General features: G+C 65.8%; 49 protein-coding genes (1 of these 49 running past the window's edge). 27 read left to right on the forward strand and 22 right to left on the reverse strand.

Annotation, left to right across the window (positions count from 1 at the left end):
* Positions 1-323: hypothetical protein (locus BAC01S_RS30345; RefSeq protein ID WP_043201245.1), on the reverse strand; the 323-nt coding region annotated here is incomplete at its 3' end.
* Positions 324-730: 407 nt separating this feature from the next.
* Between BAC01S_RS30345 and BAC01S_RS05200 the strand changes: the two genes are divergently transcribed.
* On the forward strand, positions 731-1,456 hold the full coding sequence (locus tag BAC01S_RS05200; RefSeq protein WP_027793807.1) for a copper homeostasis protein CutC: 726 nt from the start codon (positions 731-733) through the stop codon (positions 1,454-1,456).
* Between the two features lie 80 nt (positions 1,457-1,536).
* Here the strand turns inward: BAC01S_RS05200 and BAC01S_RS05205 are convergent, their stop codons facing one another.
* The 3 genes from BAC01S_RS05205 to BAC01S_RS05215 all read right to left on the reverse strand — a co-directional run bounded on the left by BAC01S_RS05205 (position 1,537) and on the right by BAC01S_RS05215 (position 5,917).
* Positions 1,537-2,859, reverse strand: a complete 1,323-nt coding sequence (locus BAC01S_RS05205; protein WP_027793808.1) for an MFS transporter — start codon at positions 2,857-2,859, stop codon at positions 1,537-1,539.
* A 69-nt stretch (positions 2,860-2,928) separates the two neighbouring features.
* The gene (locus tag BAC01S_RS05210; RefSeq protein ID WP_027793809.1) at positions 2,929-4,140 is read right to left on the reverse strand and encodes a CaiB/BaiF CoA transferase family protein; all 1,212 of its coding nucleotides are present in this window, start codon (positions 4,138-4,140) and stop codon (positions 2,929-2,931) included.
* 10 nt (positions 4,141-4,150) lie between these two features.
* On the reverse strand, positions 4,151-5,917 hold the full coding sequence (locus tag BAC01S_RS05215; protein ID WP_027793810.1) for an acyl-CoA dehydrogenase family protein: 1,767 nt from the start codon (positions 5,915-5,917) through the stop codon (positions 4,151-4,153).
* A 139-nt stretch (positions 5,918-6,056) separates the two neighbouring features.
* Between BAC01S_RS05215 and BAC01S_RS05220 the strand changes: the two genes are divergently transcribed.
* Positions 6,057-6,968, forward strand: a complete 912-nt coding sequence (locus BAC01S_RS05220) for a LysR family transcriptional regulator (protein ID WP_027793811.1) — start codon at positions 6,057-6,059, stop codon at positions 6,966-6,968.
* A 139-nt stretch (positions 6,969-7,107) separates the two neighbouring features.
* Here BAC01S_RS05220 and BAC01S_RS05225 read toward each other — a convergent pair whose 3' ends face one another.
* Complete coding sequence (locus BAC01S_RS05225) at positions 7,108-8,046, reverse strand: LysR family transcriptional regulator (protein WP_027793812.1); 939 nt, start codon at positions 8,044-8,046, stop codon at positions 7,108-7,110.
* A gap of 480 nt (positions 8,047-8,526) precedes the next feature.
* Between BAC01S_RS05225 and BAC01S_RS05230 the strand changes: the two genes are divergently transcribed.
* A complete protein-coding gene (locus BAC01S_RS05230; protein ID WP_043201259.1) occupies positions 8,527-9,702 on the forward strand; it encodes a porin in 1,176 nt (391 codons plus the stop codon).
* 487 nt (positions 9,703-10,189) lie between these two features.
* Here BAC01S_RS05230 and BAC01S_RS05235 read toward each other — a convergent pair whose 3' ends face one another.
* Both BAC01S_RS05235 and BAC01S_RS05240 read right to left on the reverse strand, forming a co-directional pair.
* Positions 10,190-11,332 carry a TDT family transporter gene (locus BAC01S_RS05235; protein ID WP_043201266.1) on the reverse strand — a complete coding sequence of 381 codons (1,143 nt, stop codon included), beginning with the start codon at positions 11,330-11,332 and terminating at the stop codon, positions 10,190-10,192.
* Positions 11,333-11,971: 639 nt separating this feature from the next.
* Positions 11,972-12,319 carry a DUF4148 domain-containing protein gene (locus BAC01S_RS05240; RefSeq protein ID WP_322786884.1) on the reverse strand — a complete coding sequence of 116 codons (348 nt, stop codon included), beginning with the start codon at positions 12,317-12,319 and terminating at the stop codon, positions 11,972-11,974.
* Between the two features lie 469 nt (positions 12,320-12,788).
* Here BAC01S_RS05240 and fdxA point away from each other — a divergent pair, with 469 nt between their 5' ends.
* From fdxA to BAC01S_RS30365, 10 genes are all read left to right on the forward strand, one after another.
* Positions 12,789-13,112 (forward strand): ferredoxin FdxA, encoded by a 324-nt coding sequence (fdxA, locus tag BAC01S_RS05245; RefSeq protein WP_027793816.1) that lies wholly within the window; start codon positions 12,789-12,791, stop codon positions 13,110-13,112.
* Between the two features lie 211 nt (positions 13,113-13,323).
* Positions 13,324-14,016, forward strand: coding sequence for a c-type cytochrome (locus BAC01S_RS30350; protein WP_052408692.1), 693 nt, complete (start codon positions 13,324-13,326; stop codon positions 14,014-14,016).
* A gap of 8 nt (positions 14,017-14,024) precedes the next feature.
* Entirely contained in the window at positions 14,025-14,996 is a 972-nt protein-coding gene (locus BAC01S_RS30355) for a c-type cytochrome (protein ID WP_407667907.1), read from the forward strand.
* Entirely contained in the window at positions 14,989-15,129 is a 141-nt protein-coding gene (locus BAC01S_RS34415; RefSeq protein ID WP_156954316.1) for a hypothetical protein, read from the forward strand. The genes BAC01S_RS30355 and BAC01S_RS34415 overlap by 8 nt, the downstream gene beginning before the upstream one ends.
* 12 nt (positions 15,130-15,141) lie before the next feature.
* Positions 15,142-15,672, forward strand: coding sequence for a cytochrome c oxidase subunit II (locus BAC01S_RS05265; protein WP_043201274.1), 531 nt, complete (start codon positions 15,142-15,144; stop codon positions 15,670-15,672).
* Positions 15,669-17,423 carry a cbb3-type cytochrome c oxidase subunit I gene (locus BAC01S_RS30360; RefSeq protein WP_052408693.1) on the forward strand — a complete coding sequence of 585 codons (1,755 nt, stop codon included), beginning with the start codon at positions 15,669-15,671 and terminating at the stop codon, positions 17,421-17,423. The genes BAC01S_RS05265 and BAC01S_RS30360 overlap by 4 nt, the downstream gene beginning before the upstream one ends.
* Before the next feature lie 18 nt (positions 17,424-17,441).
* Complete coding sequence (locus BAC01S_RS05275) at positions 17,442-18,080, forward strand: SCO family protein (protein ID WP_043201279.1); 639 nt, start codon at positions 17,442-17,444, stop codon at positions 18,078-18,080.
* 59 nt (positions 18,081-18,139) lie between these two features.
* The gene (locus BAC01S_RS05280) at positions 18,140-18,823 is read left to right on the forward strand and encodes a cytochrome c oxidase assembly protein (protein ID WP_169740100.1); all 684 of its coding nucleotides are present in this window, start codon (positions 18,140-18,142) and stop codon (positions 18,821-18,823) included.
* A gap of 190 nt (positions 18,824-19,013) precedes the next feature.
* On the forward strand, positions 19,014-19,805 hold the full coding sequence (locus BAC01S_RS05285) for a substrate-binding domain-containing protein (RefSeq protein WP_027793820.1): 792 nt from the start codon (positions 19,014-19,016) through the stop codon (positions 19,803-19,805).
* A 27-nt stretch (positions 19,806-19,832) separates the two neighbouring features.
* Positions 19,833-20,759 carry a LysR family transcriptional regulator gene (locus BAC01S_RS30365; protein ID WP_245616507.1) on the forward strand — a complete coding sequence of 309 codons (927 nt, stop codon included), beginning with the start codon at positions 19,833-19,835 and terminating at the stop codon, positions 20,757-20,759.
* Between the two features lie 23 nt (positions 20,760-20,782).
* On the opposite strand, the gene BAC01S_RS33245 is transcribed toward BAC01S_RS30365, so the two are convergent.
* The 4 genes from BAC01S_RS33245 to BAC01S_RS05310 all read right to left on the reverse strand — a co-directional run bounded on the left by BAC01S_RS33245 (position 20,783) and on the right by BAC01S_RS05310 (position 26,543).
* Positions 20,783-22,006 (reverse strand): sulfotransferase family protein, encoded by a 1,224-nt coding sequence (locus BAC01S_RS33245; protein WP_156954318.1) that lies wholly within the window; start codon positions 22,004-22,006, stop codon positions 20,783-20,785.
* Complete coding sequence (locus BAC01S_RS05300; protein ID WP_043201423.1) at positions 21,966-23,060, reverse strand: hypothetical protein; 1,095 nt, start codon at positions 23,058-23,060, stop codon at positions 21,966-21,968. The genes BAC01S_RS33245 and BAC01S_RS05300 overlap by 41 nt, the downstream gene beginning before the upstream one ends.
* Positions 23,061-23,400: 340 nt before the next feature.
* Positions 23,401-25,959, reverse strand: a complete 2,559-nt coding sequence (locus tag BAC01S_RS05305; RefSeq protein ID WP_027793823.1) for an adenosylcobalamin-dependent ribonucleoside-diphosphate reductase — start codon at positions 25,957-25,959, stop codon at positions 23,401-23,403.
* A gap of 296 nt (positions 25,960-26,255) precedes the next feature.
* Positions 26,256-26,543: a DUF3331 domain-containing protein gene (locus BAC01S_RS05310; RefSeq protein WP_027793824.1), complete on the reverse strand. Its 288-nt coding sequence runs from the start codon at positions 26,541-26,543 to the stop codon at positions 26,256-26,258.
* Positions 26,544-26,902: 359 nt separating this feature from the next.
* Here BAC01S_RS05310 and BAC01S_RS05315 point away from each other — a divergent pair, with 359 nt between their 5' ends.
* A complete protein-coding gene (locus BAC01S_RS05315; RefSeq protein WP_027793825.1) occupies positions 26,903-27,973 on the forward strand; it encodes an AI-2E family transporter in 1,071 nt (356 codons plus the stop codon).
* Between the two features lie 21 nt (positions 27,974-27,994).
* Here the strand turns inward: BAC01S_RS05315 and BAC01S_RS05320 are convergent, their stop codons facing one another.
* Both BAC01S_RS05320 and BAC01S_RS05325 read right to left on the reverse strand, forming a co-directional pair.
* Positions 27,995-28,840, reverse strand: coding sequence for an alpha/beta hydrolase (locus BAC01S_RS05320; protein ID WP_027793826.1), 846 nt, complete (start codon positions 28,838-28,840; stop codon positions 27,995-27,997).
* Between the two features lie 92 nt (positions 28,841-28,932).
* Positions 28,933-30,033 (reverse strand): OpgC domain-containing protein, encoded by a 1,101-nt coding sequence (locus BAC01S_RS05325; RefSeq protein WP_027793827.1) that lies wholly within the window; start codon positions 30,031-30,033, stop codon positions 28,933-28,935.
* A gap of 624 nt (positions 30,034-30,657) precedes the next feature.
* On the opposite strand from BAC01S_RS05325, the gene BAC01S_RS05330 reads away from it, so the two are divergent.
* Positions 30,658-31,530: a peptidoglycan DD-metalloendopeptidase family protein gene (locus tag BAC01S_RS05330; protein ID WP_043201280.1), complete on the forward strand. Its 873-nt coding sequence runs from the start codon at positions 30,658-30,660 to the stop codon at positions 31,528-31,530.
* 97 nt (positions 31,531-31,627) lie between these two features.
* Here BAC01S_RS05330 and prpF read toward each other — a convergent pair whose 3' ends face one another.
* From prpF to prpB, 4 genes are all read right to left on the reverse strand, one after another.
* Positions 31,628-32,827 carry a 2-methylaconitate cis-trans isomerase PrpF gene (gene prpF, locus BAC01S_RS05335; RefSeq protein ID WP_027793829.1) on the reverse strand — a complete coding sequence of 400 codons (1,200 nt, stop codon included), beginning with the start codon at positions 32,825-32,827 and terminating at the stop codon, positions 31,628-31,630.
* A gap of 72 nt (positions 32,828-32,899) precedes the next feature.
* A complete protein-coding gene (gene acnD, locus BAC01S_RS05340) occupies positions 32,900-35,497 on the reverse strand; it encodes a Fe/S-dependent 2-methylisocitrate dehydratase AcnD (protein WP_027793830.1) in 2,598 nt (865 codons plus the stop codon).
* A 20-nt stretch (positions 35,498-35,517) separates the two neighbouring features.
* Positions 35,518-36,684 carry a bifunctional 2-methylcitrate synthase/citrate synthase gene (gene prpC / locus BAC01S_RS05345; protein ID WP_027793831.1) on the reverse strand — a complete coding sequence of 389 codons (1,167 nt, stop codon included), beginning with the start codon at positions 36,682-36,684 and terminating at the stop codon, positions 35,518-35,520.
* A gap of 60 nt (positions 36,685-36,744) precedes the next feature.
* On the reverse strand, positions 36,745-37,635 hold the full coding sequence (gene prpB, locus BAC01S_RS05350) for a methylisocitrate lyase (protein ID WP_027793832.1): 891 nt from the start codon (positions 37,633-37,635) through the stop codon (positions 36,745-36,747).
* Positions 37,636-37,832: 197 nt separating this feature from the next.
* Between prpB and prpR the strand changes: the two genes are divergently transcribed.
* The gene (prpR, locus tag BAC01S_RS30375; protein WP_084168251.1) at positions 37,833-39,851 is read left to right on the forward strand and encodes a propionate catabolism operon regulatory protein PrpR; all 2,019 of its coding nucleotides are present in this window, start codon (positions 37,833-37,835) and stop codon (positions 39,849-39,851) included.
* Between the two features lie 34 nt (positions 39,852-39,885).
* On the opposite strand, the gene BAC01S_RS05365 is transcribed toward prpR, so the two are convergent.
* The gene (locus BAC01S_RS05365; RefSeq protein WP_027793833.1) at positions 39,886-40,281 is read right to left on the reverse strand and encodes a thioredoxin domain-containing protein; all 396 of its coding nucleotides are present in this window, start codon (positions 40,279-40,281) and stop codon (positions 39,886-39,888) included.
* A 297-nt stretch (positions 40,282-40,578) separates the two neighbouring features.
* On the opposite strand from BAC01S_RS05365, the gene BAC01S_RS05370 reads away from it, so the two are divergent.
* The 4 genes from BAC01S_RS05370 (at position 40,579) to BAC01S_RS05385 (ending at position 45,312) form a co-directional block, all read left to right on the forward strand.
* Positions 40,579-41,034 (forward strand): (2Fe-2S)-binding protein, encoded by a 456-nt coding sequence (locus BAC01S_RS05370; protein WP_027793834.1) that lies wholly within the window; start codon positions 40,579-40,581, stop codon positions 41,032-41,034.
* Between the two features lies 1 nt (position 41,035).
* Positions 41,036-43,276, forward strand: a complete 2,241-nt coding sequence (locus BAC01S_RS05375) for a xanthine dehydrogenase family protein molybdopterin-binding subunit (RefSeq protein ID WP_027793835.1) — start codon at positions 41,036-41,038, stop codon at positions 43,274-43,276.
* A 15-nt stretch (positions 43,277-43,291) separates the two neighbouring features.
* Positions 43,292-44,578 (forward strand): cytochrome c, encoded by a 1,287-nt coding sequence (locus tag BAC01S_RS05380; protein ID WP_027793836.1) that lies wholly within the window; start codon positions 43,292-43,294, stop codon positions 44,576-44,578.
* Positions 44,579-44,655: 77 nt separating this feature from the next.
* Positions 44,656-45,312 carry a DNA-3-methyladenine glycosylase gene (locus BAC01S_RS05385; RefSeq protein WP_245616523.1) on the forward strand — a complete coding sequence of 219 codons (657 nt, stop codon included), beginning with the start codon at positions 44,656-44,658 and terminating at the stop codon, positions 45,310-45,312.
* 239 nt (positions 45,313-45,551) lie between these two features.
* Here BAC01S_RS05385 and BAC01S_RS05390 read toward each other — a convergent pair whose 3' ends face one another.
* Positions 45,552-45,995 carry a CBS domain-containing protein gene (locus BAC01S_RS05390; RefSeq protein ID WP_027793838.1) on the reverse strand — a complete coding sequence of 148 codons (444 nt, stop codon included), beginning with the start codon at positions 45,993-45,995 and terminating at the stop codon, positions 45,552-45,554.
* Positions 45,996-46,274: 279 nt separating this feature from the next.
* Here BAC01S_RS05390 and ribA point away from each other — a divergent pair, with 279 nt between their 5' ends.
* The 7 genes from ribA (at position 46,275) to BAC01S_RS05425 (ending at position 54,756) form a co-directional block, all read left to right on the forward strand.
* A complete protein-coding gene (ribA, locus tag BAC01S_RS05395) occupies positions 46,275-46,922 on the forward strand; it encodes a GTP cyclohydrolase II (protein ID WP_043201281.1) in 648 nt (215 codons plus the stop codon).
* Positions 46,923-46,984: 62 nt separating this feature from the next.
* Positions 46,985-47,884 (forward strand): SH3 domain-containing protein, encoded by a 900-nt coding sequence (locus BAC01S_RS05400; RefSeq protein ID WP_052408694.1) that lies wholly within the window; start codon positions 46,985-46,987, stop codon positions 47,882-47,884.
* A gap of 782 nt (positions 47,885-48,666) precedes the next feature.
* The gene (locus BAC01S_RS30380) at positions 48,667-49,092 is read left to right on the forward strand and encodes a hypothetical protein (RefSeq protein WP_043201289.1); all 426 of its coding nucleotides are present in this window, start codon (positions 48,667-48,669) and stop codon (positions 49,090-49,092) included.
* A 310-nt stretch (positions 49,093-49,402) separates the two neighbouring features.
* Positions 49,403-50,101: a response regulator transcription factor gene (locus BAC01S_RS05410; RefSeq protein WP_027793841.1), complete on the forward strand. Its 699-nt coding sequence runs from the start codon at positions 49,403-49,405 to the stop codon at positions 50,099-50,101.
* A 92-nt stretch (positions 50,102-50,193) separates the two neighbouring features.
* Positions 50,194-51,570: a FecR domain-containing protein gene (locus BAC01S_RS30385; protein ID WP_052408695.1), complete on the forward strand. Its 1,377-nt coding sequence runs from the start codon at positions 50,194-50,196 to the stop codon at positions 51,568-51,570.
* A gap of 11 nt (positions 51,571-51,581) precedes the next feature.
* Positions 51,582-54,005, forward strand: a complete 2,424-nt coding sequence (locus BAC01S_RS05420) for a CHASE2 domain-containing protein (RefSeq protein ID WP_043201292.1) — start codon at positions 51,582-51,584, stop codon at positions 54,003-54,005.
* Positions 54,006-54,117: 112 nt separating this feature from the next.
* Entirely contained in the window at positions 54,118-54,756 is a 639-nt protein-coding gene (locus BAC01S_RS05425) for a DUF4136 domain-containing protein (protein ID WP_156954319.1), read from the forward strand.
* A 4-nt stretch (positions 54,757-54,760) separates the two neighbouring features.
* Here the strand turns inward: BAC01S_RS05425 and bluB are convergent, their stop codons facing one another.
* The 3 genes in view from bluB to cobO are tightly spaced (at most 4 nt apart) and all read right to left on the reverse strand, a layout consistent with a single transcriptional unit that may run on beyond the window.
* Positions 54,761-55,435 (reverse strand): 5,6-dimethylbenzimidazole synthase, encoded by a 675-nt coding sequence (bluB, locus tag BAC01S_RS05430; RefSeq protein ID WP_027793844.1) that lies wholly within the window; start codon positions 55,433-55,435, stop codon positions 54,761-54,763.
* Positions 55,419-56,738 carry a cobyrinate a,c-diamide synthase gene (locus BAC01S_RS05435; RefSeq protein WP_027793845.1) on the reverse strand — a complete coding sequence of 440 codons (1,320 nt, stop codon included), beginning with the start codon at positions 56,736-56,738 and terminating at the stop codon, positions 55,419-55,421. The genes bluB and BAC01S_RS05435 overlap by 17 nt, the downstream gene beginning before the upstream one ends.
* Positions 56,739-56,742: 4 nt before the next feature.
* A protein-coding gene (gene cobO, locus BAC01S_RS05440; RefSeq protein WP_027793846.1) for a cob(I)yrinic acid a,c-diamide adenosyltransferase crosses the window boundary here: on the reverse strand, positions 56,743-57,230 show its 3' portion. The gene runs 115 nt beyond the window's last position; 488 of the gene's 603 nt are visible here — the last part of the coding sequence; its start codon lies beyond the right edge, outside the window; the stop codon is at positions 56,743-56,745.

The following is a 57,230-nucleotide window of genomic DNA, read 5'->3' on the forward strand; positions in this document are numbered from 1 at the left end:
GGCGAGCTCGACACCGAGTGAAAGCGCGTGACGAATCCACGGAACTCGCGAACCGGTGCGCCTTCCTGGGTCTGGAACCTGAACTTCGCCCACTGGCCGAGAATGTCCCTGCGCGGCACGGGTCCCGGTGTCGAGACCAGCAGCCTGATCCGGTACGGCTCGCAGACCTCTTCGTGCACCTCCCATTCGACCACCGACACATCGGGCATCGGCTTCTTCTGCTCATCGGCCGGTGCCTTGTCCTGCGGGTAGCGACGGTACAGTTCCACGTGCGCCGACTGGCGGCCCGTCAGAAGTCGTGCCGCCGTGCCAGATTCCGCCATGCTCGATCCTTTGATATGTAATCCTATTTAACTGGATAGCGCACGGACGTGTATCTCGAAGCGTCAAGCTACATGACTGAAGCGCGAAGCGTTGTTCGAGATATGCGCGCAGTGTTTTCCCGCGCGCCATGATCGACCGCTGCGGCGAAGCAGACGATTCACAAGGGACGGAATGAAAAAAGCGGCAAGATCGCTTGGCAAGATAATAATATCTTGATCGGGAAACATCCTTGCGCGCCGTCAACGCTATTGGGGCTACCTTCGGTGTCGTCCGAGGTTGCCGCTTGTCGATGCCGAGCGGGGCCGCGTTATCATTTTTGACGGACGTGAAGAGGCTCCTCACCGGGTTTCGCCTGGCGAGGCGCTTCGATCTTGCTCTACGAATATGAACTACACCAGGAACACTTATGCGAATCACGCTGGAAGTGTGCGTCGATAGCGTGGAGGGGCTCGACGCCGCCATCGCGGGCGGCGCCGACCGCATCGAACTCTGCTCCGCGCTGGACCTCGGCGGCCTTACGCCCACATCGGGGTTGATCGCGGCGGCGGCGCGCGCACCGATTCCGGTCTACGCAATGATCCGGCCTCATGCGCGCAGCTTTTGCTGGTCGCGGGCCGATGGAGAAGCGATGCTGGCCGAAATCGACGTGGTGCGCGCGGCTGCCCTTGCCGGCGTGGTGCTGGGCGCCGCGCAGCCGGACGGCAGCCTCGACGTCGCGTTGCTGCGCACGCTGCGCGAACGTTCGCGCGGTCTTGGCGCCACGTTGCATCGCGTGTTCGACCTTGTGCCCGATCCCGTTCGCGCGCTTGAAGAAGCCGTTGCGCTGGACTTCGAACGTGTGCTGACTTCGGGCGGCGCGGCACGGGCAATCGATGGAATCGATACGCTGGCCGAACTGATGGAGCGCGCGGCGGGGCGCATCGTCGTCATGCCGGGTAGCGGAATCGCAGCCGACAACGTCGTGCGGATCGTCGAGGCGACCGGCGCGGCCGAGGTTCACGCATCCTGCCGCGAGGTGCTCGCGCAGAGTGACGGAAAGGGTGTCGAGCTTGGTTTTTTCTCCGCTCGCCGGAGCACGACTTCCAGAAATCTCGTGCAGGCGCTCAGGCGAGCGCTTGCATTGTTCGATTGAGCAGCGGGGCGAGGCATGGGCTCGTTGCTCGTGCGTGGATTGCTCTTATTGAGGACTCCAAGAAATCCGGGCCTGCAGACTCACTCCGGCAGCGCGCCGGCCATATCCGCCTGTGCCGCCGACGGCCGGCGGCGCTGCAGCACGGCGATGCAGACGAGCGAAGTGCCCGCGAGCGCGCTATAGAACAGCGCGAGCGGCCACCACTGTCCAGGGAAGTCGTGCGCGAGCAGCGTGCCGGCGAGCGGCGTGAGGCCGCCCGCGAGCGCCGCGCAGCATTGGTACGAGATGGAGATGGCCGAGTAGCGCACGCGCACCGGGAACGCATTCGTCATGAAGCCGGCCATGACGGCATACGAGCTCGACATGCACATCACCGCAACGGCAATGCCGACTACGATGGCGACCGGGCGCCCCGTTGAAACGAGCACGAACATGGGATAGGGCGAGAGCATCGCGAGGCCTGCGGCCGCCACGAGAAAGCGGCCCGAGCCCACGCGTTCGGCGAACCAGCCCGACGCGAGCTGCGTGAACAGTTGAATGAACGCGACGACGAAGAGGCAGTCGAGGATCAGCGCGCGATCGAGGCCGAGCGTCTGCGTCGTGTAGTTCAACATGAACGTGTTGACGAACCACGCGCCCGCCACGCCGATCACGTTTGCGCCGAGGCACAGCAGCACGCCGCGCCAGGCGTCGCGCAGCACCTCGACGATCGGCATGGACGCGGTGCGCCGCTGCGCCTTGAGCGCTTCGAACTCGGGCGACTCCCGCACGCCCGAACGGATCAGGAGGCCCACGACGAGCAGCACGGCGCTCGCGAGGAACGGCAGGCGCCAACCCCAGGCGAGGAGCGCGTCGTGGTCGAGATGCGCGACGCTGCGAAACGCGAGCAGCGCGAGAATCAGGCCGGCGGGACTGCCGAGCTGCGCGAACGAGGCGAAGAAGGTGCGCCGCTCGCGCGGCGCGTGTTCGCCGGCCATGAGGACGGCGCCGCCCCATTCGCCGCCGATGGCGATGCCTTGCGCCACGCGCAGCAGCACGAGCAAGGCGGGCGCGAGCGCGCCGGCGTTGGCGTAGGTCGGCAGGAAGCCGATGCCCACGGTGCCGGCGCCCATGATGGAGAGCGTGGCGACGAGCGCCTTCTTGCGGCCGATCCTGTCGCCGAGATGGCCGAACACGAGGCCGCCGAAGGGCCGTGCGAAAAAGCCGACGGCGAATGTGCCGAACGAGGCCAGCGTGCTGTAGAACGGCTCGTTCGACGGGAAGAACAGCTTGCCGAAGATGAGCGCGGAGGCCGTGGCGTAGATGTAGAAGTCGTACCACTCGATCGTGGTGCCGACGAAGGCGGCGAGCGAGGCGCGTGCGGGCTGCCGCGCTGTCTGAGGAAGGGCTGCGGACGTGGACATCGTTTGTCTCCTTGGTCGGTTGAGCCGGCTTGGGCCGGTCTATATTCCATTGGCACTGCCAGGTGATGATCAGCCCTTCACGACCCCGGCCTCGAACAGCCGTGCCTGAGTTTCGCGGTCGATGCCGAGCGCGTCGAGCACCTCGCGCGTGTTCCCGCCGAGCGCGGGCGGCTTCGTGCGGTATGTCGCGGGTGTGCGCGAGAGCTTGACCGGTGCGCCGGCGCCGCGATAGCCGTCCATTTCCACGAGCATGCCGCGGTGCCGCGTGTGCGGATGCGCGACCACGGCATCGACGGTCTGCACCGGGCCGCACGGCACGCCATGCGCCATGAGTTCACGCGCGAGCGGCTCGCACTCGTGGGCGGAGAGCCGCGCTTCGAGTGCGGCCTTCAACTCGGACCGGTGCGCGCAGCGGCTGCGGTTGTTCGCGAAACGCGGGTCGTCGGCGAGCGCGGGCTCGCCCAGGTGGGCGCACAGCTTCGCGAACTGCCGGTCGTTGCCTACGGCGAGGAAGATCGGCGCGGTGCGCGTGGCATAGCTGTCGTAAGGCGCGATGTTCGGATGGGCGTTGCCGCTGCGCTGCGGCGTGCGGCCGTTGCCGAAGAAGTTCGGCAGATGCGGATGCAGCAGCGAGACGCCGCAGTCGTAGAGCGCAATATCGACCGACTGCCCCTGGCCGCTCTTTTCGCGTTCGGCCAGCGCGAGCAGGATGCCCGCCAGCGCGTTCAGGCCCGTCACCATGTCCACGATCGGCAGGCCGATGCGCAGCGCGGGGCCGTCGTGCTCGCCGTTCACGCTCATGAGCCCGGCCATCGCCTGGATCACCGCGTCGTAGCCGGGCAGGCCGCCGAGCGGGCCGTCCGCGCCGAAGCCGGAGACGGCGCAATGGATGAGGCGTGGAAAGCGCGGGCGCAGGTCGCGCTCGTAGTCCATGCCCCAGCGCGCGAGCGTGCCGGGCTTGAAGTTCTCCAGGAGCACGTCGGCGCCTTCCAGCAGTTGCCAAAGGATCTCGCGGCCTTCTTCGCGCGCGAGATCGACCGCGATACCCTGCTTGTTGCGATTCACGCCCACGTAGTACCACGCGGTCTCGTCGAGGAAGGGCGGGCCCCAGCCACGCGTTTCGTCGCCGCCGGGCGGTTCGAGCTTGATGACCTCGGCACCGTGGTCGGCGAGGGTCTGTGTGCAGTACGGGCCGCCCAGCACGCGGCTCAGGTCGATCACACGCAGGCCATGCAGCGCGCCGTTTACGGCAGATGATTGGTTATGCTTGCTATCGCTCATCGTCGCGGTCTCATTGTGCGGGCAGGAGTTGCATTGCGTCGGCGAGGGCGAGCGGGTGCTCTTCCACGAGGGCACGCAACGGTGCCGCGTGCGCGTCCCGCGCATCGGGCTCCAGCGGGTCGCGCGGCAGCAGCTTGTGCCGCACGATCAGATGCGCGAGGGCGAGGCGCCGGTAGTCGGGCGCGACGCGCGCCGCTTCGCAGGCCATGAAAACGGCCGTGGTGGCGTGATAGAGCGCGGAAGCGGCCTGGCGCACCGATTCGTCGCGGCCGCATTCCGCCACGCTCTCGAGCACCGCGCCCGCGCGCTCGAACACGCCGCGCAGCAGTGCCGCGCTCGTTTCGGGCAGGCCCGCTTCGGCAAGCTCCGCGCGCACATAGCGCGCAAGGGCGTCCAGTGCGCCTTCGCGTTTCGCCGCGCGCGCGACGTCCAGCGCGACGATGTTGCTCGTGCCTTCCCAGATCGAGCCCAGGTGCGCATCGCGCACGAGCCGCGCATCGCTCCATTCCTCGATATAGCCCACGCCGCCGCGCACTTCCATTGCGTCGCCCGTTACGCGGCGGGCGTCGCGGCAGGCGCGGAACTTGATGAGCGGCGTGAGAATGCGCACGCATTTCGCGGCGAGCTCGTCGCCCTGATCGGCGCGCGGGAGCAGCGTGGCGATCCGCATGAACATCGAGCGCGCCTGCTCGGCGGGCAGCATCATCTTGAGCAGCTGGCGCTGCATGAGCGGCATGTCGATCAGCTTGCGCCCGAATGCTTCGCGATGACGCGCGACGTGCAGCGCTTCGGTCACCGCGCGGCGCATGAGCCCCGCGGCGCGCACGCCGTTCGAAAGCCGCGACATGTTGATCATGTCCGCCATCTGGTGAAAGCCGCGGCCCACTTCGCCGATCAGGTAGGCTTGTGCCCCCTCCAGCACGATTTCGCCGCTCGCCATCGAGCGGCTGCCCAGCTTGTCCTTCAGGCGCACGATGCGGTAGGCGTTGCGCGTGCCGTCCGGCAGCGTCTTCGGCAGCAGGAAGAGCGCGAGGCCCTTGATACCCGGTGGCGCATCGTCGGGGCGCGCCAGCACCATCGCCAGATCGGCGTCGGCGTTCGAGCAGAACCATTTGTCGCCGTGGAGACGCCATACGTCGTGGCCCTGTGCGTCGCTCGTGCGCGTGGCGCGCGTGGCGATGCGCGCGACGTCCGAGCCCGCCGCCTGCTCGGTCATGAACATCGCGCCTTGATAGAGCGTGTCGAAGTCCTGCGAAGCGAGGAACGGCAGATAGCGGGCCACGAGCTCCGGCGACCCGAAGCGGCGCAGCGTGCGCGTGAGGGAGTCGGTCATGCTCACCGGGCAGCAGAGGCCGAATTCGGCCTGCACGAACAGGTAGGTGAGCGCGTACTTCACGAGCGGAGCCGGCGGGGCGGACTGGTGGCTCATTGCCGCGAGGCCCAGTTCGGCATAGGCAACCCGCTCCAGCGCGACGTAGTCGGGATGCTTGTCGAGGTGCTGGAGCGCTTCGCCGCGCCGCGTGCGGTGCCGCAGAACGGGCGGATTGTGGTCCGCCGCGAGCGCCCACTGGTCGAGTTCGTCGGAGGCGCGCTGGCCGAGGCTGCGCAGCCTCGGCTCCAGGGTGGCGAACGCCAGGTCGCCCAGGTAGCTGCGCAGCAGCGGCGCATAGCTCGGGTCGCTCGTATAGAAATTGATGCCGCGGCTGTCGGGAATGTTGGCCGCGCCGTCGGCGGCGGGTGACGTGGCCGAAGCGGAGGCGACAAAGTGGTCGCTCATCGAATGTCTCCTTGTTTTGCGCCCGCATGGCGCGGTGCAATTCGGCCAAGCTTAGGCGCGGCAACGATCACGGTCCAATACAAACGATGTCCTGTACGATAAGCAGCATCTATCGAAAAAAACCATCGGAGACACCGTCATGGAACTCAAGCAACTGCGCTACTTCGTGGCCGTGGCGGAGGAACTGCACTTCGGCCGGGCCGCGCGGCGGCTCTTCATTTCGCAGCCCGCGCTGAGCTTCGACATCCGCAAGTTCGAGGAGCAGTTGGGCGTGCAGCTGCTCGAGCGCACCAACAAGGCGGTGTCGCTCACGAACGCGGGCCACGTGCTGCTGGAGGAGGCGCGCCGGCTGCTCGAACAGGCCGACGAGGTCAGGCGCGTGGCGGCGCGCTCGGCGCATGGGCTCGCGGGGCGGCTGCGCGTCGGCTTCGTCAATTCGATGCTGTATCGCGGGCTACCCGAGGCGGTGCGGCGTTTCGAGGCCGACCACCCGGCGGTGGAAGTCGTGTTGCGGGAGATGAATACGACCGAGCAGGTGCACGCGCTGCAACGCATGCAGATCGATCTCGGCTTCGCGCACTGGGGGCGCTTTCCGACCGAGGTGCAATCCGAGCTGCTGTTTTCCGAGCCCTTTCTGTGCTGCCTGCCCGTGGACCACGCGTTCGCGCGCAAACGGCACATCGCGCTTCGCACGCTCGCGCGCGAGCCGTTCATCCTGTTTCCGCGTTCGGTTTCTCCGCACTATCACGATCAGATCATCGCGACCTGCGTGGAGGCGGGCTTCAGTCCGCAGATCCGGCACGAGGCACGGTTGTGGCAGACCGTGGTGACGATGGTGGAGTTCGGCATGGGCGTCGCGCTCGTGCCGGCGGCGCTCGGTCGTGCGGGCAGCGGACGTTCGGTGTTTCGGCCGCTATCGAGCAATCCTTACGAATCGCAGGTGCTAAGGCTCGTGCGGTCCAGCGGGGCCGGGCGGCTCGCGGAGGGGTTCGCGGGGTATCTGGGTGCGCGGGCAACGGCCGCGTCGGCTGTGCATTTGCCCATAAGCTGAATTTTTCACCTGCGTCGGAGCTTACGGGCGGACACGTCACGCTTTGCATATCGCGTCGCGTGAATTGCTCCACCGCCGCGATGACGCTAGAGGCGAGGGTGGCTGGCATTGCTTGCCGGGGCCTGGTTTTTACCGCCGGCTATGCGGCTATTCCAGCAGGTCGCCGAACGTCCGCGGCACTGTCGAGACCAAAGGAGCGCGTGCACGCATTCACGAAGCTGCGGACACGGTGCGCAATGGTGCCTTGACGCAGGTAGGCGACACCAAGGGCTGCCACCTCGTCGATTAGCTTATGGTCCGGAAATGCAAGTCGTAGTTTTCCATTGGCCAGATACGGCGCGGCCAGAAACTCGGGCAGCAAGGCCATGCCGAAACCCGACAGCGCCAACCGAACCGCAGTGGATTCGCCCACGTCCATTCGAACGCTTCCACGGGATAACGTTGTAATTTTGCCGGCGTGTTCGAGGCGCAACTCCCTTTCATGCTTTGTGTCGTTTTGGCAGGAAAGAATAATGTGACCGTTCAGGTCAGGCTGCGTGCGATCGAGTTTGAAACTGCTCAAATAGTCATGGCTGGCCACAAGCAAGATGGGCGAATTGAGTATGCGGCGGCAAACCGCGTCGGCGTCCAGAATGAGATCGGGAGGATAGATGGCTACGTCATAGTTGTCCTGCTCCAGACGCAGTGGGGGTGTACGCATATTCAGCACGATTTCGACCTCGGGCGCATCGCGCTGATATTCACGGACGATCTCCGGTAGTCCCACTTCGATTGCGATCGGATGAGCGGCGATGCGGAGTACGCCGCGCGAAGCAGCCCGATCGTCTAGAAGGCGTTGTTCGCCCTCGTAGAGGCGATCGAGCACGTCGACACACGTATTGAAATACTCGCGGGCACCCGGCGCCAGCGAGACGAATCGCGATGAGCGACTGACGAGTCGGGTTTGTGTATGGGACTCGAGGTTGCTCACGGCGCGAGACAAGGACGCGAGAGAGACGCTCAATTGCCGGGCGGCCTTCGTGAAACTTCCGAGGCGGACAACGGTAACGAACGCCCTGATTGATTGTATGTGGTCCATCGTATGTCATTCCGGCGAAATGCGTGTCTTTGGGTCTATCGAGGTCAGCACGGCAGGCGCGGCCCCTATCTCGTCATTCGGTGAATACGGAACGCCGTTGACATGGTTAGCGCCGGGTAGCCAAAGACAGCGGTTCGCACGAGCGAAATTGCGTTACGGCCAACAAAGCGTTGTAACCGCGACACAACCTTGTTGATCGAACAACAGAATTGCGTGTCCTGACGTTCTTCCGCGAGAAGAAATTTCGCAGATAAAGAAAATTCCACACGAGAAATCGCCTTGTTTTTCGGGGTTTGGCACGATTCAGTCATGGTTTATGGACTACTAAATTTTTATGAAAGACGCTTGCACCTGATGCAACCTGGCTTTTCCGTTGTCCTCCACTCGTTAGACCCGAATACGGACCTATACTCGCGCAGCCTTGTGGTTCCGGCATTCAATTCGGTAAGCCCCAATCCAGTCGTTAGTGGAGAATCAAACATGAAATTACGGTATTTGGCAGCGGTATCGGCGCTGTCTTTCACTTGTGCGGCTCATGCGCAAAGTAGCGTCACGCTATTCGGTATCGTTGACGAAGGCGTGGTCTACGTAAATAGTCAGCGAACGGGCGGTGCAAACAGCGGTGGAGGAAGTAGCTGGCTCCTCAATAGCGGTAGCGTGTCGACCACGCGTTGGGGCCTGCGCGGCAATGAGGACCTTGGCGGCGGGCTCGGCGCCGTTTTCTGGCTCGAGAACGGCTTTAACGCGTCCACCGGCAAGTTCAACAATGGCGGTGATCTGTTCGGGCGCCAGGCTTATGTCGGGCTCACCGACAGGCAATATGGCGCGCTGACGCTCGGTCGCCAGTACGACTTCCTCGTGGATTACCTTGCACCGCTTTCGGCCGTTGGCGCCGGATTCGGCGGTAACTTCGCCGACCATCCCTATGACAACGACAACCTGGCGAATGATCTGAGGCTTAATAACTCGATCAAATTCAGCAGCGTGGCGTTCGATGGTTTGCGCGTCGGGGCGATGTACGGCTTCTCGAACGACGCGGGTGAGTTCGCGAATAACCGCGCCTACAGCATCGGTACGAGCTACGCTTATGGCACGTTTAGCGTGGGTGCCGCGTTCCTTCAGATCGATCGTGCCGCAGGGGCGGCAAATGCCAACGCGGCAGGCGCGACGAGTACCGCCGACACCAACGTGCTGACGACCGGCGGGCGTCAGCAGATTTACGGTGTCGGCGCGAAGTACATGTTCGGCAACTCGCAGGTGGGGATTGTATGGACCCACTCGTCGACCAACGACGTGACTGGCATCTGGCAGGGCGGCAGCATTGCGTCGCTTACGGGCAGCAATATCAAATTCGATAACTTCGAAGTCAACAGTCGATATTTCTTCACGCCGGAGTTCAGCCTTGGTGCGTCCTATACGTACACGATGGGTCAATTCGATGCCGCCTCCGGAACGCTCAAGCCGAAGTGGAACCAGGTAATGGGGCAAGCCGACTACCAGTTGTCGAAACGCACCGATCTTTACCTCGAAGGTGTCTATCAGCATGTGAGCGGTGGGGGCAACAATCCCGCGTTCGACGCAGGTGTTTTCAGTCTGACGCCGGCGTCCGGTAACGAGCAGGTCGTCGTGGCGGCCGGTCTGCGTCATCGCTTCTGAGCCTCGCCGGCTGAGTCGATGTCGGTCCGCGCAAGGCAGATTGAATTGCATTTCGCCATTCGCTATCTCCTTTGGCTGATAGGTGGGCACAGCATATCGGCCAGTCGAGGTGCGGAAAAATATCTTGATGATATTCGCGCGATGCCTTTTTGATATCAGCACCAGCCTCAGCATTGTCCTTGCGGTTCGCCTGCCATGCGCGGAAGTCATGGCGGCGATGCCATCATTGTATTTTTCGGAGTGTGGGTGGCTCTCTACACTTGGCGGGTGACCAGATCGTTATCGGCGAGCCTTTGCCTCGGTTTTTCAGACGGAATTCGGTATAAATCGCGGTATAAACCGCCAATCTGCGTCGATCGATTTCAGTTGAAGTTGAGTGAGTGGTAGGACTCAGGGCGTCATAGTCACAGGCGCCCTTTCTCCCCCCGCCGGATGAGTCTCCTCCAATCCGTCGGGGGAATTTTTTTTTATTTTCCCTAAGCAATGCTTACGAGCGGGCCGTGGCGAGGCACGGCGCATGAAAGAGCCGCTCGAACATCAGGCCGCGAATCGTGCGGGCGAGCACGGCGACCCAGAGCAGATCGAGCACCACCGCCAGCAGCAGGCCGAAGTGAGCGAAGCCGTGGAAATGCGTGACTCGCGCGAGGTTGAACGTGGCGAGCGTGTAGACGCCGATCGGAAAGGTGAAGCCCCACCAGCCGAGATTGAAGGGCAACCCCTCGCGGCGATAGCGCCACATGAAGAGTACGGCGCAGGCGAGCCACCAGAGTCCGGCGCCCCACAGCAGCAGTGCGCCGAGCACACCGAACGCCTGCGCAACGGTCGCCACAGGCTGGAGCGCTGTGTTCGCGAAAGCCTTCACCGCTGCGTCGCCGAGCGTGATGAGCCCGAGCGCGCCAGTGCCTATCGGACCGAGCGTGAGCCAGCTGGTAACGCCCAGTTCGCGATGCGGCAGTTTGTGAATCACAAGACGGAGCAGCACGATAGTCAGGATGGAGAACGCGAGCGGCACGGAGATGGCCCACAGCACATACCCGACACCGACCACGAACTGGGCCGTCTGGGCAGGCAGATGGGGCGCAAGCAAAGCGGCACTTGCCGCAGCCACCTCAGGCGCGACGACCGGCAGCAGCAAGGCGGCGGTCAGTCGTTCGACGCTGTGCTGCTGCCTCGTGAAAATCAGGTACGGGACACCAATGGCGACGGCGAGCGATACCGCGGCATCGACACCCCACACATACAGTGCGAGGGAATATGCGTCATTGCCGTAGCGTGCGCCGGCAAAAATCACGATGCCGTTCACGATTGGCGCGAGGCCCATCGGTATGGCGCCGAGAAACATCGATTGCAGCGGATGGTGCAGCAGCGGCTCGATCGTTTCGCTGAACAGCACCAGGCGGCCGACGAACATCGCGAGGAAGAGTGCATACAGGCCGATGTCTATATGCCAGAGAAATTCGGCCGCCGCCGTCTTGACGGGGGACGCGCCGGGTAGCGCATTGAGGACAAGGTACACCACGCCGGTGCCCATCGTGACAGCGAACCAGTTCGGCGTGAATTGGCGGATCTTCTCCAGCCATTCCGAACCCGGGTGATTCGTTGCGCGCAGCGATACAGAGGTCTGCTTCATGTCGTTCCCCCATCGTTGGGTGACTATATGGGTTCAGTTTATGAAGTCGCGAGATATACTAAAAATACATATTTATGATCACTCCGATGCCTTCATGATATGGGGGGCGCCAATATGCCGCGGCAATCTGCGCCGGTGCGTACCTTCTCGACGGAGCATGAACTTACGCGCCGAGACGTCTATAACCAGCCCGTGCAGGCAGGGCGAGACGGTATGCTTGCGCGCCTGAACGCGTTGGACTATGGCTCCCGAGAGGGCGTCCGGAGATTAGCTTGACCGTAGTATTTCGGAGCTCGCTTTCGGAACAAGTCGGCGAGCTAGTTGGAGCGCCGATGTCCCGACAATGAGCAGTAGTGCGCCGGCAATGCTGTTGTCGGTGCGCAGAAGGACGTCGGAGAGGTAGATTGACACTGACGTCAATACCATATGAAAGGCAAGGAGTACTGATAGTGGTTTCATCACATCACCCTGTCTTCGTCAGGAGCGTTCGGCAGATGTGGACATCGCCCGCGACGATGCCCACGGGCGTGCCGGTACTGATAGTGGAACGTAAGGGGGCGCCGCCTGGATGAGCCGTGCGCGATCCGGTTCCGAAACAGGCTGCGCGCGACTTTCCCCTACCCGACGCACGCAGACGGCTCAATGGCTGGCTGCCGCGGCCGGCGCCCCGGCTTCCGACGTGCCCGACATCGCCGATCCGCCGACCGCGCTGTTTGCCTGCTCGGCGGCAATTTTTGCTTCCGCGGCCTGAATGTCTTCCGGATAGTTATCGCCATCGCTGTTCGGGTTGTAGCCGGCTTTTTCCAGTTGAACCAGTTCCGCACGGACTTCCGCGCGCGTGACCGGCGCGGTGCTTTGAGCAGACGCCATTGCCGAAGCGGAGAGGGCGCTGATTGCGAGGATGAGCGTTGCAAGCGTTTTCATGATGTGCTCCTTCAAGTGGATATAAAGAAACGATGTGCTGCCTGATACGAGAACTTTGCCCATTGACTGCGAACGACTACTTAATCGAATACTGCAGCCGGTATGCAAAGGTTAATCGGGAGGAGGCAAAGCGAAAAATACAAACTTTCGATGCGAGCTATGTCAGGCGGTTATGGCAATCGTGAACGAGGGCGAATATTTATCGATGCGCTTTACCGTCAGACGTGATCTCGTTGTTGTTGTGTTGAGCGTTTTATGGAGGAGCTGACGGTATGCTTTGAAGTGATGGCGGAGATGCCAATATTGTATTTTTCGGGGACGAAATCACTGCCTTAGACTTCACGCCGGTAGCCAGGGACGGCCGCTCGAGTGGACAAATGCAACGGAAGTGACCGTCACGCATCCGCGCCAGATGGTTGACCGGCCGGATGTGCAGGTCGGATTCGGGTCTGCGGACAGTCTTCCGGACGTTTCGATCTAACGGTAGTTGTTGCTATTTTTTCCGCGATATCCGCGAGCAGGAGTTGCTCGAATGACCCATGTAGTGACCGAGAGCTGCATCAAATGCCGTTATACCGATTGCGTCGATGTCTGTCCGGTGGATTGCTTTCGCGAGGGGCCAAATTTCCTCGCAATCGATCCAGACGAGTGCATCGACTGCGCAGTGTGCGTGGCCGAGTGCCCGGTGAGCGCCATCTATGCAGAAGAGGACGTGCCTGCCGACCAGCAGCAGTTCACTTCCCTTAACGCCGAACTGGCGAAGGATTGGCCCAGTATCACCAGGACCCGGGCGCCGTTGCCTGAGGCCGAAGAATTCAAGGACGTTGCACATAAATTCGCCCTGCTCGAGCGTTGAGCCCGGCCATCTGCTGCCGGTATCTGGGCCGCACGAAAAGGATGGATTGTTCCTGCCATGCAGGCTCAATTGCAGGCTCAATGAGCGAAGCACGTATAAACCGAAGCAATGGCATCAATACCATCCTTGTATGCCAGGGACATCCAACGTAATGAGAGAGCGCACGCAATACAACGTTCGAAAATGCTTACCTGGTGGACGAGGATCTACGGTGATCAACATCCGGACCGCGTGGATCGCGGTACTGCTCGGTTTCTCTTTTTGCATTCAACGCGCGGACGCCGGCGAGGACGTCGCGCAGTCGGGGCAGCGTATTGCCGTGATGGGCGACGGGCACGGACACGCGAGTTGCGCCGCCTGCCATGCAGCGAATGGTGCGGGTCAACCGGCATTGGGCATTCCCAGACTGGCTGGTCTGCCGGCCGATTATCTGGCACGGCAGCTAGCTTATTTCGCTGACGGCGAGCGCGACAGCGTCATCATGGCACCCTACGCAAAGCGGCTCGACGCAGCTCAAAGAGAGGCGGTCGCACGCTACTTTGCGTCTCAGGCTCCACAGACGTTGGACGCCGCACCACCTGCGCCGTCGGCTGAGTTGCTGGCGCACGGCAAGGACCTCTACGAGCACGGGCTCAGTGCATTCCATACACCAGCCTGCGTGCAGTGCCATGGTATTGGCGCGCAGGGTGTGGATGGCTTTTCGCCGTCGCTTGCGGGGCAATCGCCGGGATATGTCGTGCGCCAGCTCAAGCAATGGCGATCAGGAGTACTGCGCGGCGCTACCGGGAAATTCATGCGAGCCGAGGCCGCGCATTTGAGCGATCGGGATATAGAGGCAGTCGCGTCGTACGTCGCCACGCTTCCCGCCACTTCCAATGCCGGTTCGAAGGGAGACGGACAATGATAAAGCGAGTGAGCATGGCCGCCGTTGCCCTGCTAATCGTCGCTGGTGCGATCTGGGCAGGAGTTTGCGCTCTTCGACATTCGGCCATGGCCGGAGGTGCCGCGCAGGCCGCAGGCTTCCAGCCCCCGCCGGACTCTGCCATCCCGAACGACCAGTTCGGTGACGTGGTCAGGCAGGGCGAGAGGATCTTTCACGATACCGGGAAGTACGCACCGGCATTCGTCGGCAACAAACTCAGTTGCGTCAACTGCCATCTTGCGGGCGGGCGGCTGGCCAATTCGGCGCCGATGTGGGCAGCCTACATTTCATATCCGGCCTACCGGAGCAAGAACGGTCATGTGAATACCTTCGCTGAGCGGTTGCAAGGGTGCTTTAGGTACAGCATGAATGGCAAGGCGCCGCCGATCGGCGACCCGACGCTTGTTGCGCTCGAGACGTATGCCTATTTTCTCGCGAAGGGCGCGCCGACCGGCGTGCCGATTCAAGGGCGTGGCTTTCCCAAGCTCCCTAAGCCGGACAAGCCCGCGGACTATCAACGCGGCATGGGCATCTATGCGCAAAGCTGTGCCATGTGCCATGGAGCCAATGGCGAGGGAAAATATTCAGACGGACACCTAATGTTTCCGCCTCTCTGGGGTGCGCAGTCGTATAACTGGGGCGCCGGAATGGCGGGCATCGGCAATGCCGCCGGGTTCATCAAGGCAAACATGCCGCTGGACCTCGGCGGCACGCTGACCGTTCAGCAGGCGTGGGACGTGGCCACCTACATCGACAGCCAGGTTCGGCCTCAAGATCCCCGCTTTACGGGTGACGTCGGAGAGACGCGCAAGAAGTACCACAACTCGAAATCGTCGATGTACGGGACGACGGTGAACGGTGTCCTGCTGGGCGACCCCGCCCATACGCCGCCATCGGGTACGGTGCCGCCGGCCTCCGCCCCGGTGGTCGCGGGGCCGCAAGCGGAGGTCGATCATGAGTGAACGCAACAAGATCGGGCCGAGAGCCGGTGAGCCGGTCAAGCCGGTGGGCACCTGGGTGGTAGGCGGCTTTCTGCTTGCGACGGTGCTGGGTGCCTGGCTGCTGGTATCGCTGGTGTTCATATCGAGAAGCTGAGGAGAAGAACTTTTGGATTCCATTTCATCGCAAGCGGCGTTTGAGGAGGCTTTCCACCGGGCCGCGGAGCGGCATGAGCGTGCATGGGTTTTCGTCGTGCTCGTCATGCTTGCCTTGCTGCTGGTCGGAACCATGTTCTATGTGGTGTTCGACTACGGTGTCATTACGCGAGGAACCTCGTTCTTCCGTCAGCCCGACGCGGTCATGAACGATCCCGCCTTTCGTGAAGGCAAGGTCGTTCAGACCGGTGCAAACCGATACTCCGTTTACATGGTCGGCCATGCATGGGCCTGGTCGCCCGGCGTCATACACGTCAAGGAGGGCGCGCAGGTGACTTTCTACGTCACCAGTACGGACGTACTGCATGGCTTCGAGGTGCAGGGCACGACCATCAATGTCACCGCGATGCCGGGCGCGGTGGGCAGGGTGGAATATAAGTTCGATCGAGCCGGAACGTATTACGTCATTTGCAACGAATATTGCGGAATCGAACATCATTCGATGATTGGCCGCATCATCGTCGATCCGAAAGAGAAATCATGAGCGCCGTATTCCCCTCTTCGCCGACATCGGGCACGCCGGCTTCATCTGCACTGCGAATGACGCCGGCGCAACGCACGATGCTGGCGTTTCTCGTGACCGGCTTCTCGGCCCTGATGATTGGCGCAACGATCGGCCCGCTTCAGGCGCTCAACTACGGCGGCGTCAACGCGTATCCGTTCCTGCGGCCCTTGCTGCAGACTTACTACCAGGGATTGACCATACATGGCGTCCTCAACGGTTATGTGTTTACTTTCTTCGTGACTTGCGGACTGCTTGTCTATCTGCCTTCGCAAGAGCTCGGGCTGACGCCGAACCTGCTCGTGTGGCGCGCCGGCTTCGGCTGCATGGCGGCGGGTGTGGTCATGCTGCTCGTGGCTATGTTCGACAATTCCTCCAGCGTTCTCTGGACCTTCTATCCGCCGCTGAAGGGGAGTCCGTGGTTCTATCTCGGCATGACCCTGCTGGGTCTCGGCAGCGTGTTCCCGCTTCCCGTGGTGCATGGAATGCGAAAGCGCTGGAAACGGCGCAATCCCGGGCAGATTACGCCGCTCATCACCTACATGAGTTTGATTACGATGTGGATGTGGGCGCTTTCGGCGATCGGCATCGTGCTGGAACTGGTACTGCAGCTCGATCCATGGGCGCTTGGCATGATCGATACCGTCGATCCGCTGATCAGCCGCACGCTCTTCTGGCTCACAGGCCATCCGGTCGTGTATTTCTGGCTTATGCCGGCCTATGTGTCCTGGTACGGCCTGCTGCCGAAGCAAGCGGGGGGCAAGCTGGTATCCGACCCGATGGCGCGGCTGACCTTCATTCTGCTGCTGGTATTCTCGCTTCCTGTGGGTAGCCATCATCAGTTCCAGGACCCGGGATTCTCAAACGTCTGGCGCGGAATTCTGACCGTGTTGACGATGTCCGTCGCACTGCCAAGCCTGATTACGGCTTTCACCATCGGCCTGTCACTGGAATACGCGGGGCGGCTGCGGGGAGGGCAGGGCGTGTTCGGGTGGTTCAAGGCACTGCCATGGCGCGATCCGGGCGTGGCGGGCCAGGTATTGGCTGCCTTGACTTATATCCTTGGCGGCGCGAGCGGCATCGTGAACGGCAGCTGGCAACTCGACAACGTGGTGCATAACACCACCTTTTTGCCGGGCCATTTCCATCTGACCGTCGGCAGCGTCAGCGCGATGACGTTCATGTCGATTGCGTTCTGGATGGTGCCGCACCTGACCGGACGCGAACTGGTCAGTCGACGCCTCGCGCTGGTTGCTGTCTGGGCCTGGTTTGCAGGAATCCTGACTTTCTCGCTTGGCATGCTGTGGGCCGGTCTTTATGGCGTGCCTCGCCGCGCATGGGTTTCGGAGCTGCCGCATTCCGCATATGACACGCTCTATGGGGCTGCACATGTTCCACTCGCACTGGTGGCGCTCGGCGGCATTATTCTCTGGGTGGCCATCGCATGCTTTTACGTCGTGTTCTTCGGCTCTCTCCTTGCCGGAGCACGGCGGGAAACGCGGGCTCCGATTCCTTTTGCCCAGGCTTTCGGCAGGCGGGAAAGCTATGCACTCGATGCGGCCGGGACTGCAACGCCCCCGGAACACGAGCATGATTCGCCGACCGCCCGGGCGCTCGAGCCGATTGGCTGGTGGTCCTTCTTCGCCTTCGTGGTCATGCTGGCTGCCTATTTGCCGATCTTCTGGTCGTTCATGGGGCACGTGATTCATGCACCCGGCTGGGTACTCTGGTAACTGGACCGCGAGATCACGATGACCCGCTTGCTAACGCACCGGCGCGCGACATGGCGGTCGGCCTTGAAGGCGACCGTGGTGCTCGCGGGCATGCTGGCGATGCTTTGGGGCTACGCTGTGCTGGGCAGACAGGCGGAATTCGAGGGGACGCCCCTCGTCGCGCGGCAGGCTCCGCCGCTCGCCCTGCTGGACGATGACGGCCGCGCGTTCACGCTGGCGTCGCTGCGGGGGCGTGCGGTGCTCGTCTACTTCGGGTACACGCATTGCCCAGACGTCTGTCCGACGACGCTGGCCGCGCTGCACCCGGTCTTCGATCAGCTTGGCGCGGAGGCGGCGCGCGTGCAGGTGCTCTTCGTTTCTCTCGATCCCCGGCGAGATACGCCCGCATTGCTGCGCGGGTATCTTGCTGCGTTTGCGCCGACGCCGCTGGGTCTGACGGGAACGCAACAGCAAGTCGCGGACGCGGCCCGCGCCTGGGGGATCCATTGGCGATATACCGGGAACGGCCGCTTCATCGACCATACTTCCGTTGTCACCCTGGTCGACCCCGAAGGACGAGTCCGGGTTCGTTATGGGTATGCGCAGCTCGCCGACCCTCGTGCCATGGCGCATGACGTTCTGCGCATACTGCACGAGTCTGATGGACGGGAATCGTGAGGACGGACTGGCATGCCGCCGCGCTGGGGGCGTGGCTGTGCGCAAGCGGAATGATTCCCGTGATAGGCATCTACGGCGTCACCCGCAGAGGGTGGCACTGGCGCCACGGGCTTGCCGGTCTCGCCGCAGCCGTTTGCATGGCCGGCTCCGCACTCGGCCTGCGCAACCCGCTGGCGTCGATGGCCAGCTACAGCGCGGCGCTGATGGTGCTCAATCAGTGGGTGCCTCCGTTGTTGCTGATGTCGGTTCCCGCCGCCGAATGGGCGCGCTGGCGCGGCGTAGCCGCACCGAAGCCGGCTCGCGGTCCGGCCGGCTGGCTGCTGGATCCCTGGGTTGCCATGACGGTGTTCACGACGCTTTCCGTGATGGTGAGCCTTCCCGGCATATTTGAACCCGCGCTGGCGAATGCGCTGTTCAGCGCGCCACTCGGCCTGCTTGAGCTTCTTTCAGGTCTGCTGTTCTGGGCTCAGTTGTCACGCAGCTTGCGCACGTTGCGATACGACTGGCAATCGGGCCTGTATGGGCTCGTGGGTTCGTTGCCGATGATGGCGGTTGCCACTGTCTGGATGCTCTCGGCCAACATTCTCTACATGCCCTATGTAGACGTTGTCTGCCAATGGAATATCTCGCCATTGGCAGACCAGCACTGGGCAGGCTTCGTCATGCTGGCAATGGGTTTTCCGCTGCAGATCGCGGCGGCCTGGCGTTTGGCGCAGTTGGATGTGTCGTCTATTGTCTGTTGATTGCCTGGAATTTTTGCGCGCCCGAGTCCAGGCATCCGGCTCTTGCGGCACGAGATCAGGCGGATCGTTCACTGCCCCGGAACGCACGTCGACGCAACAAAAAATATTCCCGTCGCTCCGGAATAATTACTGCGTAGCCGTGTTTGCGGGCTTGTACGCCAATTCATAACAGTCCTTAGGGAAGCCCGTCATGAAGCTCGCAATTCGCGCCGCCGCTGCGCTCTGCCTGTCGCTCGCCTGCGGCTATGCCGCTGCCCAGTCCGCACTGCATGTCTATGGCCCGGGCGGGCCGGCGCCCGCGATGAAGGAAGCTGCCGCCGCGTTCGAAAAGGAGACCGGCACCCATGTCGAAGTCACAGCCGGCCCCACGCCCGCCTGGATCGACCAGGCCCGTGCCGACGCCGACCTCGTCTACAGCGGCTCTGAAACGATGATGTCCGACTTCGTCGTCGCCATGGGCGACCAGCTAACACCCGCGGCGCCCACACCGCTCTATCTGCGCCCGATGGCGATCCTGGTTCGCCCCGGCAATCCGCGTCACATCCGCGGACTTGCCGACGTGCTCAAGCCTGGCGTAAAGGTGCTTGTCGTTAACGGCGCTGGACAGAACGGCGTCTGGGAAGACGTGGCAGGCCGCCTCGGCGATATCCGCACTGTCGAGGCGCTGCGGCACAACATCGTCAGCTATGCAGGCAACAGCGCCATCGCGCGTCAGGCGTGGGTCGCGCAACCGGACATCGACGTCTGGCTCATCTGGAACATCTGGCAGGTCGCGAATCCCACTCTCGCCGACACGGTACCCATCGAGCCGCGCTACGCCGTTTATCGCGATGCAGGTATTGCGGTAACGAAGCGCGGGACCGGCAATCCCGCGTCTCAGCAATTCGTCGATTTCTTGAAGTCGCGCGAAGGCGCGGCGATTTTCGCCCGCTGGGGCTGGGTAACGGGCATCCCGCACATGCGCGGCAAAACGGCCGCCTGAGCGCCACTTTTTTTCGAGTCACCGATCGTGATCAACTTCACCCATCTCCTCGCCTTTTATGAAGTGGCACGTGCCGGCAGCGTCAGTGCGGGTGCCGAGCGGCTGCACGTAAGCCAGCCCGCCGTGACGCGCGAGATCCGCGAACTGGAAGACCGGCTGGGCGTCATCCTGTTCGACCGCCTGCCGCGCGGCGTAGCCCCGACCGAGGCGGGGAAGATACTGTTCGACTATGCGGACCGTATCTTCACGCTCGCGGACGGCGCGGAAAACCAGTTGAAGGAGCTGACGGGGCTCGGCGCCGGCCATATGAAAATTGGCGCGAGCGCCACGCTCGGCGTGTACTTCGTGCCTGAAATGATCGCGCAATTCAACGCTCGCCATCCGCGCGTCGCGATAGACTTGACTGTCACCAATACCGAGCGGGTCGAGACCGGCCTGCGCGACTTGACATTCACGTTGGGATTCGTCGAAGGCCCGTTTGACGACACGGTTCTACATGCGCGCCGTATCGGTTCCGATGAAATCGCCGTCGTTGCCGCGGCAGGCCATCCTCGCGCGGAAACCCGCCTGCGCGCCGGCGATTTGGTCGATCAGGTGGTTATTATGCGCGAGCCGGGCTCCGGCACTCGCGCAATTGTTGAGGAAGCCTATTCACGGGCCGGCTTGACGATTACGCCGCTGATGTCCATTAGCGATACTGAGGCCATCAAGCGCATGCTGCTTTCCCAGCGTGCGTTGGCCTACGTGTCGGTGCTCAGTGTGAAGGACGAGCTTCGACGTGGAGAGCTGAAAATCGTCGATGTCGAGGATCTGCGTATCGAACGGCCGCTGCATATGGTCTGGAACAAGTGCCGTTCACTTTCCCCCAGCAATCAGGCCTTGTTCGATCTCGTCGTCACTACGGTGGCCGCTATCGGCGACGCTGGCTTATCTGCTGGAAGAGCGCATGATTAAAATGATGGGGAGGTTCAGCATCTCTATCCGTGCTTGCGCAGCGGCGCCGTGACTTGTCTCAGCAGCGACATCACCTTGCTTTCCGATTTTTCCTCGGGTTGCGCCAGTGTCAACTCGTCGAGATGGCACTGTGCGTCGAGAACCGCCATCTCGAGACCAGCACGGTGCTGCTCTTCGTCGCTACGACTGACCGCAACCAGCGCGGCGAAAAGCTCGCGCACCTCGCGCGGTATCGCGTGCCTGTGCTCGAGTTCCTGCGTTCCGAATCGCCAGTGTTGAAGTGTCCGGTCGAGAAACTCGCGTTCGAACGTCCGTGTGCGTTCATCGTCGAGCGCGAATCCAAGATGTTTGGCAATCCTTGTCAACTCGTCGAGCGGGGCATCGAGCAGACTGTCGTATTCCACGATCACGCGCGACTTGCCGCGAGTGGCCTCCAGTGCGGAAAGCATGTGGCGCAGCCAGAGCAAATACGATCTCTTCAGCGCAAAGCCGTTCCTCCTTTGCAGCGATAGCCCGACGCTGAGAGGATTTCTGACGGCAATGACATAGGCGACGCGCAAACCGATCTGATCGAACACGGGCTGCCAGAAGGGCAGAAGGCGCGGCAGGCGCGGATCCTTGAGCGCGAATGTCCTGGCGCGGCATTTCTCCCTCAGGATCGAGGCGGCTCTGGCTCGAAGCACCGCGAGTTTTATCGGGTCGATGCTCCCGAAGTCCACGGGTAGCAGCGTATGCCACGTGGACTGCGCAGCGGCAAGAATCTGTTCGTTGATTTCGACGATGTCGAGATCCTCGAAAAAGCCCTTGTCATTTTCTCCGGCTTTAGGCGTGCCGAGATGATCGCCAAGGTCGGCGCCCAGGGTGTCCATGGCGCGGACGACGACGCTCGTTCCTCCCCGATGCATGCCTAGGACCACGATCAGCGTATTGGCATCGGGCGTGGCCGTCGGCGGCGCAATGGCCGGTTGCAGAATGTCCAGTTCGTCATTTTCTACGGATAGCGGTGTAGTCACCTTGACCCCATCTATATGCGCGAGACGCAGGTACGCGCCGCCCGACCGGTGCGGGTTTCGACCGTGTGATGAGATGAAGCGATCGGGGAAATCCACGGCGCTGCGCGGCTGGCGTGCCCGTGTTTTGCGAGACGCGCGAACCCGCTTCTCCGGCGGGCCAGGCGTCGAGCCGATCGCTGCGAACGGCGCCTCCTCATCCCAGGTAGCGCCAGGCTCCGGATATTTCGGCGGCAACGGAAAGCTTCTGTCTGACGAGCTCCACGATATCCGTCCGCTGGTTTCCGGACTTCGCCATGTGTGCGAGCAGGAATCGTTGCGCGAGGGAATGTACGGGCCTCGGTATCCTTCCGTCGATTCCCACTACCCGGCGTACACCTCTCCGGGATTCGTCAACGAGGTTTCTCGCGTCATTGAAGTGTGGACAGATGCCGGTACGCGCCTGAAATTGCGCGCTCACCTCCGTGGCGTAATCGGGGGATTGCCCGAGGCGATCCGTGTCGATAATCAGGTCCACGTGGTCGAGCATTCTCCAGGCGTTGAGAACCCACAGGGCAACGAAGGCCGTATAGGCGTCGCTACCGTCAACCGTCCGGACATACTCGTTGCAAGCGGCGGCATAGGCGTCTTGCGAGGAAGGCGCAGCAGGCGGCAGCCTGACCCCGCATGTGGCAATCACTTCCCTGACTAGCGGCTCGTTCTGGTTGAGTCCCAGCACGCGGAACGGTGCGGCAACGAAGTACGGGTTGCCCCATTCCTGTTTGAGCAGCCAGCCCGACGCGAACTGCGACGCGGGATTTCGCAGAACGCCTGCGTGCAGGACATCGGGGAACGCATGCTTGAGCCACGCGGTGCGGCCTTGCGAGCGGCAAAACTTCAGGACGGGGATTTTTCCGCGATTGGTCGAGTCGTCGCAAAGATGCCGGAGATACGACTGCAGTGCCGCAAAGCCGTCATCCGGGACGTCGCCGAAGCGGTCGATTCCGAAGTCTTTCCTGTACCCCGATATGCCGAGGGCGTTTGCTTGCAGGAGAGGCCGGTACTCTTCGAAGTAAGGCGCGTGCAGTGGCGGGTGGCCTGAACTATGGACCGGACGCATGCTGGATATGGTGGCGGCGCTCAACTCGCTGACGGTTGCGCTCAGCGGCTCATAAAGGGCATTTACCGACTCCAGTTTGCGGAATCGGGACCATACCCACGTTCCCGCGCTTCTCCACCCCGTGTGTAAAAAAATGCCGCGTGCGTGTTCTTTTCCCGATTCGACAGGATTGTGGTGATTGGTGGTTTGCATTGTTACTTTTCGAAATGGCTGCTGCGTCTGCTGAAGGTGCATCGGCAACAGTCCGGTTCGGCCGGCAGGTCGGCGATCATGGTGCACTATGGCAGGCGCAAAGTGAATTGTCGAAGCATTACGATTGGTTTAATTGGGCATGAAGGGAGGCCGAGAGAATCTATAAAACGAATCCGGCCAAAAGCCGGAGAAAGGCGGTGCGACCGCTAAATTAAAAGAAATTCTCGCGGAATTAGCTGAAATTTTAATGAAAATCGCGTTCTAAATTTAAAAACCACGGACCCGCCGATTTCACTTATGGCGCGCCTCGCCCCAGCTGCCTGAACCCGGCCGGCCCCGGCTACCCGCACGCCCCGATTTCCCCGCACGCCGTGCAGAAATCGCAGCCGTCCTTGCGGATTACCGCGTTGGCGCCGCACGATCCGCATTTGCGGCCAAGCATCGCGTGCGGCGCGGCGAACGCTGCGTCGGGCGGCAGCGCGTTGGGGCCATCCACCACCTGATCGCCGGAACGCGTCATGTCGTTCGCGCCGGCATGGCTCGACGGCGCCTGCGCCGCGAGCTCGCCGTGCTGCCCATGGCGCTGCTGCGCGAGCAGTCGCGACGGCACCTGGCGTCCTTCGGCATCGAGAAAGCCGCGCCGGTGCAGGATCTGCTGGATCGCATACGCGATCGCCGCGACCTCCGAGTCGTGCCAGAGCGGTATGCGCCGCCCGTCGAGCCGCTGTGTCTCGCCGTAGCGCACCTGGCCGCGGTCCCACGATACCTTGCGCAGATCCTGCAGATTGCGCGCAACGAAGCCGCCGCGCGCGGCGAGCGAAAGCGAGCGCATGGTCGCCGTGATCCACTGCTGCGACTCGTCGCGCTGCCCCACCGGAATGAAGAATTCGATGGGCCGCTCGATCGTTACGGACTCGCCGCCCACCTGGCCCGTCACCTCGAGGAACGACACGGCCACGTAAAGCGAGACCTTGCCGGTCTGCGTGACGTATTCGATCTTCTCGATCACCGCCGGCAATTCGCCTTTGGGCCGGTGGTCGATCGCCACGCGCAAGGGGTCGAGCAGGGTGTCGCCCAGCGCGTCCTCGGCGGCCGGCAGCGTTTGCAGCACCGCGCCTAGGGTTTCGTTCGGGCGGTAGGTGGCGAGTCCCTTGAGGCCGCGCCGCCACGCGTCGAGGTAAAGGCCCTCGAAGGCCTCGAACGGGTAGTCGGCCGGCACGTTCACGGTCTTCGAGATCGAGGTGTCCACGAACGGCTGCACCGCCTCCATCATCGCGATGTGTTCCTGCGCCGTCATCTCCAGCGCGCTCACGAAGTAGCCGGGCAGCGCGTTCACGTCGCCGCCGAGGGCGCGATAGAGGCGCCACGCATAGTCTTCGACAGTGAAGGTTTCGTTGCTGCCGTCGTTCATCCGGCGCGTGCGCTGATAGGTCCACGAGAACGCGGGCTCGATGCCGTTCGAGGCGTTGTCGGCGAAGGCGAGGCTCACCGTGCCGGTTGGCGCGATCGAGAGCAGATGGCTGTTGCGGATGCCGTGCGCGCGGATCGCGTGCTGGATGTCCTCGGGCAGGCGCGAGGCGAACGTGCCGTCTTGCAGATACGTGGCGGCGTCGAACAGCGGGAACGCGCCGCGCTCGCGCGCGAGTTCCACCGAGGCGCGATAGGCCGCGTCGCGCATCGTGCGCGCGACGCGCGCGCCGAACGCGCAGCCCGCTTCGGTGTTGTAGCGGATGCCGAGCATCACGAGCGTGTCGCCGAGTCCGGTGAAGCCCACCCCGATGCGGCGCTTGGCGGCCGCCTCGGCGTGCTGCTCGGGCAGCGGCCAGAGCGTGACGTCGAGCACGTCGTCGAGAAAGCGGACCTGGGTGGCCGTGCGTTCGGCAAGCGCTTCCCAGTCGAACGACGGCGCGCCGCCCTTCAGTTGTGCGAAGGGATCGGCGACGAAGCGCGTGAGATTGAGCGGGCCGAGATTGCAGCAGCCGTAGGGCGGCAAGGGTTGCTCGCCGCACGGGTTCGTGGCCCGGATCGTTTCCACGGCGCGCAGGTTGTTGTCCTCGTTCATGTGCGAGATGAACACCACGCCGGGCTCGGCCATGTCGTAGGTCGAGCGCATGATCGTGTCCCAGAGGGCGCGGGCGCGCGGCTCCGCGTAGATCCACATGCCGTCCTCGCGCTGGCGCAGGTCGCCGGCGGCGCGCCGCGAGGGCGAAGGTTCGGCGCGGTGCACGAGCGGCCAGGTTTCGTCGTTCTCGACCGCGCGCAGGAATGCGTCGCTCACCGCCACCGAAACGTTGAAATTGTTCCAGCGTCCCTTCGAATGTTTGGCTTCGATGAACTCAGGCAGGTCGGGGTGATCGCAGTCGAGCACGGCCATCTGCGCGCCGCGCCGCGAACCCGCGCTCTCCACGGTGCGGCACGAGGCGTCGAACACGTCGATGTAGCTGCAGGGCCCGGAGGCGTTCGATCCCGTCGAGTGCACGAACGCGCCGCGCGGCCGGATCGCCGAGAAGTTGTAGCCCACGCCGCCGCCGCGGCGCATGGTCTCGGCGGCCTGCAGCAGCGCGACGTAGATGCCGGGGAGGCCCGCCTCGTCCACGCCCTGGATGCTGTCGCCCACGGGCTGCACGAAGCAGTTGATGAGCGTGGCCTCGATGCCGCTGCCGGCCGCGCTCATGATGCGTCCGGCGCCGAGCGCGCCGTGGCGCAGGTTGTCGACGAAGCGGGCTTCGATCTCCGCGCGGCGCTCGGGCGGCTCGGCCATCGCGACGCCGCGCGCGACGCGGCGGTAGATGTCGTCGGCGCTGCGCTCGTCGCCCTTGGCGTACTTTTCGAGCATCACGTCGAGCGAGAATGGTTGCGGAGCGACCGGCGGCGAAAGGAGGGTGTCGTTCTCGGCCATGAGCAGGGTCCTGTTGGAGCACCGCGCTCGCGAGTCGCGCGGTGGTTGGCGGACGGCGGTGAACGGTGGCGGACCGGAGGCGGGGGCGCGCAGGACACCGCATGCATAAGGCGCACCTTACCGCAGCGGCAACCGGTGTGCACGAGATGCGCACGCTGTCGTGCTGCCGCCGGGGCGGCCTACGCCACCGGGGTTACACTGCGGCGCAGACGCGGGAGGCGAGACGGGAGCGGACCCGGGAGCGGGTCCGGCAGCGGCGGGTAATGAGCCCGGGGGGCCGGTAGCGGACGGTGGACCTACTCGGCGACGAGGTCGCCGAACACCTCGGCGGCGATCATCACGGACGCATTGAGCGGCGCGGGACGCTCGGCCGGTTTGAACACGGCGTCGCCGCGGCGGATCTTGCGGCGCGACACGGCGCAGGTTCCGGACGTATGCGCCGAGCGGCGGCGCCAGCGTTGCTCCCCGTAGTGGCAGCGTCCCGGCTCGACCCAGCGGATCACGAGTGCGCCGTCCGTCTGTTCGAGCACTTCGATGCGCTCGCCGTTGGCACCGTCTAGCGCGAGGCACGCTTTGGATTTCATTGTCGGCTCCGTAGGTGGGGTTGCCGCGAATTTAGTCCCGCGGAGCGCCGAGTGCCATTGTGTTCGCGTTGAAACACCATTCCAGAATCGGCAACAATGCCCCTGCGACACATTGCAAATCACGAAGGAATGGGGGTTTACGGGGAATCTGCGTCCACCTCTCGAATTTGTGCAACGCAGTGTTGCGCCGTTGTCGTACAAAGCGCGACATCGAAACCGGCGTCCGGGGAGGGAGTGGAACGCTTCCGCAGCGGGCGAATCGGAGAGAATGCGGACGCCCGCGTTTGTTCTTTGCCTGCTTTTTTGCTGCTTCGCACGAACCGGCCTTGCGCCGATCCGTTGATTTTTTTCGAGGTTACATGATTCATCGTCCGCCCGCTCCGAACTCCGCAAACGCGCAGAAGCTGCAGCGCATCGCGTCAACCGGGCTGTTTGCCGCGCTCGTGCTCGTCGCGCTGTGGGTCGTGCGCGAGTTCATTCCCGCCGTAGCGTGGGCTGGCGTGCTCGCCATCGTGCTCTGGCCGGCTTACCAGGTCATCGAGCGGCATCGCTGGTTCCATCGCCGCACGACCGCGATCGCGACGGTGCTGACGGCCGCGATCGCGCTGCTGGTCGTGCTGCCGATTACCGTCACCGCGATCCAAGCGGGCGGCGAGGCGCACGACCTCTATCTCTGGTTCCATGCGGCCCAGGAGAACGGCGTGCCCGTGCCCGACTTTGTCGCGCGCCTGCCGTTGGGCGTTCACCAGGTGACCGACTGGTGGCAGGCCAATCTCGCGCAGCCGCTCAAGACTTCGTCGGCGATGAAGAGCCTGCATGGCGATGCGCTCGTCGAGTTCGGGCGGCACTTCGGCATGCGCGCGGCGCGGGCTTCGATGACGTTCGGCTTCATGCTCGTCACGTTGTTCGTGATCTTCCAGGCCGGGCCGCGTCTGTCCGGCACGCTGATGCACGGCGCGCACCGCGCGTTCGGCCCCGACGGCGCCGAGCTGCTGCGCTGCATGGCCGAGGCCGTGCGCGCCACCGTCACCGGGCTCGTGGTGGTGGGCCTGGGCGAGGGCGTGATGCTGGGCGCGGCTTACCTCGTGACCGGGGTGCCGCACGCGGCGCTGCTCGGCACCGTGACCGCCGTCGCGGCCATGCTGCCGTTCTGCGCGCCCGTCGTGTTCGGGCTTGCGGCGCTATGGCTGCTGGTGCAGGGTTCGGTCGTCGCGGCCGTCGGGCTCCTGGTGTGGGGCTGCGTGGTGGTATTCGTCGCCGAGCATTTCGTGCGGCCCGTGCTGATCGGCAATTCCACGCGCCTGCCGTTTCTGCTCGTGCTGTTCGGCATACTCGGCGGGGCGACGACGTTCGGGCTGATCGGCATCTTCGTCGGTCCGGCGCTCATGACCGTGCTGATGGTGCTCTGGGTCAACTGGGCCACGGCCTGAGCCGCCGGAGTCCGGCCAGGCTCACTGCGCTTCGCGCACGCACGCGAGCGTGTACTTGAGCGCGGCGGGCAGCAGCTCGCGCCAGACGGGCCAGACATGCCCGCCGTCGACGATGCGCAGCGCCGCCGGGTTGCCCGCCTCGCGCAAGCGCGTATAGAGCAGCGACGCCTCGGCCTGGATCACGAGGTCGTCGTCGCCGGCGGCGATAAAGACGGGCAGGCGCCACGGCCGCGCGAAGTAGCCGTTCCACAACGCCGGATAGTTGAGCGCGCGCCAGACGTGCGCATCGAACTGGTGCTCGCCGAACACGCCCACGCGCCGCGCCGACGAAGCCGGCGGCGGATCGTTCGCGTAGATCGCGGGCGAGAGCAGGAGCGCGCCGCAGAACGCGTCGGGCCGCTCCATCGCATAGCGCAGCGCGCCGAAGCCGCCCATCGAAACGCCGCCTATCGCCCGTCCGCCGCGCTCTTCGGCCACGGCGAAATGACGCTCGATCTCGGGCAGGAGGTCGTCGAAGAACGCCGTCTCCATTTTCTCCTTGCGATCGACGTACCAGTCGGTGCCGCCCTGCGGCATCACGATCACGACCGGCGCGATCTCGCGGCGCGCGATCAGCGTGTCCGCGGCCGCCTGCAGGTCGCCCTGCGCCACCCAGTCCATCGCGTCGCCGCCGTTGCCGTGCAGGAGGTACAGCACGGGATAGCGCGCCGCGTCGGCACGGTAGCCCGTCGGCAGGTACACGACGTAGGCCCAGTCGCGGTCGAGCGCCGCCGAGTGGAAGGTGCGCACGGCAATCGTGCTGGCCGAAGCGGGCAGGGTCAGCGCGGCGCCGAGCGTCAGTAGCGCGATTCGGAGAAGTCGGCGCATGGCGGGGAAGGGGACCGGGAAGCGGGTGGGCGTGGCGTGGGGCCACCATGCTGGCAGGCGCAGGGGGCCGCCTGCCGGCGTGTCGGCGCGTATCAGACGGAGGGCGCTTTGACTCTCGCGGGCAGCAGGCGCTTGAGCGGATCCGACGCGCGGGCGACGGCGAAGAGCGCGCCGAGCGCGGCGGCATCGGCGGCGAGGCCGAGCGGCACGTTCAGATAGCCGTCCGTGTACCAGTAGAGCACCGAGTCGATGACGAGCGAGATCACTGCGCCCGCCACGAACGAGAGCAGTCCCTTTCGGCCGACGAGGCCGATCCACGGCAGCGCGCGGGCCATGCGCCTCGCCCAGCCCAGCCGGATCACGTGGGCCGTGAGCCACGCGACGCCGAGGAAATTCAGCACGCGGAACCACGCGAGGTGGCGCTTGAAGTCGCCGTCCAGCGCCACGTTGCCCAGATGCAGCCGATAAACGGCGGCGGCTCCGGCCACGCCGAGCGCCGCGGACGTGACGATTCCGCCGAGCCGGTGCGCGCTCACGCGCTGGAACACCGGCTGTGTCCGGGCGATCACGCCGAGCACGAAGAGCAACTGCCAGGCGAGCGGATTGAAATCCCATTGCATGTCCTCGGCGTGCGGCAGCCACGGGGTGACGAACGGCGCGAGTGCCCACAGCGCCATGCTGAGCCCGAGCAGCAGCCAGGGTTTCGCGCGCGCGAGCGGCAGCGCCAGCGGCGCGGCGAGCGCGAAGCATGCGTACATGGGCAGCACGCCCGCCAGATAGGGCTGGCGGCGCAGCAGCACGATGTCGCGCAGCACGGCGGCGGGGGCCAGCGCGAGATCGTCGAGGTCGTCGGTGGCGAGGTTTGGGGCGTCGATGTCGCAGGCGATCAGGATCGCCGTGACGACCAGCATGAGGAGCGCCGTGACCACGAAGGCGCGGTAGATCTCGAACGCGCGGCGCAGGAAGCGCTGGCGCGCGGCGGCTTCGGTGCGGCGCGCGCAGAGCGTGGACCAGGCGGTGGCCGTGGCGTAGCCGCCCAGAAAGACGAACACCTCGGCCGCATCGCACAAGGCGTAGGCGTGCAGCGTCACGCGCGACACGATGCTGCCGCCGATGTGATCCACGACGATGATGAGCAGAACGAGGCCGCGAAAAAAGTCGAGTTCGACGAGACGGTGGGATGACTGTGACATGGATTGGGCGAACAGGCCGGCCGATGCGCGTGACCGGCGCGAGGCGGCGCACGGGTGACATGCCGGCGGCGGAGTGGGGCGGCAGTGAACGAAGCTCGTGCATGCGGCAACGATTGCGATTGCAGAAGTGACCCGCAGCGCGACGGCCAGGTTCCCGGCGATCGGGGTCGGAGCATGGTTTCGCGCAATACTACATTAATTTCATATGGCTTTCAGTGTGCGAAGCGTGCCTGCTCAAGTTTTGCCGCCATCCTGCCGATATGCGGTTGAGATCGGTAAGGGTCATATCGGCCCGCGTCCAGCCATGCATTCGGCCCCGCATTCAGCCTGAATACCACTGCTTAAGAGTTGTATCAGAGTGTGAGTCGCTACCGGAAGAATGTGAAATGCGCTTTACAATGCCGAGTCGATTTTGAGATTGTAATCGTCCGCTTGAAACGGGCGATGTTGCGATATAGCGGTCTTTTCTTCGAAGAAGAAAGACGATTGAGTACAGATCGAAGCGGGCCGGGCGGCCATGAGCGCCGGGTCGACGCGACGCCGGGAGCGCGCCAGACGCCGCACACCGCGTCGCTTGCGCCCAGCGCGTCGAGCGCCGTCCGCCGCGATTGCAAGGAGGTAAGCATGTTCAACGATCGTAGCGGCCAGCGTGCCCAAGGTCTGAAAACGCTCTGGGCCGCGATCGGGATCGCGGCACTCGTGGCGGGTTGCGCGAACGTCGGTCAGGACCAGCAACCGCAGACGCCGCAGCCCCAGCCGGAACCGTCCGCCTCGGCCAGCCCGGCATCGGCGCCGTCCGCCGATGCGGCTTCCGCCGCCGCGGCGGCTCAGGCGGCGCCGACTACCCGCGTGATGACGAAGACCACCTGGGTGCGCGTTCGGCGCGGCGATTCGCTGCAGCGGATCGCTCAGGCGCACGACTGCAGCGTGAAGGACCTCGAGGCCTGGAATCACATCCGGCATGGACACGTGCACACGGGGCAGTCGCTCAAGATCGTCTCGAAGCAGACGATTACCGTGCAGGCCGCCGCGAATAACGGCGGTGCAGCGGCGGGCGCGGCGGGCAACCCGGCCGAAAACCGCGAGGTGGCGTCTGAAGTGGCGCGTCACGCCCAGAGCGTCGCGCTCGTCTGGCCGGCGCAGGGGCCGATTGTCGAGGGCTTCCAGGCGGGCGAGACGCGCGGCATCGAGATCGCGGGCAAGGCCGGCGACCCCGTGCGCGCGGCCGCCGACGGCAAGGTGATGTACGCCGGCACGGGCCTCAACGAGTACGGCAGCCTCATCATTGTCCAGCACAACAAGGACTTCCTGACCGCGTACTCGCACAACCGCCGCCTGCTCGTGAAGACGGGCGACACCGTGCGCCAGGGGCAGCAGATCGCCGAGATGGGCAACGAGGACAACGACCGTGTGGCCGTGCTGTTCGAGGTGCGCCGCGACGGCAAGCCGGTCGACCCGATGCCGTACTTGCCGCCGCAACCGATCGCGAGCAACTGACGTCCGCTTTCCCTATGTAAAAGAGCCGCGGCCGCGATCTGTTCGCGGCCGCAGCTTTCGGCATTTTCAGGCGCGTTTTGCGGGCCGGCGGGTCAGGTTAGCCCGTCAGAATGCGTCCTTGCGGCACCCGCACCCAGCCCTCCATCAGCACGCGCGCACTGCGGCTCATGATGGCCTTCGTGACGGTCCACGCGCCGTTCTCCACACGCGCCTCGGCGCCCACGCGCAGTGTGCCCGAGGGGTGGCCGAAGCGCACCGCGTTGCGTTCGCCGCCGCCCGCCGCGAGGTTCACGAGCGTGCCGGGGATCGCCGCCGCCGTGCCGATGGCGACCGCCGCCGTGCCCATCATCGCGTGATGCAGCTTGCCCATCGACATCGCCCGCACGAGCAGGTCCACGTCCTCGGCGCCCACGCGTTTGCCGCTTGAGGCCGTGTAGGCCTGCGGCTTCGCGACGAAGGCGATCTTGGGCGTGTGCTGGCGCGTGGCGATCTCGTCGAGCGACTTGATGAGGCCCATGCGCAGCGCGCCATGGGCCCGGATCGTCTCGAACTTGTCGAGCGCCGCGGCGTCGCCGTTGATCGCGTCCTGCAGTTCGGTGCCCGTGTAGCCGATAGCTTCGGCATTGACGAAGATCGTCGGGATGCCCGCATTGATCATCGTCGCCTTCAGCGTGCCCACGCCGGGCACTTCCAGGTCGTCCACGAGCTTGCCCGTGGGAAACATCGCGCTGCCCGCGCCGTCTTCTTCGGCGGCGGGGTCGAGAAACTCGAGCTGCACTTCGGCGGCGGGGAAGGTCACGCCGTCCAGTTCGAAATCGCCGGTTTCCTGCACCGTGCCGTGAGTGACCGGTACGTGCGCAATGATCGTCTTGCCGATGTTGGCTTGCCAGATGCGCACGATGGCCACCCCGTCGTGCGGAATGCGGCTTGCGTCCACGAGGCCGCCGCTGATCGCAAACGGTCCCACGGCCGCCGAGAGATTGCCGCAGTTGCCGCTCCAGTCCACGAAGGCCTTGTCGATGGCGACCTGGCCGAACAGGTAATCGACGTCGTGGTCGGGCCGGCTGCTCTTCGCGACGATCACGGTCTTGCTCGTGCTCGACGTCGCGCCGCCCATGCCGTCGATCTGCTTGCCGTAGGGGTCGGGGCTGCCGATCACGCGCAGGAGCAGCGCGTCACGCGCGGCGCCCGGCCGCTGCGCCGCTTCGGGCAGATCCTGCAGACGGAAGAACACGCCTTTGCTGGTGCCGCCGCGCAGGTAGGTGGCGGGAATCCTGATTTGAGGTTCGTGGGCCATGAAAGCTCTGTCCTGTGATCGAAACGGGCGGCACGTCGCTGTGCCGCCCTCGTATTGCGTCGAAGCGACGGTTTACGCCGCGGCCCTGGACGATTCGAGGAAGTCCTGCGCGAAACGCTGCAGCACGCCGCCCGCTTCGTAGATCGAAACTTCCTCCGCGGTGTCGAGCCGGCAGGTCACGGGCACTTCCACGCGCTCGCCGTTCCTCCGCTGGATCACGAGCGCGAGATCGGCGCGCGGCCTGCGCTCGCCGATCACGTCGAAGGTCTCGGTGCCGTCGATGCCGAGCGTCGTGCGGTTCGTGCCGGCCTTGAACTCCAGCGGCAGCACGCCCATGCCGATCAGGTTAGTGCGGTGAATGCGCTCGAACCCTTCGGCGACGATCGCTTCCACGCCCGCGAGCCGCACGCCCTTGGCCGCCCAGTCGCGCGAGCTGCCCTGGCCGTAGTCGGCCCCCGCGACGATGATGAGCGGCTGCTTGCGCTCCATATAGGTTTCGATGGCTTCCCACATGCGCGTGACCTTGCCTTCCGGCTCGATGCGGGCGAGCGAGCCCTTCTTCACGGCGCCGTCTACCACGGCCATTTCGTTGACGAGCGTGGGGTTCGCGAAGGTGGCGCGCTGGGCCGTGAGGTGATCGCCGCGGTGCGTCGCGTACGAGTTGAAGTCCTCTTCGGGCAGGCCCATTTTCGCGAGGTACTCGCCCGCCGCACTGTTGGGCAAAATCGCGTTGGAGGGCGAGAGATGGTCGGTCGTGATGTTGTCGCCGAGCACGGCGAGCGGACGCAGGCCGCGCAGCGTGCGCTCGCCGGCCAGCGCGCCTTCCCAGTACGGCGGGCGGCGGATGTAGGTGCTTTGCGCGCGCCAGTCGTACAGCGGATCGGCCGCCTCGCTGCGCGAGGCAGTGACAGCGAACATCGGTTCGTACACCTTGCGAAACTGCTCGGGCTTCACGCTTTGCACGACGATGGCGTCGATTTCCTCGTCGCTCGGCCAGAGGTCTTTCAGGTAGACCGGCTTGCCGTCCTGGCCGGTGCCGAGCGCGTCCTTTTCGATGTCGAAGCGGATCGTACCGGCGATGGCGTACGCCACCACGAGCGGCGGCGAGGCGAGGAAGGCCTGCTTCGCGTACGGGTGGATGCGGCCGTCGAAGTTGCGGTTGCCCGAGAGCACGGCCGTGGCGTAGAGGTCGCGGTCGATGATCTCCTGCTGGATCTTCGGATCGAGCGCGCCCGACATGCCGTTGCACGTGGTGCACGCGAACGCCACGATGCCGAAGCCGAGCTTTTCGAGTTCGGGCAGCAGTTTCGCTTCTTCGAGGTAGAGCTCGACCGCTTTCGATCCCGGCGCGAGCGAGCTCTTCACCCACGGCTTGCGCGTGAGGCCGCGCGCGTTCGCGTTGCGCGCGAGCAGGGCGGCTGCGATCACGTTGCGCGGGTTGCTCGTGTTCGTGCAGCTCGTAATGGCGGCGATGATGACGGCACCGTCCGGCATCTGGCCCGGCGTTTCTTCCCACTTGCCCGCGATGCCGCGCTCGGCCAGCGCCGAGGTGGGCAGGCGCTTGTGCGGATTCGACGGGCCGGCCATGTTGCGCACGACGGAGGACAGATCGAATGTGAGCGTACGCTCGTATTGCGCGCGAGCGAGCGCATCGGCCCACAAGCCCGCGGTCTTCGCATAGGTCTCGACGAGCTTGACCTGCTCTTCGTCGCGGCCCGTGAGGCGCAGATAGTCGAGCGTCTGGTTGTCGATGAAGAACATCGCCGCCGTCGCGCCGTATTCGGGGGCCATGTTCGAGATCGTGGCGCGATCGCCGAGCGTGAGGCTCGACGCGCCTTCTCCACGGAACTCCAGATACGCACCCACGACCTTTTCCTTGCGCAGGAATTCGGTGAGCGCGAGCACGATGTCGGTGGCGGTGATGCCAGGCTGGCGCTTGCCCGTGAGTTCCACGCCCACGATATCGGGCAGGCGCATCCACGAGGCGCGGCCGAGCATGACGTTCTCCGCTTCGAGCCCGCCCACGCCAATGGCGATCACGCCGAGCGCGTCCACATGCGGCGTATGGCTGTCCGTGCCGACACAGGTATCGGGGTACGCCACGCCTTCGGTGACGCCGATCACGGGCGACATCTTCTCCAAGTTGATCTGGTGCATGATGCCGTTGCCGGGCGGGATCACGTCGACGTTCTGGAAGGACTGCTTCGTCCAGTTGATGAAGTCGAAGCGGTCAACGTTGCGGCGGTCCTCGATTGCACGGTTCTTCGCGAACGCGTCCGGGTCGAAGCCGCCGCATTCCACGGCGAGCGAGTGGTCGACGATCAGTTGCACCGGCACGACTGGATTCACTTTCGCCGGGTCGCCGCCCTGGTCGGCGATGGCGTCGCGCAGGCCCGCGAGATCGACGAGCGCGGTTTGCCCGAGGATGTCGTGGCAGACCACGCGCGCCGGATACCACGGAAAGTCGAGGTCGCGCTTGCGTTCGATGAGCTGCGTGAGCGAGGCGGCGAGCGTGGCCGGGTCGCAGCGGCGCACGAGGTTCTCGGCGAGCACGCGCGAGGTGTAGGGCAACGTGTCCCAGGCGCCGGGCCGGATGGCTTCGACGGCTTCGCGCGCGTCGAAGTAGTCGAGCCGGGTGCCCGGAAGGGATTTGCGGTAGGCGGTGTTCATGGGGATTCGCTTCGCGGAAATCAGCGCTTGCCGATCGGAACGAACTTCAGGTTCTCCGGACCGGTGTAATTCGCGCTCGGACGAATGATCTTGTTGTCGATGCGCTGCTCGATGATGTGCGCGCTCCAGCCGGCCGTGCGCGCGATCACGAACACCGGCGTGAACATCGCGGTCGGCACGCCCATCATGTGGTACGACACGGCGCTGAACCAGTCGAGGTTCGGGAACATCTTCTTGATGTCCCACATCGTCGATTCGAGGCGCTCGGCGATGTTGAAGAGCTTCAGGTTCGACTGCTCCTTCGAGAGCTTGCGCGCCACTTCCTTGATGACCTTGTTGCGCGGGTCCGAGATCGTGTAGACCGGGTGGCCGAAACCGATCACGACTTCCTTCGCTTCCACGCGGCGGCGGATGTCGGCTTCCGCGTCGTCCGGGTTTTCATAGCGCGACTGAATCTCGAACGCCACCTCGTTCGCGCCGCCGTGCTTCGGGCCGCGCAGCGCGCCGATCGCGCCCGTGATGGCCGAGTACATGTCCGAGCCCGTGCCCGCGATCACGCGGCCCGTGAACGTCGAAGCGTTGAACTCGTGTTCGGCGTAGAGGTTCAGCGAGACGTGCATCGCATCGACCCACGACTTCGACGGCTCGCGGCCGTGCAGCAGGTGCAGGAAGTGACCGCCGATCGAATCGTCGTCGGTTTCCACTTCGATGCGCTTGCCGTTGTGCGAGTAGTGGTACCAGTACAGCAGCATGGAGCCGAGCGAGGCCATCAGGCGGTCGGCGATGTCGCGCGCGCCCGGCAGATTGTGGTCGTCCTTTTCGGGCAGCACGGTGCCGAGCACGGAAACGCCCGTGCGCATCACGTCCATCGGGTGCGCCGAAGCGGGCACCCACTCCAGCGCCGCTTTCACGTTCGCGGGCAGGCCGCGCAGGCCCTTGAGCTTCGTCTTGTAGGCGACGAGTTCGGCCGCGTTCGGCAGCTTGCCGTGCACGAGCAGGTAAGCGACTTCTTCGAACTCGCAGGCGGTGGCCAGGTCGAGAATGTCGTAGCCGCGGTAGTGCAGGTCGTTGCCGGTGCGGCCCACGGTGCACAGCGCCGTGTTGCCCGCCGCCACGCCCGAGAGCGCGACCGACTTCTTCGGCTTGAAGCCGCCTGCGCCCTGTGCCTTGGTATCTGCTTCGCTCATGGTGTCGTCCTCTTGATGATGTCTCGAATGTTTCAGATGTGGGGAATACGCTGAAGCGTGTTACTTCTTCGCGGCGAACAATTCGTCGAGCTTGTCTTCGTACGCGTGATAGCCGAGATACTTGTAGAGATCCTCGCGCGTCTGCATGGTCGAAACGGCCGCCTTCTGCGTGCCGTCGCGCTTCACGGTCTCGTAGAAGTTCAGCGCCGCCGCATTCATCGCGCGATACGCGCCGCAGCAGTAGAGCGCGATGTCCACGTTCGCGCTCTTCAGTTCTTCCGTCGTGAAGAACGGCGTCGAGCCGAACTCGGTCAGGTTCGCAAGGATCGGCACCTTTACCGCGGCTCTGAAGCGGCGATAGTCGTCGAGCGTCTTCATGGCTTCAGGGAAAATCATGTCGGCGCCGGCCTCGACATAGGCCACCGCGCGCTCGATCGCCGCATCGATGCCTTCCGCCGCGGCCGCGTCCGTGCGCGCCATGATCACGAACTGGTCGTCCGTGCGTGCGTCCACGGCGGCCTTCACGCGGTCCACCATCTCGTCGGTCGGCACCACTTCCTTGTTCGGGCGGTGGCCGCAGCGCTTCTGGCCCACCTGGTCTTCCATGTGCACGGCCGCGACGCCGGCCTTGATGAACGACTTGATGGTGCGCGCGATGTTGAAGGCGCCGCCCCAGCCGGTGTCGATGTCGACCATCAGCGGAATCTCGACGGCGTCGGTGATGCGGCGGGCGTCGATGAGCACGTCGTCCATCGTGCTGATGCCGAGGTCGGGCACGCCGAGCGAATTGGCGGCCACGCCGCCGCCGGAGAGGTAGACGGCCTTGAAGCCGGTCTGCTCGGCGAGTTTGGCGGCGTAGGCGGTGATGGCGCCGACGACCTGAAGCGGTTGTTCTGCGGCGACGGCCGCGCGGAATTTCGCTCCGGCGCTGGTGGGGGTTCGGTTGGTCATGCTGGATGTCTCCGATGAAATCGCGCCTCGATAGTGCAGATACCGTGCCAAGGTGGGGCGACGGGGCTAACGCGTTGATTTTCCGCCAGATTGGCCGGGCGGTCCGCGCCGCGGGCATTGCGATTCTGAAATTGAGGTTTCAGATTTGAAATCGGAGCGATAATGTCACTTCCCGTCTTACCGCAGCGACCGGCGCCATGAACCGCTTTCCCGTTCCCTCCGAATTCCGCCCGCGCGTCTGGGCCATGGGCATCAGCCGCCTGCGCGACCTGTTTCGCGACATCGCCCGCGAATACGACGATCTCGCCGACCTGCGCGTGGTCGCGCGCGGCTTCGAGGAGGCGGTGGCCGAGATCGCGGCGGCGGGGCCGAACCAGCGTCCCGACGTGATCGTCGCGGCGGGCTCGAACGGCGGCTATCTGAAGGCGCGTATCGACGTGCCGGTCGTGCTGCTGCAGCCCACCGGCTTCGACGTGATGCAGGCGCTGGCCCGCGCGCGCCGCGAAACCGAGGTCGTCGCGCTTGTGACCTATGGCGAGACGCCCGCCGAGGTGCGCCGTTTCGCGAGCGCCTGGGGGCTCGACGTGGTGTTCGCGTCGTACCGCACCGTGCAGGACGCGGAGGCCTGCGTGCTGGACCTGCGCGACCGCGGCGTGGGCGCGGTCGTGGGGCCGGGCCTCGTCAACGATCTGGCCGCGCGGCTCGGCCTCGTGCCGTTCTTCGTGTACTCGCATTCCTCGGTGCGCGCGGCATTCGACAATGCGCTCGAAGTCGCGCTGGCCACCTGGCGCGAGACGCAGCGCCGCCAGCGTCTGGACAGCGTGCTGCAGCACCTGCGCGACGGCGTGGTGGCGCTCGACTCGGAAGGGCGCGTGGAGGCGATCAACCAGCGGCTCGCGGCCGTGCTCGGCGTGGATCCGGCCTTGGCGGCGGGCCGGCCGCTCGCCGAGCTGGCGCCGGACATTGCCTTCGCGCTGCCCGAGGCCGACGGCGAATCGCTCGAAACCGTGCGGGGCGTGAGCTACGTCGTGCATCGCGGGCCGCTCGTCGACAACGGCGTGACGACGGGCGCCGTGCTCACGTTCCAGGAGTCGCGCGCGGTGGAGCGGCTCGACCGCACGCTGCGCACGCGCCAGCGCACCCAGCAGTTCGTGGCGCGCTACCGGCTCGACGACCTGAGCGGTGCGACGCCGGGCATCGAGCGCGTGCGCCAGCTCGCGAAGCGCTACGCCAAATCGGACGCCACCGTGCTGATCCGCGGCGAGAGCGGCACCGGCAAGGAGATGGTCGCGCAGGGCATTCACCGCGAGAGCGCGCGGCGCGATTTTCCGTTCGTGGCGATCAACTGCGGCGCGTTTCCCGAGGCGCTGCTGGAGAGCGAACTGTTCGGCTACGAGGAGGGCGCTTTCACGGGCGCGCGGCGCGGCGGCAAGGTCGGCCTGATCGAGGCCGCGCATCGCGGCACGCTCTTTCTCGACGAGATCGGCGAGATGCCGCTGCCGCTGCAGAGCCGTCTGTTGCGCGTGCTGCAGGAGCGGGAAGTCGTTCGCCTCGGCGCGACGGAGCCCACGCGCGTGGACGTGCGCGTGGTGGCGGCGACGCACCGCTCGCTCACGGGGCAGATCGAGGCCGGCGAGTTCCGCGCCGATCTTTACTATCGGCTGAACATTCTCAATCTCGCCATTCCGGCCTTGCGCGAGCGCGCGGCCGATGTCGTGCCGCTCGCCGCCGAGCTACTGCTGCAGGCGTCGCGCCGCGAGCCGCGCGTGGCGCTGCGCATTCGGACGGCGGAATCGGCACTCGCGGCGCTTGCGCCGGTCGCAGAAGCGCTCGCGTGTCACGACTGGCCCGGCAACGTGCGCGAGTTGCAGAACGTGGTGGAGCGCATCGTGGTGGAGTTGGCCGACACGGACGTCGAAGCGATTCCGGTGGACGTGCTGCGCTCGATTGCGCCGGAGGTGTTCGACTCGTCTGTGGCGCCCGACGCTGCCGTGATGGGTGGCGCCGCGCTGACGCTACGCGAGCGCAGCCTGAGCCTGGAGGCGGAAGAGATTCGCGCGGCGCTCGAAGCCTGCGGCGGCGACCGCGACCGCGTGTGCGAGATGCTGGGCATCAGCAAGACGACGTTGTGGCGGCGCCTGGCCGCCGTGCGCGAGGCGGGCGGCGCTGCCGTCACGGTTACGGCTGCGCGCAGGCGCCCGGCGCGCGGCGGATGAGAACGGCATAGGAGCCGCTACAGCGAAGCGCGCCTCAGGCGTCCTGCACGCCGCGCAAGAGCGGCATGACCTGCCCATGCAATTGCGCGACATGCGGGCTCACCTGCAGCAGCGCCTGATAGCGCTCGAAAAACTCCTTCGATTCTTCCCCCGAAAACAGTGAGCAGACCGCCTGCGCGGCGCCGATCCGGTCGTCGTCGGTCGCGTCTTTCGCGTCCAGCGATTCGTCGATGTTCGTGATGACGCTCGAAAGCGGCATGAGCCAGCGGAAGCCCGTGCCGTTGATCAGCACCTGGAGGAACGCCGCGGGCGTGACGGGGCCGAACTCGCGTTCGTATTCGGCGCGCTCGTGGTCGAGGATGGCCTTGTGCAGCGTGAGGAGCGGCTTGCGGACCTCGTTGAGAAACTGCCTTGCGCGTTGCTCGTTCATCTTGCGGCTCCTTCGGTGCCGCGCGCGCAGCGCGGCGGGTCGTGGGGTTCTGCGGACGATGGTAGCGCAAGGCCCGCCTCTCCGTGGGTCGCAAGCGGGGCCCGCAACCGCGCGGGAACCCGGACACCCGGGCGGCCGGCTTTCTGCACGCGTTTAACTGCGGCGCTACACTCAACCGGTTCTCGGCAGGTCGCGCTGGCAGGGCCATGCGCATTGGCTTTTCGAAGCGAAACAGCCGGCGCGTCAGCCCTTCGATTGCTCGATCCATAACGACAAATCCCCATCACCGGAGAGCCCATGACTACGCTCACGATCAACGGCCAGACCCATGACGTCGACGCTCCACCCGACATGCCGCTCCTTTGGGTGCTGCGCGACATCGTCGGCCTGACCGGCACGAAGTTCGGCTGCGGCATTGCGCAATGCGGCGCCTGCACGGTGCATCTGGAGGGCGAGGCCACGCGCTCGTGCGTGCTGCCCGTCGCGGCCGTGGCCGGCCGCAAGATCACGACCATCGAGGCGGTAGGCGCCACGCCCGCGGGCCAGAAAGTGCAGAAGGCGTGGCGCGATCTCGACGTGGTGCAGTGCGGCTACTGCCAGTCGGGGCAGGTGATGTCGGCGGCGGCGCTGATCGCCTCGAACCCGAACCCGAGCGATGCCGACATCGACGCGGCCATGGCCGGCAACATCTGCCGCTGCGGGACCTATAACCGGATTCGCGCGGCCGTCAAGCAAGCCGCGAAGGAGGCCTGAGATGTCACGGGGCCTCCTCGATGCACAAAACGGTGCGCTGCACCCTGCTGGTTACGCCGGCGTGTCGCGCCGCGCGTTCCTGAAGCTCGGCGCGGCGGCGGGCGGCGGTCTGCTGCTCGGCTTCAGCGTCTCGACGCTCGCACAAGGCGATGCGCCGGCGCGCGCGTCCGTCATCGGCGGCGACGGCAACGAGGCGCCGCAGGACGGCGTATTCGAACCGAATGCCTTCATCCAGATCGACCGCACCGGCAAGGTCACGCTGATCATTCCGAAGGTGGAGATGGGGCAGGGCGTCTACACGTCGATTCCCATGCTGATTGCGGAGGAGCTGGAAGTGCCGCTCGACAGCGTGACGATCGATCACGCGCCGCCCAACGCGAAGCTCTTCACGGACCCGCTGCTGGGCGGGCAGTTGACGGGCGGCTCGACCTCGATCCGCTATGCATGGCAGCCCATGCGCGAGGCCGGCGCAGCCGCGCGTACCGCGCTGATCCAGGCGGCGGCGCAGCAATGGCAGGTGCATCCCGCCACCTGCTCCGCGCGGGCGGGCGAGGTGGTGCACGACGCCAGCGGCCGCCGGCTCGCCTACGGCCAGCTCGCGGACACGGCGGCGAAGCTGCCCGTGCCGCCCAAGGTGGCGCTCAAGGACCCCAAGGACTTCACGCTGATCGGCAAGCCGACGAAGCGCCTCGACTCGCCGGAGAAGGTGGACGGCTCGGCGCTCTTCGGCCTCGACGTGCGCCTGCCCGGCATGGTCTACGCCGCCATCGTGAACTGCCCGGTGTTCGGCGGCACGCTCGCGAGCGTGGACGACACGCATGCGAAACAGATTCCCGGTGTCACCGGCATCGTGAAGATCGACAATGCCGTGGCCGTGGTCGGCGCGCATACGTGGGCCGCGAAGCGCGGCGCGGCGGCGCTCGTGGTGCAGTGGAACGAGGGGCCGGGCGCGGCGCTCTCGATGCAGCAGATCGTTGCCGATCTTGCCGCGGCATCGGAGCAAGGCGGCGCCGTCGCGCGCAAGGACGGCGACGTGCAGCAGGCGTTCGGCAATGCGAAGACGCGCGTCGATGCCGTCTATCAGCAGCCTTTCCTCGCGCACGCCACGATGGAACCGATCAACTGCACGGTGTCCGTGCGGCCCGACGGCTGCGATATGTGGGTGGGCACCCAGGTGCCCACGCGCGCCGTCGATGCGGCCGTGGCCGTGACGGGACTCAAGCCCGAGCAGGTCACGCTGCACAACCATCTGCTCGGCGGCGGCTTCGGGCGGCGGCTCGAAGTCGACGCGATCACCCAGGCGCTCAAGATCGGCAAGGCGGTCAACGCGCCGGTCAAGGTGTTCTATACGCGCGAGGAGGACATCCAGCACGACATGTACCGGCCGTACTACTACGACCGCCTTTCGGCCGGCCTCGACGCCACCGGCCGGCCCGTGGCCTGGCAGCATCGCATTGCGGGCTCGTCGATCCTCGCGCGCTTCGCGCCGCCTGCATTCCACAACGGCATCGATCCCGATGCCGTCGAAGTGGCCGTCGACCTGCCTTATGACCTGCCCAACCAACTGATCGAATACGTGCGCGTGGAGCCGCACGCCGTTCCCACCGCGTTCTGGCGCGGCGTGGGGCCGACGCGCGGCACCTTCGTCGTGGAGAGCTTCGTCGACGAACTGGCCGTGGCCGCGAAGGCCGACCCCGTTGCTTACCGGCGCGCGCTGCTCGACAAAACGCCGCGCGCGCTGAACGTGCTCGACGTCGCCACGCGAGCCGCGAACTGGGGGGCGCCGCTGCCCAAGGGGCAGGGGCGCGGCGTATCGGTGATGCACGCCTTCGGCAGTTTCCTCTGCATGGTCGCCGAAGTGAGCGTGGACGACGGCGAGGTGCGCGTGAACCGCGTGGTCTGCGCCGTGGACTGCGGTATGGCCGTCAACCCGGAGACGATCGAGGCGCAGATCGAAGGCGGCATCGTCTTCGGTATCACGGCGGCGCTGTACAGCGAGATCACGATCGACCGGGGCCGCGTCGCGCAGACGAACTTCACCGACTACCGGATGCTGCGCATCGACCAGTCGCCGAAGATCGAGGTGCGCATCGTGAAGAGCACGGAAGCGCCGGGCGGCATCGGCGAGCCGGGCACGGCCGCGCTCGCGCCGGCCGTGACGAATGCGATCTACGCGGCCACGGGCAAGCGCCTGCGGCAGTTGCCCGTGGGGCGTCAACTGCAGAACGCGCAGTCGGCCTGAGGGAGGCGAGTCACCATGAAAATGAACAACGCATTCGGCGCAGCGCTGGCATTCGCGGCGCTCGCGCTCACGCCCTCGCACGCGGCTTTTGCCGCGGCAACCGACGCCGACAGGGTTCAACGCGGCGCCTATCTCGCGGCGGCGGGCGACTGCGCGGCGTGCCATACGGCGCCGCACGGCAAGCCGTTCGCGGGCGGCTTGCCGATGAGCACGCCGCTGGGCCCCATCTACACGACCAACATCACGCCCGACCCCGAGACGGGCATTGGCGGCTACACGGAAGAGGACTTCGCGCGCGCATTGCGCGAAGGCGTGGCGAAGGACGGCCACAACCTTTATCCGGCCATGCCCTATCCGTCTTATGCGAAGGTGCGCGACGAGGACGTCGCCGCGCTGTACGCGTACTTCATGCACGGCGTGCAGCCGGTGAAGCAGGCCAACCGCGAAGCGGATATCCCATGGCCCATGAACATGCGCTGGCCGCTGAAGATCTGGAATGCGTTCTTTCTCGACAAGGGCATGTATCAGGACAAGCCGGGGAAGGACGTCGCATGGAACCGCGGCGCTTACCTCGTGCAGGGCCTCGGCCATTGCGGCTCCTGCCATACGCCGCGCAGCGTCGCGTTCAACGAGAAGGCGCTCGACGAAAGCGGCAGCGCGTATCTCACGGGCGCGCTGCTCGACGGCTGGTTCGCCTCGAACCTCACGAGCGAGCACAACACGGGCCTCGGGCGCTGGAGCGAAGCGGATCTCGCGCAGTTCCTGAAGACGGGGGCGAACCAGCACGCGTCGGCGTTCGGCGCGATGACGAGCGTGATCAACAACAGCACCCAGGCGCTGGACGACGCGGACGTCAACGCGATCTCGGCCTACCTGAAGTCGCTGCCGGCGGCGGGCGGCAACGGTGGGCCGCAGTACGCGTACGACGGGCAGGCGACGAAGGTCTCGCTCACGCGGCCGGCGAACGACGCGGGCGCGCGTGTCTACGCGGCGTACTGCATGCATTGCCACGGCACCGACGGGCGCGGCTTCGCGCCGATGCTCGCGCCGCTCGCGGGCAATCCGAACGTGCTCGAGCGGAACGCGTCGTCGCTCATCAACGTGACGCTGAACGGCACCGGCGACCTCGTGATCCAGGGCATTCCGGCGCCGTACCCGATGCCGGCCTACGCCGATGTCCTCACCGACCGCCAGATCGCGGACGTGCTGACTTTCATCCGCGCGGGCTGGAACAACCAGGCGGGAGCGGTGGGGACGGCCGAGGTAGCGAAACTGCGTGCGCAGACGCAGGCGTCGCCTTGAAGCCGCGCGCCACGTCGGCGGGATTGCGCGGAGCGGGGCGGGCGGGGCTGCCGGGCGCGGGCAGTGTCACGCCGGTATTGGCGCGCGCGCGAGCGGCAGCACCCGCGGCTGCGTCGTCATTGCCGCGGCTGCCGATCGTTGCGCTGCGGCGCGCGGACCTGCCGGTGGACACCGTCGAACTGGCGCGCTTCATGGTCGGCAAATACCTGGTCCATGATTCCGCGCAGGGCCGCGTCAGCGGGCGGATCGTGGAAATGGAGGCCTACCCGGTGGGCGATTCGACCGGTCACGCGTTCATCGGCCGGCGGCGCTGGAACGCCTCGCTGTTTCTCGAGCGCGGCCATGCCTACGTGCGGCTCACCTATGGCGCGGCCTGGATGCTCAACATGTCGAGCGAGAAGGCGGACGTCGGCGCGGGCGTGCTGATTCGTGCCGTCGAGCCGCTGGAGGGGCTGGCGGAGATGGAGGCGCGCCGGCCGGGGGCGCCTTTTCGCGACCTCGCGCGCGGGCCCGGGCGCCTGACGCAGGCATTCGGCGTGGGCGCGGCCTTCGACGGCGTGGACCTGTGCCGCGGGCACGGCCTCTGGATCGGTCGCGTGGAGGAGCCCGGCCGGCCCATCGGCGTGACGACGCGCATTGGCTTGTCACGCGAGACCGAGCGGCCGCTGCGCTTCTTCGAACTCGGCAGCCCGTTCGTCAGCGGGCCGCGCAAGCTGCTGGCCGCCGGGGGCTGAAGCGGCGCCGGCCGGCGCCGCATTGTTGTGGGGTGCGAAACGGTGTGTTGGAGAACCAGGTATTTGCCCTGGTCGCTTGTTTGCCTACACTGTAGCGGAAGGACGATATCGCGCGGACGACACGCGTCGTATCGCCTGGCTTTCATGCGTGAAACCTCCGCCGCCGCAAGGCGGTTTAGCCCAACCCGGCTGGATTGGGCTTTTTTCATGCGGCGCTTTACGCGGCACCGCGAGGCGGTTCAGCTGCCGGGGCCGCCGGTGATGTAGTGCTCCAGCTGCGAGATCGTGAACTGCTGCTCGGCGATGATTTCCTTGACGAGGTCGCCGATCGACACCATCCCGATCAGCTTGCCGTCCTCGATCACGGGCAGGTGGCGCATGCGGCGCTCGGTCATCAGCGCCATGCAGTCGTAGGTGGTTTGCGCCAGCTCCACGAAGCGCACGTGCGGCGTCATGATGTCGCGTACCGCCGTGGTTTTCGACGAGCGGTCCATCAGCACGATCTTGCGCGCATAGTCGCGCTCGGTAACGATGCCGACGATCGCGTTGTCGTCCGTGACGACCAGAGCCCCAATCCTTTTTTCCGCCATCAGGCGGATTGCGTTATAGACGGAATCCGAAGCGGCAATCGTGTAGACCACTTGTTCCGGCTTCGACTTGAGTACCTGTGCAACGCTTGTCATAGGGCGACTCCCATTCGTCCTTCGGTGGGTTTTCAGTCATTGCGCGGCGCAGCACGACGGGCCGTGTGCCGGCCGTGCCATCGGAAAACCCTTTCAGTATAGGCGGATGGGTCGTGTCGCGGCGTCTGGATATGCGCGCGGGGCAACGCCCGTCGAGCGACTGTCCGTCTGGCCGTCCCGCAGGCGCCGGACGGCGAGGGATGCCAAATGGCGGTAAACTCCGATTCCTAACTTCAACCCGGTCGCGAACCGGTATTTGCCAGTCTTCTGCTCCAGATCATGCCTACGCTTCCTGAGTCGTCCTGCGCGGACGGCGACAACGCCAACGAGTGCGTCGTGCTCGACGCCACCGCTTCGCTGCCGACCCGTTACGGCACGTTCACGTCCTACGTCTATCGGGTAAGGGACGGCGGTGCGGAGCACCTCGCGCTCGTCATGGGCGACGTGGGGAGCGGCGAGCCCGTGCTGACGCGGTTGCACTCCGAATGCCTGACCGGCGACGTGCTCGGCTCCTACCGTTGCGACTGCGGCGAGCAGCTCGATCAGGCCTTGCGCTACATCGCGGCCGAAGGCCGCGGCGTGCTGCTCTACCTGCGCGGTCACGAAGGCCGCGGCATTGGCCTGTCGAACAAGATTCGCGCATACGCGCTGCAGGAGCAGGGCCGCGACACCGTCGAGGCCAACCTCGACCTTGGTCTGCCCGACGACGCGCGCGAATACGACTCGGCTGCGGCAATCTTGCGGCTCCTGAACGTGTCGTCGGTGCGCCTCATGAGCAATAATCCCAAGAAGTTCGACACGCTTTCGAAGCACGGCATTCCGGTGCTCGAACGCGTAGCGCTTGCCATTCCGATGCGGGAAGAGAACGAACGCTATATCCGCACGAAGCAGGTGAAGTTCGGACATTATTTCGAAGAGAACGAATAAGCCAGGTACGCAATCTGCTTGCCTGGCCGGTATCGAAGCTGGACAAGGCAAGGGAGAGAAAGATGCGTAAGCGGCAGACGATGCGGGTGCCGGTGTGGGCGCTCGCGGCGGCGTCAGCCTGTCTGGGGCTGGCTGCCCCCGGCGCTTTTGCCCAGGCGCAGGCCTGGACGAGCCAACCGGTCGACCTTTACGCCGGACCTTCCGGCGATTACCCCGTGGTGAGCGAAGTCGACCAGGGCGTGGCCGTTCAGGTCATGGGCTGCGTGAGCGACTACTCGTGGTGTGACATCGTGCTGCCCGGCCTGCGCGGCTGGATCTATGCGCAATATCTCACCTATCCGTATCAGGGCGGCTATGTTCCCGTCGAAGGCTATGGCGCGGCGATCGGGCTGCCCGTCGTGACCTTCGCCATCGGCGCGTACTGGGGCAGCTTCTATCGCGACCGTCCGTGGTATGGCGAGCGTGACCACTGGGCACACGTGCCGCCGCCGGGCTATGGCGGGCGGCCGCCAGGTCCGCCGCCGCCCATGCACGGCGGACCTGGCGCCGGCGTATACCACTCGCCCCCCGGCGCGCCGCATGGACCGCCGGAGGGCGCATACCGCGCTCCGGCCGGCCCGGGTGGACCGCCTCCCGGTGGTGCGCCGCACGGACCGCCGCCTGGCGCGCCGCATGGACCGCCCGAGCAGGGCAACATGGCGCGGCCCCCCGCGGCGGCTCCGCAGGAGGTTCCGCGCCCGGCCGCGCCGCCACCGGCGGCTGCCCGGCCACCCGCGCCGCAACCGCAATATGGCGCCCGCCCGGGCGGCCCGCCGCAGCAGGGTTATGGTCGGCCCCCCGGGCCGCCGCCCGCCGGCGCCATGCATGCGCCTGGGCCCGCGCCCGGCAATGCGCATCCGGAGCCCGCTCACCCCTCCGGTCACGAGGAAGGCGGCCACGGCGAATCGCGGCAGCAGAACTGACCGCATCCTTCACGCTCTTCCAGGCGGGACTCGCGTTTCGGGTCCCGCCGCGCCGTTTACGCCGATTAATATGGAATGCTAATCAATTTGATGAGCGTGTGTCGTTCGAAACATCGGTGAGCTCGTCTTGCTTGTTCGTGTGATCGGGAGGTGGGGAGAACACGGAGTTAAGCGGAGTCGATGCGGGACGCGGGGTCTGCCCGGCAGCCGGCTTTGCTATTCGCCGTCAGATTTAACAATCCCTGACAGTACTTTCTGTCACTTCCGGCGACAATGGGTCGTCGCGGTGAAAGCACGTATTCCCGCCGACAAACGATTTTGCTACGGGGGCTGGCGCGGCCGGGTACACGGCCGTACGCATGCCGGCGCGGAGGAAGTCAGAGCGAACCCGAGTTCGCCGGATAACGCTGGGAGGCCAGCGATTTGAGGTGGAGTGGCGATGGCTGCGGTTGTCAGCTGTGCCTTGAGGGCGGCGGCGACAGGCAGGCAGTCATCGGGCGGTGATGTCGCTTGCGGGTCGCGGCCGGTGCGGCGGTAACTGTGTCGGCGGACCAATGCCCGGGGAATAAACCGGGGGGCCGCGCAGTTCGCAACGAAGGCCATCGTCACTCGTTTTTCATCTCTCGCGTCCGGATGGCGGGGCGCTCGGCACCGATACACGATAAGGCAGGAAACGGGGGCGGCATGATGGCTGCCCCATTCCATTTGCATTTGGCAGACACGCGAGGCTGTCCCACAGGGGCGCCGCCGCGGGGTCGGCACGGACCAGCGAGCGAGGACGCATGTTTTTTCGATTTGGCAGGCTTCGGTTTCCGCCTGCTTCACGGGTCGAGGGCGACGGGCGCGCCTTTGGGCGCGTCGAGCTGGATCTGGTCCGCGACCGCCATGCGCGCTCGGCCATGGAGGCTTACGCGGACGCCTGCGAGGCCGACATGCCCTGGCTTGCCGAGGCATTGCGCCAGTCGCCGTTCGGACGCTCGGAGCGACTGAGCCAATGCCCGGCGACCGTATTGCGCGTTTTCGTCCTGGCGCAGTCGCGCGCCGCGGTTCAGCCCGACTACGCGCACGCCGCATGGGAGCATGTGCGCAAGCAGCTCACGGCATTGTTGTCCGCACGGCCAGAGGCAGAGGACGAGGCAGAGCAGGACGCCGCGCCGCTTGGCATTCCCGCGGACATCGCGGCGTGCGAGGACGGGCGGCAAGGATAGGCGCGGGAGTCTCGCCGGGTTCGCGCGACTCGTTAAATCGGGCTTGGGCGTTTTCGACTACTATGAGCGAAATCCGATTCCAGACAGCGACCGCCGTTTCACTCTCCCATTTGATTCAAGATGAAGCGAGAGTAGCGGATGGGGCGCGCCGGCCATGGCGGGCGCGCAGGGAGTGTAAGGATGGACGTCTGGCGACACGAGGCCACCGGGCGCGCTTGTGCGGCCGGCGGCCGGACCGGCGCGAAGGTCGCGCGACCGGCAGGCGAGTCCGTCCCGAAAAGATGAATAACGATCCTGGGTGCGGGGCATGATGAGAATTGCGGTACTGGACGACGATCCAGCTCAAACCGATTTTGTTTGTCAGACCTTGACGGCGGCAGGCCATGCCTGCCACGCGTTTGCCAAGGGCGGCGAGCTCGTTCGGCAGTTGCGGCGGGAGACGTTCGATCTGCTCGTGCTCGACTGGAACGTGCCGGACATGGCGGGCGACGAAGTCTTGCACTGGGTGCGGCAGAGCTTGTCGAACCGCCTGCCCGTGCTGTTCATGACGAGCCGCAGCCGCGAGACCGATATTGCGCAGATGCTCAACAACGGCGCCGACGATTACGTGGTCAAGCCCGTTTCCGCACCGGTGCTGCTCGCGCGCGTGGGTTCGCTGCTGCGCCGCGCGTACCAGCTGCATGCGCCCGCGATCAAGGAAACCTTCGGCAACTACGAATTCGATCTGAAGTCGCGCCAGGTGTCGGTGGGCGGCAGGCAGGTCGCGCTCACGCACAAGGAATTCGATCTTGCGCTCCTGCTGTTCCAGCATCTGAGCCGTCCGCTTTCCCGCGCGCACATCCTCGACGTTATCTGGAAGCAGTCCGACGACATCCCGTCCCGGACAATGGACACGCACGTCTCGATGCTGCGCTCGAAGCTGGGCCTGCGCCCCGAGAACGGCTACCGGCTGACACCGATCTACGGCTACGGCTATCGACTCGAGCGGATCGAAGGGGACGCCGCGTGAGCACGGCCCGTTCGATGCGGCCCGCCGGAGCCCGGCGAGCCGCGCGTTCGCTGCCAGCGGCGCCGGCCACCCGTACCCTTGCGCTCCATGACATGGGCGCGGCTTGCGCGCTGGTCTGCGGAGCATGGCTGGCGGCGTCACCGGTCGAAGCACACGGAGTACACGAAGCGCGCGCGCATGTCGGCGCCCCCGCCACGATCACCTACGTCACGCGCGCCGGCGACTCGCTGTACAACGTGGCCACGCGCTATTTGCGCGACCCTTCCGACTGGGTGCAGCTCGCCCGTCTGAACCATGTGAGCGCGCCACGCCACCTGCAGCCCGGCACCGCGCTGCGCGTGCCGGTTGCGCTGCTGCGCGAGGACGGCCTGAGCGCGAAGGTGATCGCCACGAGCGGGCCCGCTACGCACGCGTTCCGCAACGAGCCGTCGCTGCCGCTGGTCGTGGGGTCGAGCCTCGTCGAAGGCGACCGCCTGCAGACCGGCAAGGACGGATTCGCTACGCTCGAACTGTCCGACGGCACCCACCTGATCATTCCCCCCGACACCTCGCTCGAACTCGGCACGCTGCGCCAGACGGCGCTGACCGGCACGACCGACCGCATCGTCAACCTGCAGCACGGCGAGGTCGACAGTGAAGTCACGCATGCTACGCGCAAGGACGACCGCTTCCAGATCCGTTCGCCTTCCGTGGTCGCCGGGGTGCGCGGCACGAGTTTTCGCGTAAGTTACGACGGCGGCAACGCGTCGACGGCGGTCGAGGTGCTGGACGGCGCGGTGGGCGTCGACGCGGCGCACGGCGGGGCGGGCGCGCCCGCTGCGGGCATGCCGCTCGCCGCTTCCACGCAGCTCGTCACGGCCCGCCACGGCAGTCTGACGACGGCGGGCGGCGCGGTTGGCGGCCCGGTGGCACTGCTCGACGCGCCCACTATCGCGAATCCGTCGAAGGTGCAGGACGACGCGAACGTCGCTTTCGACGTTGTGCCGGTCGACGGCGCGCGCGGCTATCGCTTGCAGATCGGGCGCGACGCCGGGCTGCTCGAGATGATCCACGACGAGCGTTTCGATTCGCCTCATGCGGACGTCGGCGCGCTGGCGGACGGCACTTACTTCGTCCGCGTCATAGCCATCGACCAGAGCGGCCTCGAAGGCATGCCGAGCACCTATGCATTCGAGCGCCGGCGCGTTGCGCTCGGCACGTCGGCGGGGCGGGTCGACGGCACGCACAACTATGCGTTCCGCTGGTTCGTCGACCAGAGCGCGGCGAACCTGCATTTCCGCTTCATCCTCGCGGCCGCGCCGGACCTGCACGTGCCGCTCGTCGACCGCACGGATCTCTCGGGCGGAGAAGTCGTGGTGAGCGATCTACCCAAGGGCGTGTACTACTGGACCGTGATCGCCGAGCAGTTCGACAACGGCCGTTACTACCAGAAGGCCAGCCCCGTTCAGTCGTTCCGGCTCGACTGGTGACGAGGCCCGTCATGAGCGTCAAGCCGCGTCAGCGCCTTGGCCGCTCGGTCGGGCGCCGCTTCCGCTTCGAGTGGGTGGGCGTGAGCTGCGCAGGCATCGCCATCGTGCTGCTGAGCGTCGTATGGCACTGGACTTCGGGCGCCGACCATCTCGTCTACGACCACTTTCTCACCGCGCGCTCGCACCCCGTGTCGCCCGACATCGTCATCGTCGAGATCGACAATGCGAGCGTCACGGCGCTGGGGCGCTGGCCCTGGCCGCGCAGCGTTCACGCGCGGCTCGTCGACCAGCTCGCGAAGGCAGGCGCGGCCGCCGTGGTCTACGACGTGCTCTTCACCGAGCCTTCGCCTGACGACGCGCGCCTCGCCGAGGCGCTCGCCGCGCGTCCGGTCTATCTGCCGATCCTGCTGTCGCCGGCCGACGAAGCCGGCAACCGTCAGGCCGTGCTGCCCGTCGCGCCGCTCGCGAAGGCGGCCGCGGGGCTCGGGCATATCAATCTCGAGGTGGACAGCGACGGCATCGTGCGCAGCGTCGCGCTCTTCGAGGGCGACGCGCATCAGCGCTGGCCGCAGCTCATGGTGCCGCTCTGGCGCGCGGTGCGCGCCGGCAAGGTCGCGCTGGCGGACGGCGTGCCGCGCGCCATGCACGGCGCCGATCTGACGCTCGCGGACGGCCCCGACAGCGAGGCGCGCTTTCTGATCCCGTTCAGCACGACCGCGCAGACGTATCGCAGGGTGTCGTTCGACGACGTGCTGCAAGGCCGCGTGCCGCCCGACGTGCTGCGCGGGCGGGTGGTGGTGGTCGGCGTCACGGCTTCGGGCCTCTTCGACCGGTTCGCGACGCCGCTCTCGGGTACGCTGGGCCCGCTGCCGGGCGTCTACATTCACGCGAGCGTCCTCGACACCCTGCTTTCGGGCACCGCCATCGAGCCCGCCTCGACCTTCTGGGTCGCGCTCGCCACGCTTGTTCCGCTTGCCCTGCTGCTGGCGGGATTTCTCGTGGTCTCGCCGCGGATCGCGCTCCTGCTTGCGGCGCTGCTGGGCGCGGCGTCGTTCGGCGCGAGCGCGGCGCTGCTCTACGGGGCGCGCATCTGGCTGAGCCCGGTGCCCTCGATCGTCGTGCTGCTCGTGGTCTATCCGATGTGGAGCTGGCGCCGTCTCGAGATGACGATGGCGTACCTGCGCAAGGAGCTGCGCCAGCTTGCCGACGAGCCGTATCTGCTGCCCGAAGCGCCCAGCACCCGCCGCGAATTCGGGGGCGATGCGCTCGAGCAGCAGATGGCGCTGATGGCCCAGGCCGCGCAGCGGCTCCAGGACATGCGCCGCTTCGTGTGGGACAGCCTCGATTCCGTGCCGGAGCCGATTCTCGTCGCCGATCTGCGCGGCTCCGTGCTGATCGCCAACCATGCGGCGCGCGAGTCGTTCGACCGGCTCGGCATTGGCGCGGCGGAAGGCCGGCCGATGGCCGCCGTGTTCGGCGGCTTCACGCTCGTCAAGCCGATCGACCCCAGCCCCGAGGCGATGGCGTTCGCGCATGCACACTGGCCCGCGCCGCTCGATCCGGCGCGCGGCGAATTCGCCGAACTCATGGAGCGCGGCGTGGAAGTTCGCGCGGGCGACGGCAGCGACTACCTGCTGCGCTATGCGCGCTGCACCAACGCTCAGGGCCAGGCGGTGGGCTGGATCGCGGGCCTCGTCGACGTCACCGCGCTGCACGATGCCGAGCGCCAGCGCGAAGACGCACTGAGGCTGCTTTCGCACGACATGCGCTCGCCCCAGGCGTCGATCGTCGCGCTGGTGGAGACGGAGCGCGAGCGCGGCACGCTGAGCGCGGGCCCGGTGGGCGAAGTGATGGACCGCATCGAACGCTATGCGCGGCGCGCGCTCACGCTCGCGGACGACTTCGTGCAGCTCGCGCGCGCGGAGTCGCAGGTGTACGTGCTCGAGCCGGCGAGTCTCGCCGACCTCCTGATCGACGCGAGCGACGAAGTCTGGCCGCAGGCGCACGCGAAGCGCATCCAGATCGAGACCGTGTTCGAGGACGATCAGATGGGCTGGATCAGCGCCGATCGCTCGCTGATCACGCGGGCGCTGGTGAATCTCCTGAACAACGCCGTCAAGTACAGCCCACCCGATACGCGAATTGTCTGTACTATCTCAGGCACGGCGGCCAGCGCGGCGCCGCAGGCGGCGCGCGTGATCTGCTCGATTCGCGACGAAGGCTACGGCATTTCGCTCGAAGACCAGGCGCGGCTTTTCGAGCCTTTCCAGCGCTTTCATGCGGAGCAGCGGCCCGAGGTGAGCGGGGCCGGGCTCGGCATGGCGTTCGTGAAGACGGTCGTGACGCGTCACGGCGGCGAGATCGGTGTGGAGAGCGAACCCGGCAAGGGCACGACGCTGAGAATGTCGCTTCCCGCGCTCGACGCGCCCGTCTGAAACACCGTCTTGCCGTCCTGCCGGCTGGCGGTCCTGCGCCGCCCTCCCGCGATGCCCGTATGATGTCGCAAGCCGCCTCGATGGGTTGGCAGTGAGTTCGATGGAGTTTGCGGTGAAGATCCTGTTGACGGTATGCCTCTTTCCGATGGCCGGCGCGCTGGCCGGCTGCGCCGGCGTGAACGCCGACGTGAGCGCGCGCGGCGCCTTGCCTGACGCGGGCCAGCGTACCGTGGTCTATCGTCTGGCGCGCACGCCGGCCGAGGCTCAGGCCACGTCGAATCCTCCGTACGACGCCTTGTTGCGCGATGGCCTCGCGAAGCGCGGCTTCGTGGAGGGCGGGCCGGAGAAGGCGGTCTACGTGGTTTCCGTTGCCTGGTCGACGCGACCGGCCGATGTGGGCGTGGCCCAGGGCGACTGCGCGCCGGCTTGCGAGCCGGCTGCCGGCCCGTCGTTTCCGTGGTTCGGGCGCCCCTACGTGCATACGCTCACGCTGCGTTTCTTCGCGCTGCCCGGCGGCGCCGAGGCGTACCGCGTGAGCGTCGCGAAGCACGACCGCGACGCCAATGCCCAGGCGGCGCTGCCCTATCTCGTCGCGGGGGCGCTTGCGCAGCTGCCTTATGCGAGTGGGGTGAGCGGGGCCGGCGCGCCGCAATGGCGCGTGAAGTTGCGCGAGGCGGGGGCGGGAGGCGAGGGCAGCGCGGGCGCGCTGCCGGAAGTCATTTCGGTGAAGGCGGCTGCCCCGGCGCAGTGACCTCTCAGGCCGTGGACGGCCGATCCTCTTCGGCGCCGCCTTGCGGCCAGCGGTTCTCGTAGACGCATTCGCCGAGCGCGCGGCGCTCGGCCCAACGCTCCATCTCCAGCATCGGCTGCGGATAGAACCCGGCAACGTGGCCGAGGCACAGGATCGCCACCGGCTTGGCGCCCGCGGGCATGGCGAGCAGTTCGCGCACCTCGTCCACGTCGAAGATCGACACCCAGCCCATGCCTAGCCCTTCGGCGCGCGCCGCGAGCCACATGTTCTGGATCGCGCAGGCCACCGAGGCGAGATCCATTTCGGGAAGCGTGCGCCGTCCGAAGATATGCGGCTCGCGGCGGTCCATCAGCGCGACGACGAGCAGCTCGCCGCATTCGCGCATGCCTTCCACCTTCAGCTTCATGAACTCGTCGTGCCGCTTGCCCAGCGCGTCGGCGGTGGCAAGGCGCTCGCGCTCGACCGCCGCGTGCAGTTGCGTGCGCAACGTTGCGTCGGTGATCCGCACGATACGCCATGGCTGCATGAAGCCCACGCTCGGCGCGTGATGCGCGGCGTCCAGCAGGCGCCGCAGCGTGGCCGGATCGACGGGGCCGGGCACGAAGTGCCGCATGTCGCGCCGTTCGTAGATCGCGCGGTACACCGCCGCGCGCTCGGCTTCGTCAAAGGGTTGAGCCATGAAAGAGTGCGGCCGTGAAAGCGGGATTGGAGGGCCACCAGGCATGCAGGTAGGTGGCGACGATCGGGCCGTGGCGGTAGAGCGGCTCGCCCGCCGCGCCCGTCTGCGCATGACGCGCGACGAGCGTGGGCGCAAGCGGCGTGCTCACGCGCGAATAGTGGAACGTGTGGCCCCTGAGTGTGCCGTGGGCGCTATCGATCTGCTGCATGCCGAGCGCCGCGAAGCGCCGCTGCATGACCGCCTCGCCCGGCAGCAGGCCGAGCATGGGCGTGCGGGCGCCTTCGGTATCGGTCAGGGCTTCGAGCAGCCAGAGCATGCCGCCGCATTCGGCGACGAGCGGCTTGTCCGTCTCCGCATGCGCGCGCAGCGACGCCGCGCTGCGGGCGTTGCGCGAGAGCGCCGCCGCGTGCAGTTCGGGGTAGCCGCCGGGCAGGTAGATCGCATCGGCGTTCGCCGGGGCGGCCTCGTCGGCGAGCGGCGAAAAATACGTCACGCGCGCGCCCAGGGCTTCGAGCAGCGCGACGTTCGCCGGATAGATGAACGAGAATGCGGCGTCACGCGCGATGGCGATGTGCCGGTTTTCGAGCAGCCGCGGCAGGGGAGCCGAGTCGCTCGCGAGTGCGAATTCGACGGGCGGCGGCAGGTCGGCGAGCGCGGTTTGCGCGAGCGCGTCGGCGGCGCGTTCGATGCGTGCGTCGAGGTCGGCGATCTCGCTCGCCTGATGCAGGCCGAGATGCCGGTCGGGCAGTTCGATGAGCGCGTCGCCGGCCACATGGCCCAGCCAGAGAAGGTCGGCCGGCAAGGCTTCCTGCAGCATCCGCGCATGCCGCGCCGAGCCCACGCGGTTCGCGAGCACGCCATGAAACGGGACTTCGGGGCGAAAGCGCGCGAGCCCGAACGCGACGGCGCCGAAGGTCTGCGCCATCGCCTTCGCCGAGATCACGGCCGCCACCGGCACGCCGAAGGTCGTGGCGAGATCGGCGCTGCTGGGCGTGCCGTCGAAGAGGCCCATGACGCCTTCGATCAGGATCAGGTCGGCTTCCTGCGCGGCCTGCGCGAGCAGCGCGCGGCAATGGTCCTCGCCCACCATCCACAGATCGAGCGACATGACCGGCGCGCCGCTTGCGCGCGCGAGGATCATCGGATCGAGAAAGTCCGGCCCGGTCTTGAAGACGCGCACGCGCCTGCCCGCGCGGCGGTGCAGGCGCGCGAGACCCGCCGTGAGCGTGGTCTTGCCCTGGCCCGAAGCGGGTGCGCTGACGAAGAGCGCGGGGCAAGCAACACTGGCAACGCGGTCAACCATCGGCTCAGAACTCCACGCCCTTTTGCGCCTTCACGCCCTGCTCGCGGTACGGATGCTTCACGAGCCGCATTTCGGTGACGAGATCGGCGGCGTCGATCAGCGCGTCGGGCGCGTGGCGGCCCGTCACGACCACGTGCTGCAGCGGTCCGCGCGCGTTCAGCACGGCGAGCACTTCGTCGAGCGGCAGGTACTCGTACTTGAGCACGGTGTTCAGCTCGTCGAGGATCACCATGCCGTACTCGCCGCTTTCGATCATGCGCTTCGCCTCGTTCCAGCCCTTGCGCGCGGTGGCGATATCGGCGTCGCGGTTCTGCGTGTTCCAGGTATAGCCGTCGCCCATCGTCACGAAGTCGCAGTGCGCGATGCTGCCGAGAAAATCGCGTTCGGACGTGTGCAGCGCGCCCTTGATGAACTGCACGACGCCAAGCTTCATGCCGTGGCCCAGCACGCGCACGGCCATGCCGAAGGCCGCCGTGCTCTTGCCCTTGCCGT

Source organism: Paraburkholderia acidipaludis NBRC 101816 (genome assembly GCF_000684975.1).
GTDB lineage: Bacteria > Pseudomonadota > Gammaproteobacteria > Burkholderiales > Burkholderiaceae > Paraburkholderia > Paraburkholderia acidipaludis.

Excerpts from the sequence above, each read along its gene's own strand:
- BAC01S_RS34415 (WP_156954316.1), top strand. The coding sequence starts at position 14,989 with ATGAGTGAACGCAACAAGATCGGGCCGAGAGCCGGTGAGCCGGTCAAG.
- BAC01S_RS05205 (WP_027793808.1), bottom strand. The coding sequence starts at position 2,859 with ATGTCCACGTCCGCAGCCCTTCCTCAGACAGCGCGGCAGCCCGCACGC.
- BAC01S_RS30380 (WP_043201289.1), top strand. The coding sequence starts at position 48,667 with ATGTTTTTTCGATTTGGCAGGCTTCGGTTTCCGCCTGCTTCACGGGTC.
- prpB (WP_027793832.1), bottom strand. The coding sequence starts at position 37,635 with ATGACCAACCGAACCCCCACCAGCGCCGGAGCGAAATTCCGCGCGGCC.
- BAC01S_RS05330 (WP_043201280.1), top strand. The coding sequence starts at position 30,658 with ATGTTCAACGATCGTAGCGGCCAGCGTGCCCAAGGTCTGAAAACGCTC.
- fdxA (WP_027793816.1), top strand. The coding sequence starts at position 12,789 with ATGACCCATGTAGTGACCGAGAGCTGCATCAAATGCCGTTATACCGAT.
- BAC01S_RS05315 (WP_027793825.1), top strand. The coding sequence starts at position 26,903 with ATGATTCATCGTCCGCCCGCTCCGAACTCCGCAAACGCGCAGAAGCTG.
- prpF (WP_027793829.1), bottom strand. The coding sequence starts at position 32,827 with ATGGCCCACGAACCTCAAATCAGGATTCCCGCCACCTACCTGCGCGGC.
- BAC01S_RS30360 (WP_052408693.1), top strand. The coding sequence starts at position 15,669 with ATGAGCGCCGTATTCCCCTCTTCGCCGACATCGGGCACGCCGGCTTCA.
- BAC01S_RS05410 (WP_027793841.1), top strand. The coding sequence starts at position 49,403 with ATGAGAATTGCGGTACTGGACGACGATCCAGCTCAAACCGATTTTGTT.
- BAC01S_RS05390 (WP_027793838.1), bottom strand. The coding sequence starts at position 45,995 with ATGACAAGCGTTGCACAGGTACTCAAGTCGAAGCCGGAACAAGTGGTC.
- BAC01S_RS05215 (WP_027793810.1), bottom strand. The coding sequence starts at position 5,917 with ATGAGCGACCACTTTGTCGCCTCCGCTTCGGCCACGTCACCCGCCGCC.
- BAC01S_RS05285 (WP_027793820.1), top strand. The coding sequence starts at position 19,014 with ATGAAGCTCGCAATTCGCGCCGCCGCTGCGCTCTGCCTGTCGCTCGCC.
- BAC01S_RS05380 (WP_027793836.1), top strand. The coding sequence starts at position 43,292 with ATGAAAATGAACAACGCATTCGGCGCAGCGCTGGCATTCGCGGCGCTC.
- BAC01S_RS05420 (WP_043201292.1), top strand. The coding sequence starts at position 51,582 with ATGAGCGTCAAGCCGCGTCAGCGCCTTGGCCGCTCGGTCGGGCGCCGC.
- BAC01S_RS05230 (WP_043201259.1), top strand. The coding sequence starts at position 8,527 with ATGAAATTACGGTATTTGGCAGCGGTATCGGCGCTGTCTTTCACTTGT.
- BAC01S_RS05240 (WP_322786884.1), bottom strand. The coding sequence starts at position 12,319 with ATGGGCAAAGTTCTCGTATCAGGCAGCACATCGTTTCTTTATATCCAC.
- BAC01S_RS05300 (WP_043201423.1), bottom strand. The coding sequence starts at position 23,060 with ATGCAAACCACCAATCACCACAATCCTGTCGAATCGGGAAAAGAACAC.
- BAC01S_RS05275 (WP_043201279.1), top strand. The coding sequence starts at position 17,442 with ATGACCCGCTTGCTAACGCACCGGCGCGCGACATGGCGGTCGGCCTTG.
- BAC01S_RS05365 (WP_027793833.1), bottom strand. The coding sequence starts at position 40,281 with ATGAACGAGCAACGCGCAAGGCAGTTTCTCAACGAGGTCCGCAAGCCG.
- BAC01S_RS30385 (WP_052408695.1), top strand. The coding sequence starts at position 50,194 with ATGGGCGCGGCTTGCGCGCTGGTCTGCGGAGCATGGCTGGCGGCGTCA.
- BAC01S_RS05325 (WP_027793827.1), bottom strand. The coding sequence starts at position 30,033 with ATGTCACAGTCATCCCACCGTCTCGTCGAACTCGACTTTTTTCGCGGC.
- ribA (WP_043201281.1), top strand. The coding sequence starts at position 46,275 with ATGCCTACGCTTCCTGAGTCGTCCTGCGCGGACGGCGACAACGCCAAC.
- BAC01S_RS05305 (WP_027793823.1), bottom strand. The coding sequence starts at position 25,959 with ATGGCCGAGAACGACACCCTCCTTTCGCCGCCGGTCGCTCCGCAACCA.
- BAC01S_RS05370 (WP_027793834.1), top strand. The coding sequence starts at position 40,579 with ATGACTACGCTCACGATCAACGGCCAGACCCATGACGTCGACGCTCCA.
- BAC01S_RS05375 (WP_027793835.1), top strand. The coding sequence starts at position 41,036 with ATGTCACGGGGCCTCCTCGATGCACAAAACGGTGCGCTGCACCCTGCT.
- BAC01S_RS05225 (WP_027793812.1), bottom strand. The coding sequence starts at position 8,046 with ATGGACCACATACAATCAATCAGGGCGTTCGTTACCGTTGTCCGCCTC.
- BAC01S_RS05220 (WP_027793811.1), top strand. The coding sequence starts at position 6,057 with ATGGAACTCAAGCAACTGCGCTACTTCGTGGCCGTGGCGGAGGAACTG.
- BAC01S_RS05210 (WP_027793809.1), bottom strand. The coding sequence starts at position 4,140 with ATGAGCGATAGCAAGCATAACCAATCATCTGCCGTAAACGGCGCGCTG.
- prpR (WP_084168251.1), top strand. The coding sequence starts at position 37,833 with ATGAACCGCTTTCCCGTTCCCTCCGAATTCCGCCCGCGCGTCTGGGCC.
- bluB (WP_027793844.1), bottom strand. The coding sequence starts at position 55,435 with ATGGCTCAACCCTTTGACGAAGCCGAGCGCGCGGCGGTGTACCGCGCG.
- BAC01S_RS05235 (WP_043201266.1), bottom strand. The coding sequence starts at position 11,332 with ATGAAGCAGACCTCTGTATCGCTGCGCGCAACGAATCACCCGGGTTCG.
- acnD (WP_027793830.1), bottom strand. The coding sequence starts at position 35,497 with ATGAACACCGCCTACCGCAAATCCCTTCCGGGCACCCGGCTCGACTAC.
- prpC (WP_027793831.1), bottom strand. The coding sequence starts at position 36,684 with ATGAGCGAAGCAGATACCAAGGCACAGGGCGCAGGCGGCTTCAAGCCG.
- BAC01S_RS05310 (WP_027793824.1), bottom strand. The coding sequence starts at position 26,543 with ATGAAATCCAAAGCGTGCCTCGCGCTAGACGGTGCCAACGGCGAGCGC.
- BAC01S_RS05320 (WP_027793826.1), bottom strand. The coding sequence starts at position 28,840 with ATGCGCCGACTTCTCCGAATCGCGCTACTGACGCTCGGCGCCGCGCTG.
- BAC01S_RS05400 (WP_052408694.1), top strand. The coding sequence starts at position 46,985 with ATGCGTAAGCGGCAGACGATGCGGGTGCCGGTGTGGGCGCTCGCGGCG.
- BAC01S_RS05435 (WP_027793845.1), bottom strand. The coding sequence starts at position 56,738 with ATGGTTGACCGCGTTGCCAGTGTTGCTTGCCCCGCGCTCTTCGTCAGC.
- BAC01S_RS05200 (WP_027793807.1), top strand. The coding sequence starts at position 731 with ATGCGAATCACGCTGGAAGTGTGCGTCGATAGCGTGGAGGGGCTCGAC.